This is a genomic window from Actimicrobium sp. CCI2.3 (assembly GCF_035019065.1).
In the GTDB taxonomy this organism is placed as follows: Bacteria; Pseudomonadota; Gammaproteobacteria; order Burkholderiales; family Burkholderiaceae_D; genus Actimicrobium.
Window position 1 is genome coordinate 1 of sequence record NZ_JASJWR010000024.1, and the last position, 57,671, is coordinate 57,671.

A 57,671-nucleotide genomic window follows, 5' to 3' on the forward strand; every position below is an offset into this window, starting at 1 on the left:
CACCATTGCGGTCTCATTAAAATTGAACGTCAGCAGAATTTTAACGCCAAAAATCAGGCGATTAAATCAGCGTTTCCTTAGAGCGATTTTAAAAGAGGAGAGCGAGGTAAAAGAAATTATAAATAAAGAAAGAGAGAATTTAATACTTGAATTTAGTGATAGCGTCGGTGTCCTGGAAAAATTGGAAGAGAATATAAAAGCTCTGAAAGATAAGCCGGCTATCCATGATCTCCTGATTAACCAAAAGTGTGCTTATTTTAATAAAGAAACAATTCTTCATCTTCGAGCGATAAACAACATTGAAAAGGAAATTTTGGATAATAATAAGGATTATAAAACGGCTATTGAACGTTTAACTTTCTCAGATGAAAGTGCTTTTGATATGGATAAAGCAAATATTGCCTTAAAAGCAGAGATTAATCTTTTAAAATTGAGTAATGATGATCTAATGAGAAAATTTAATGAAATTAAAGATGTAGATACTAATAATTTCAAGACAATAATAGACTAAACCACAGAGTCACATTACCTATTTATTCAAAGGTACTCCAATGGACATCAATGAAATGAAAAAAATTTATTCAGACTCCGCACAGCAGTTAAATGCATTAAACCAGGCAATCGCCTACCTGCATCAGAATATCGGCCAGCTCGATGCGGCCGGCGATGGCACCGATGCGTTCGCGGCGCACCGTGGTGGCAAGAGTGCGCTTGCCACCCGGCAGCAACTGGCAAGAGAAAGCCTGCAACGATTGCAGCGGGACCGGACCAATCTCATTGCCAGCAGGAAGACCGTCGGGGAATTGATCCGTCTCCATCCTGAGGCGGATGGTGCACTGAGCAAAGTATCTTGCTAGCCGTATTTACTCGTGCGGGTAACTTTCGATGGGCAACAGATCTTGCCTGCGCGGCATTTCACATCGACCTGCTATTTGGCGGTGTCGAGATCAACCGGCGATATGATTCAAGATGGCGGCAAACAGAGGACTGCAGCGAACAAGGTGTTGAAGCAGATATTCACGGCAACCACTAGTTTTCATCCGCGTGATGTCATAGTAGATGCAATGCGGTAGTGCGGTCTGTATGATGGTTCATCGCTATCAACGACAGACACCAGCCATCATGGAAACCTTGCACGCCTCCCGCTCCCTCATTCATACCCGCCTTGCCGCCTTGCGCGCCGCACTACAACATCAACAGCTCGCCGCCTACGTCGTCCCTTCGTCCGATCCGCATTTGTCCGAATACCTGCCCGAACGCTGGAAAGGCCGCGAATGGCTGTCCGGCTTTACCGGGTCGGTCGGCACGCTCATCGTCACGGCTGATTTTGCCGGGTTGTGGGCCGATAGCCGTTACTGGTCGCAAGCCGAGGCCGAGCTGGCCGGTACCGGCATCGTGCTGATGAAAATTCCGGCCGGTAATAGTTTGCAGCACATCGAGTGGCTGGCCCAGTCGCTGCAGCCGGGGCAGGTGGCCGGTGTCGATGGCGCGGTGCTCGGGTTGGCGGCGGCGCGTTTGCTGGAGCAGGCAATTACTGCGCGCGGGGCGACACTGCGCACCGATCTCGATCTGTTCGAGCAAGTCTGGACCGACCGTCCGACCCTGCCGACCCAGGCCATTTACGAACATCTGCCGCCCCATGCAACGATGGCGCGCGCGGATAAACTGGCGCAATTGCGGCTGGCGATGCAGGCCTCCGGTGCCGACTGGCATCTGCTGTCGACGCTCGACGATATCGCCTACCTGTTCAACCTGCGTGGTGCCGATGTCAATTACAACCCGATCTTTGTCGCACATGCGCTGGTTGGTTTGCAGCAGGCGACAATTTTTGTTGCCGACGGCAAGGTGCCGGTGGAGGTGATCGCGGCGCTGGCTGCCGATGGCGTGCAGCTCGCTCCTTATGCACAGGCCGCGACGGTACTGGGTGCGCTGCCGGATGAGGCGGTCATGCTGCTCGACCCGCGCCGCATCACGCTCGGCCTGCGGCACGCGGTGCCAGATACCGTCCGTGTCGTTGAAGCGATCAACCCGACCACCTTTGCCAAGTCGCGCAAGAGCGCGGCAGAAGCGGCGCATGTGCGCTCGGCCATGGAGCAGGATGGCGCAGCGCTGTGCGAATTTTTTAGCTGGCTGGACCTGGCGCTGGGCAAGGATGTCGTCACCGAACTGACGATCGACGAACAGATCACGGCCGCGCGCGCGCGCCGTCCCGGCTTTGTCTGCCCGAGCTTTGGCACCATCGCCGGCTTCAATGCCAATGGCGCGATGCCGCACTATCACGCGACGCCAGCGTCCCATGCGGTCATTGAAGGCGATGGGTTGCTGCTGATCGATTCCGGTGGCCAGTACCTCGGCGGCACCACGGACATTACCCGCATCGTGCCGGTCGGCCAGCCGTCGGCGGCGCAGCGGCGCGATGTGACGCTGGTGCTCAAGGGCGTGATTGCCCTGAGCAGCACGCAGTTCCCGCGCGGCACCCGCGCACCGATGCTGGACGCAATCGCGCGTGCGCCGATCTGGTCGGCCGGTATCGACTATGGCCACGGCACCGGTCATGGCGTCGGTTACTTCATGAATGTGCACGAAGGCCCGCAAGTCATTGCAGCATCGGCGATGCCGGAGCCGCATACCGCAATGGAGCCGGGCATGATCACGTCGATCGAGCCGGGAATTTACCGGCCCGGCAAGTGGGGTGTGCGGGTCGAAAATCTGGTGCTCAACGTACCAGCAACGAGCACGGAATTCGGCGAGTACCTGCGCTTTGAAACCCTCACGCTGTGCCCGATCGACAGCCGCTGTCTTGACCTGGCGTTGCTGCGTCCTGACGAACTGGCCTGGCTCGACAACTATCACGCGATGGTGCGTGAACGGCTTGCACCGCATGTGAGCGGTGCGGCAAAAGCATGGCTGGAGCAACGTACCGTGGCGCTGTCGCCTGTGCCTCACTGAGGCGATTTGCCCGCCCTCGAACAGGAGCTACATCGATGGTCGACAAACTGCACAAGCAGGACAAGCAGGACAAGCAGGACCAACCCAGCTTCATCGGTGCCGACCAGCTCTGCGTCGGCCTGTATGTTTGTCTTGACCTCGGCTGGCTCAATCATGATTTTCCGCTGAGCAGTTTCAAGATCAAAAATGCCGACCAGATCAAGGCCATCGGCAAGCTGGGGCTGAAAAAAATCCGGATCGATCCGTCGCGTTCGGACGTGCCGCCATTGCCGCAGAAGGAGGTGCCGGTTGCCGCGGTGGCACCACCTGCACCGCCGAGCCCGGAACAACTGCTGGAGGCGGCCGAACGGGCGGCGCGGTACGATCGCATCCGCCAGCAGCGTGCCGAAACCGCTGCCTGTGAAAACCAGTTCGTGCGCGCTGCCGGTTCGCTCAAGGATATCGGCAGCAAGTTGTTTTCGCGGCCGCTGGAGGCGCGTGCCAGCGCCGAGTTGCTGGTCGGGCAGATGCTGTCGTCGATCCTGTCGCACAAGGACATCGCCATCCATCTGATGAACGACAAGACGGTTGGCGAAGACTTGTACTTCCATGCGCTCAATGTGTCGGTGCTGGCGATGTTGCTGGCGCGTGAAGTCGGCGTGCCGGCCGAAGATATCCGGCAGCTTGGTATCGGCTGCATTTTCCATGACATCGGCAAGACCGATATCCCGGACCGGGTGCTGCAAAAGACCGAGCCTTACAGCCGCGCCGAGCGCAACCTGATCGAGCAGCACTGCACCTATGGCGAGCCGATCGGGCAGCGTCTGGGCCTGTCGGCCAAGGCGATGGACATCGTCCGTCAGCATCACGAACACATGGATGGCAGTGGTTATCCGGCGCATCTGAAAGGCGCGCAGATCGCGCCGCTGGCCCGGCTGGTGGCGATCGTCAATGAATATGACAACCTGTGCAACCAGCACAATCCGGCCGATTCGCTCAGCCCGCATGAAGCGCTGTCGCAATTGTTCACGCAGCAGCGCGGGCAGTTCGAGATTACGTCGTTGAACCTGTTCATCCGTTGCATGGGGATTTATCCGCCAGGCACCGTGGTGCGGCTGTCCGATGAAACGCTCGGGATGGTGGTGTCGGTCAATTCAGCCCAGCCATTGCGCCCGTGGGTATTGATCTACGATCCGGCGATACCGAAGGACGAAGCGACCATCGTCGACCTGCAGCACGAGACCACACTCCATGTGGCGGCCAGCCTGAAACCGGCGCAGCTGTCGCGCGAGGTCTACGCCTATCTCAGTCCGCGCAAGCGCATGACGGTCTACTTCGATGCGCAAGCTCACGCTGTTCCCGGTGCCGGCCGCTGAGTTGTCACCAGGTTGCCATCGGGCGTTCATCGCGCCGCAGTCGTCAAACCGGACCGCCTGTGTGCGCTGTCGAACAGACCCCGCTCCAGGTATCACCTACTCTTCAGTATCAGCTTGTCGTTCACAAGACGATGTCCAGTGCGCAGTCCGGGATGCCCTACGATGACGCTCGATTTTTTTCACAGGACATGTCGTTCCTGAAGAAAGTCGCCCGACCCCGGAACACGCGCCGTCAAGCTGCCTCGACCAAACCTGACCCGAGTCAGTCACCACCGATTAATGCATGATCCGACCGTTGTCACCGCAGGCGGTGACGTCCCGCCGCAACATGTTTCCCTGTCTGCACCTTCCGGGTGTGGATTTTAGCCCCCGACAAGTTGCCGGGGGCTTTTTTTTGGGGTGCGGGTTCTGTGCGTGTCAGCCGAGCGCAATTTCACCGGCAGCCGCGGAGCGCGAACCGGCCAGCGGCAGATTGTCCGCGCCACGATAGGCAAACGCCACCGAGAACTTGCGCTGGCCTGACCGGTTGGCACCGGCCGCATGAAACAGACTGCTATGGAATAGCAGCACGTCGCCCTCGTCGAGCGACAGCGTGATGCCTTGCGCCATCAGTGGCTCGTTGCGCGGCAGGTCGGGGCGCAAAAAGTCGAGCGCATCAAGCTGTTCCGGCGCGACCTGCCAGCGGTGCGAGCCAGGCAGGACTTGCAGGCCGCCGTTGCCGGCGTCCTCGTGGCCCAATGCCAGCCAGACCGTGATCAGGTCGGCATGGGCGAAGGACCAGTACCGGATATCACGATGCCAGCCAGTAGCGGTGCCCCAATCGGGATGCTTGGTCATCACGCAGTTGTGGTGCGCCAGGTTGAGTACCACCGGCTGACCGAACAATTGGCCGAGGGTGGCAACCAGCGCTGGTTCGGCAGCCCATTGCTGCAGCAGCGGGTGGCGCTGCCAGGCACCGCGCAGGCGTCGCACCGTGCGTCCACCCGGCGCATCGCGCGAGGCCGGTGCGCCAGCATAGCCGACGTCGGCTTCATATTCGACCAGCGCAACGGCGTCGGTCGTCGCTGCGCCGGATTCCTGTAACTGCGCGCTAACGACTTCGCGCAGCGCGGCGCAACGCGCAGGCGTCACGCGCTGGCGCAGGACCAGATAGCCGTCCTCGCGGAACCGGGCGAGTTGTTCGGAAGTGAGTCGGGTCATGCCGCAGTCCTCATTTGAGCAGGCTGGCCTTGCCGGCCGCCAGCGCGACCACCAGCGTCAGTACGCCGATGAAGCCGAATGCTATTGCTAATCCTAATCCGTGGGCCAGGAAACCGATGATCGGTGGTCCGATCAGCCCGCCGCTGTACCCCATCGTGGCGACGGCCGCCAGCGCCGTCGGCCCTTCCTTGCCGGCAGCGCTGAAGATGAATGGAAATACGGCCGCGACGCCCGCACCGATCAATGCGAAGCCGATGAAAGCGATGCCGGTCTGCGACGTGGTGATGACAACGAGCACGCCAGCGCTGGCGATCAGGGCACCGACCACCAGTACCGGGCGTGCGCTGTGACGGTCCTTGAGACGGTCACCGATCAGCCGCGCCAGCAGCATCATGCCGGCAAAGACCGCATAGCCGAGCGGCGCGATACCGGGCGCGGCACCAAGGTGATCGATCAGATAGATGCCGCTCCAGTCACCGATCGAGCCTTCGATCATGGCACCGCAAAAGGCGATCATGCCGAGCGCTACCAGCGCGCCATGCGGCAGCGCGAATTGCTGGCGCGGTGCGGCCGGATCGATCTGGTCGGTCGGCAGGGCCAGGTAACTCAGCCACAACGGTAGCAAAAAAACTGCCGAGAGCAGACAGAAATGCCACAACGGCGTCACCTGCAAGCCGGCCATGGCGCTGCCCAGCAAGGCACCGCTGAATGTGCCGAGACAAAACCACGCGTGCAGCATCGACATGATCGAGCGTCCCGCGACCCGTTCGACTTCCGCGCCGATGGCATTGATGGCGACATCGAAGCAGCTGGCGGCCGACCCCATGACGAACATGGCCAGCATCAGCCATCCCATCTGCGGTGCCAGTGCCAGGCAGGGCAGCGCGATCAGCAAGGCGATGCCGGACCAGAGCGCGGCATGGCGTGCACCGTGGCGCGCCAGCAGCCAGGCTGCCAGCGGAAACGACAGGACCGCGCCCACGCCGCTGCACAACAGGACCAGCCCGAGTTCGGCGGCGCCGAGCTGCAGCGCATCGCGCAATGGCGGAATACGCGCTGCCCAGGTGGCGAAGACAGCACCGAGCAGGATGAACAGGATGGGCAGAGCGACGCGGGCAGGCAGCAATGAGGGTTGCAACGGGAGTGATGCGGAGGATTCCATGACGTGGCTAGAAACGATGACGACCTGCATTATGCAACAGCGTCGTCATGCCACCTTGCTGGCTTGCTGAATCAGTGCGGTGATGCCTCAGTCGAATCGGATGTCAGTGCGACGACGGCGCGCCGCAAAGCACAGCAAACCGAGACCGCAAACCATCATTGCCCAGGTTTCGTTTTCGGGCACGGCCGGGATGGCCGCGACGGTCGAGACAGTCATGCCGGCGAGGTAGAACTGATCACCTTTGTTCTTCGTATTGTCAAAGGCGAACGTGAATTCGGTGCCGGTGTATTGCTGAGTGCCGAGCTTGGGCGTGCCTGCCAGCTTTAGCGGGGTGCCGTTTAGCAGGAAGTAGGAGTGGTCTTCGAAATTGGTGGTGTTGTGGCCGTCCGAGCGCAGCGAAATACCGCTGAGCGTGACTGCTTTCGAAAAAGTCAGTTTCAGCGTTTCACCGGCGGTGATATTGTCGTCGCTGGTGTCGCCCTTCTTGTGATAGACGCCCAGGCCGGCACCGATCTTGTTTTGTGCGCTGTAGCCGTTCTCGTGATCCTGGACCACTGTCGCGGCGGTGCCGAGTACGCCATTGGTGAAGCTTTTGTTGTAATAACCGGTGGCGGTGGCGGTGATGCCATTGACGGTGTATTTCAGGTCGCCACCGAGCTTGCTGCTGTGATCGATGTTCGAGCTGCACAGGTCACCGCCGGTGCAGGTCCAGTACCCGACACCGAGAGTTTCGGACGGGAGGAAACTGCCTGCACTGCCGTTGGCCTTGAGATTGGAAAAGTCATAGGTGGCGGTCGTCGCCGAAGCGAAGGCCGTGGCGGAGACTAGCGCCAGAAGCACAATAAATTGAGCTGTTTTCATGATGTTCGCTTTCGGTATAGGCGCAAGAGAGTTTGAGCGCGTGATCCGTGAGCGGGCGATCAGGCTGACAAACTGTATCGGTGATCGGGCAAAATTGCCTGATCGACCATGTTGTGGATAATACAACTACAGCAGAAAATCACCACGCAAATATGGATTATTTAACAATGGTTCATACATTGGGCGGAACGGTGCTGTTTATAGTGCCGTACCGCAATCCTTACAGAACTGCGCGTCGGTTTGATGGCCATCACTCCGGCAGGTGGCGCAGCGGCGTGGCAGGGGCCGTGTTGAAAAATGCTGGGCAGTCAGTTCCGAGCTGATGATCCCGGTTGGTACCGCCAGGATGCCCCAGCCCAGCAGCATCATCACCGAGGCCAGCGCACGGCCGGCATCGGTTTTTGGCGTGATATCGCCAAAGCCGACGGTGGTTACCGTCGAGATCGCCCAGTAGACCGACGTCGGGATGCTGGTAAAACCGTTTTCTGCACCTTCGATGACGTACATCGCGGTACCCATCAGTATGACGATCATCAGGACGCAGGTCAGGAAGATCAGGATTTTGCGTCGGCTGGCTCTTAATGCCTGGCCGAGCAGCTGGTATTCCCTGATGTAAGCGACCAGCTTGAGGATGCGAAAAATACGTAGGAGACGCAGGATGCGGATATCGAGAAAAGCATGCGCGCCCGGAAAAAACAGCGCCAGAAAAGACGGCACGACCGACAGCAGATCGATGATGCCAAAAAAGCTGTGCGCATAGCGCACCGGACGCCGCACGCAGGACAGCCGGGCCAGATATTCGAGCAAGAACACCAGCGTGAAAAACCATTCGAGGATATTGAGCACGGTGCCGTAGCGCTCGGTCATGACGGCGACGCTGTCGAGTGCCACCACGCCGATGCTCAGCACGATGGCACCGAGCAGCAGCAGATCGAAACGCTTGCCGGCAACCGTGTCGGATTCAAAGATGATGGTGTAGAGACGCCGCCGCCAGCCTGCTTCGGGAATGCCGAAGTCGAGCGCCTGCGGCATCCGCCCGGCGGTTATTTTTGCTGCTTTGGACATGGGGAAGTGGACTTTCGGGAAACGGGAAAATGCCGGTGGCCAGCCCGGACGATCCGGGTTGGCCACGCAGCGGTATTACGTGGTCAGCGGCTTGTAGCGGATGCGTTTCGGCTTGGCACCTTCTTCGCCGAGGCGCTTGCGCTTGTCGGCTTCGTATTCCTGATAATTGCCATCGAAGAACGCGACTTGCGAATTGCCTTCAAAGGCCAGGATGTGCGTGGCGATACGGTCCAGGAACCAGCGATCATGCGAGATCACCATGACGCTGCCGGCGAATTCGAGCAGTGCGTCTTCGAGCGCACGCAGGGTTTCGACGTCGAGATCGTTGGACGGTTCATCGAGCAGCAGCACGTTGCCGCCCTTGAGCAACGTCTTGGCCAGATGCAACCGGCCACGTTCGCCACCGGACAAGGTGCCGATCATTTTTTGCTGGTCGCCGCCCTTGAAGTTGAAGCGTCCCAGATAGGCCCGCGACGGCATTTCAAAGCGACCGACGGTGAGGATGTCGGCACCGCCGGTGACATCTTCAAACACGGTCTTGTTGTCCGACAGTGAATCGCGTGACTGGTCGACCATTGAGATACGCGCGGTCTGGCCGATCGCCACGTCGCCGCTGTCGGGTTTTTCCAGGCCCATGATCATCTTGAACAGCGTGGATTTACCGGCCCCGTTCGGACCGATGATGCCGACAATCGCACCGGCCGGAATGGTGAAGCTGAGGTCATCAATGAGCAGGCGGTCGCCAAAGGCCTTGGTGACGTGCTTGAATTCGATGACGTCGTTGCCGAGGCGCTCGGCCACCGGTATGAAAATCTCGCTGGTCTCGTTGCGCTTCTGGTATTCGTGCTCGGACAATTCGTTGAAGCGTGCCAGGCGGGCCTTGCTCTTGGCTTGCCGGCCTTTCGGATTTTGCCGGACCCATTCGAGTTCCTGGTTCATCGTTTTCTGGCGCGATGATTCGGTGGCTTCTTCCTGTTTCAGACGGTTGGTTTTCTGTTCCAGCCAGGAGCTGTAATTACCTTTCCACGGAATGCCGTGGCCACGATCGAGTTCGAGAATCCATTCGGCGGCATTGTCGAGGAAGTAGCGATCATGGGTGATGGCGACGACGGTGCCAGGAAAGCGCTGCAGGAATTGTTCGAGCCAGTCGACCGATTCGGCATCCAGATGGTTGGTCGGTTCATCGAGCAGCAGCATGTCGGGTTTCGACAGCAGCAAGCGACACAGCGCGACGCGGCGTTTTTCCCCCCCCGACAGCACGCCGATTTTGGCGTCCCATGGTGGCAGGCGCAAGGCATCGGCAGCCATCTCCAGTTGCTGTTCGGGATTGTCGCCGGCCGAGGTCGAGATGATCGCTTCAAGCCGGCCCTGTTCGGCGGCGAGCGCATCAAAGTCGGCGTCTTCATCGGCATACGCGGCATAGACGGCATCGAGCTTGGCCTTGGCTTCAAAGACTTCGCCGAGGCCGCTTTCGACGGCCTGGCGCACAGTTTGTTCGGGGTCGAGCAACGGCTCTTGCGGCAGGTAGCCGATGTTCAGGCCCGGCATGGGCACCGCATCACCGATGATGTCCTTGTCGATGCCGGCCATGATTTTGAGTAGCGTCGATTTGCCTGAACCATTCAGGCCGAGCACACCGATCTTGGCACCCGGAAAAAAGGACAGCGAAATATCTTTCAGGATCTGGCGCTTCGGCGGGACGATTTTGCCCACCTTGTTCATCGTGTAGACGTAATTGGCCATAGTTGGTCTCAGTTGGAATGGATAGGAAGGAATCAGGATACCCGATGGGGCGAGGGCGGGCTAGCGCAGGTAGGCGAGCCGCTCTTTCTTCGCTCTTTCTCTGCTCTTTCTGATTTCTTTGTAACGCACTATGTCCCACGATCGCCGTGCCACCCGGCGCTACAAATTCCGCTGTCCGATCGGTGCCGGGTTGGTGATAATCAGCGCATGGAAAATCCGACACAAATTCTCGTCGTCGACGACGACCGCGACATCCGCACGCTGCTGGCCGATTACCTCGATGGCAATGGCTTTCGCACTTTTACTGCCAGCAACGGTGCCGAGATGCGCAAGATGCTCGATACCGCCCGCATCGACCTGGTTGTCCTCGATCTGACCTTGCCGGGCGAAGATGGTCTGACGCTGTGCCGCAATCTGCGGGCGCAATCGAGCCTGCCAGTGATCATGCTGACGGCGCGTGGCGAACCGCTGGACCGCATCCTCGGTCTGGAAATGGGTGCCGATGATTACCTCGCCAAGCCGTTCGAGCCGCGTGAACTGTTCGCACGCATTCGCAGCGTGCTGCGCCGGACCAATGCGCTGCCACCCAACATGGCCTTGAGCGAAGCGCACAGCATGCTGTTCGATACCTGGCGACTCGACCTGATGGCGCGTCATCTGGTGATGGAAGATGGCACCGTGGTGGCGCTGTCGGGTGCCGAGTTCAGGTTGCTCAAGGTATTTCTGGAGCATCCGAACCGGGTACTTAATCGCGACCAGTTGCTTGAACTGACCCGTGGTCGCGATGCTGATCCGTTTGACCGCTCGGTCGATATCCAGATCAGCCGCTTGCGGCAAAAACTCGGTGATGATGCCCGCACGCCGCGCATCATCAAGACCGTACGCAACGAGGGCTATGTCTTGTCGGCGACGGTGTCGATCGAGAGCCGGCATTGAAAAATTTCCTGGGCTCGATTGCCAACCGGGTCTTCGTGATCCTGCTGGCCGGGATTCTGGTGGCGACTGGCGTGACGGCATTACTGGCCCAGCGTGAGCGCGATGGGGCAATGAACCAGATGCGTCTCAATCACAGTGCCGAGCGGGTGGTCCAGCTGGTGGTGGCGCTCGATCAGGCGGCACCGGAGGTGCGTCCGGTGATCCTCCAGACCGCGGCCAATTTCGGGGTTGCTGCCGGCATGGTTGACGACCTTGAAGCGCTAGGCGGCAGCGAAGGCGCGCTGGTCGATTTGCTCAAGTCGCGCCTCGGTGCGCAGCGTCAGATCATGTTGAAGCAGCAGACCGGTTGCCAGCCACGACTGGCGCGCCTGCCGCGTTTCGAGCGCGCCAATCCGGGTGACTGTCAGGTCGTGCTGATCGGTCTGAGCGATGGCCATTTGCTGCGCGTGCAACTGCATCCGGGTGGCGCGACGGGGGCCGGCAAGGAAAAGCCACCAATCGGTTTGCCGAGCGCCTATCTGGCGCTGTTCCTGGCGCTCATCGGCTTGCTGGCCTGGCTGGTGGCACGCATGACGGCGCGTCCGATCCGCCAGCTTGCGCAGGCCGCCGGCGCGCTCGGCAGCGACCTCGACCGGGCCCCCTTGCCGGAAACTGGTCCGACCGAAATCCGTCAGGCTGCCAGTGCTTTCAACGCGATGCAGGCGCGGATTCGGCGTCAGGTCCAGCACCGCACGCATATGCTGGCGGCGATCACGCACGACTTGCAAACACCACTGACGCGCTTGCGCTTGCGCCTCGAAAAAGTCGGTGACGACGAACTGCGCACCAAGCTCATCGATGACCTCGGCGTGATGCAGTCGATGGTGCGCGAAGGGCTGGAGCTGGCGCGCAGCATGGATTCGCAGGAGCTGCTGCAACGTCTCGACCTCGACTCGCTGATCGATAGCGTGTGTGCCGACGCCACCGATGCGGGCCAGGATGTCGAGTTGTCCGGTCCGTCCGGTGTGCGGCTGATGGCGCAGCCGAATGCGTTGCGGCGCTGCCTGACCAACCTGCTCGACAACGCCATCAAGTACGGACGGCTGGCGCGGGTCACGGTCGTGCGCGAGTCGGAGCGGGTCGTGATCCGTATTCGGGACGCCGGACCGGGCTTGCCGCCGGATCAGCTCGAAGCCGTGTTTGATCCGTTCTTTCGGCTAGAGACGTCGCGTTCGCGCGACACCGGCGGCACCGGGCTGGGATTGACGATCGCCCGCAATATCGCCGAAGCCCACGGCGGCACGCTGCATCTCCACAATCTGGCAGAAGGCGGGCTGGAGGCGGTGCTGGCCTTGCCTGCGCGGCAGGTCACTGGCACACGCACACGCAGCGCCTGAGTCGGTCTCCTCGGATGAGGCGCGCGCGGGCTGCTGGCGTGGCTAGTTATCGAAAAAGAATTCGACGTGGTCGTTGATGACTTCGGAATGTAATTGGCCACGCCGGACCAGTTCGTCATAAAAGCAGACCTGGTTGCGCCCGTTCGACTTGCCGTAATACAGCGCCTGATCGGCATGGCCGAGGATCACCACCGGCGTGGAGCTATTGATGCTGACAAAGCCGATGCTCACGGTGATGGTGCCGAGCTGCGGGAAATAATGTTCTTCGATGTTGGCGCGCAGCCGCTCGAACGCGCTGCTGGCATCATTGAGCGATACCGAGCGCAGCAGGATGACGAATTCCTCACCACCGAAACGGAACACCAGGTCCTGGGTGCGAAATGACGAGCGCAACAGGTTAGCTACCAGGATCAGGACTTCATCGCCGTACAGATGGCCGAACTGGTCATTGACCCGTTTGAAATGATCGATGTCGACCACCGCCAGCCACTGGCCCTCGACGTCGTTCGGATGGCGCCGGTCGACGTTCGGCAGCGCATGACTGTCCGGGACGGTTTGGCTGCTCGCCATGCGCGAAAATTTTTCGTCGAAGGTGCGGCGGTTGAGCAGACCCGTCAACGAATCGCGCTCGCTGTAATCGAGCAAATTCTGATAATTGCGGTAGACGCTCAGGATGCCTTCCATCACGTGCAGTGCAGCGGGAGCGACCGTGGTGGTGCCGGTAATTTGCAGGCAGGCGGTGGCGATATCGTTTTGCCAGATCGGTACCCACAGGATGGTTTCGCCATCGGAGCCGATTTCTTCGACCCGGCCACCCTGGTGCGCAATACACTCGAGCAATACCGGATAGTGCGTCAACGGCGTGTCATTGCGATGGTCGGCGGTGCTCTCGTCAATGGTCGTCACTGTGCCGTTCGTGATCCAGGCGCGTGCTCGCACCAATGCCTCGTCACCGGTCCGAAAAATATCCATCATCCGCACCTGGCTGGCCCCGACCATCTCCTGCAATGCTGAAATGATCGCCACATCGAGCAGGTTATGGTCGCGCTGCCCGGTCAATTCAACCATGTGCCGCAACAGCGATTCCATCATCGTTGGCTGTGCGGGCGTCACGTCGGGACAATCGACGCGGATGCGAACACGGCGTCATGGCAAGGCAATGGAGTCATGGTGTGCAGCAAAGTGTGGTGTGGGCCAAATGGCAGCGGTCATTCTAGCTGAATCCTTGTGCCAGAAATCTCTCAAATCCCTGTGACTTTCGGTGGCGTGACCGATCGCCGTACCGACGCATCGGGCAGACGGGATGGTTAAGATGCACCTTGCTCGTCGCAGCCAAAAAATGGGCATAATCATGGATGTTTCATCAAGGCAATATTTAGGGCGGAAAGCATGAGAGTTCACGGAAAAAAAGTACGCCATCCAGGGTGTCATGTGCTGCTGGCCGCCACGCTGCTGGGCAGCACGGCGATCGCAGCGGCCGGTTCGCTGCTGCCTGATCAGGCCAGGTTGCTGGCGCTGGGCGGTGCCAGTCAGATCGAGGGGGCCGGTGGCGGTGGCCTGACGCCCTGGGCGCTCATTACCGGTTACGGTTCGCGCGATAGTTATGGCGGCAATATTCATTACACCGGCGTGCGCACGCAGGATTACACGATCGATTCGACCGGCGTGGCGTTCGGTTTTGCTGACCGCGTTGAAATCTCGCTGGCCAGCCAGAAGCTGCAAGGCAGCCGGGCACCGCTGGCGCAATTGGCGATCACGCAGGAGATTGTCGGTCTCAAGGTCAGGCTTGCTGGCGATGCACTGGTGGATCAGGACCGGCTGATGCCGCAGATTGCGCTGGGTATTCAGTACAAGCGCAACCGGGGCGTGCGCGGCCTCGATGCGCTCGGCGTCACCAGCGTGACGCAACTCGGCGCGCGCAGCGATCACGGTATCGACTACACGCTGTCGGCAACCAAGCTGATGCTCGATCAGAGCCTGCTGCTCAACGCGACCGCGCGTGCGACCAAGGCCAATCAGTTCGGCTTGCTCGGTTTCGGCGGCGACCTGCATGACCGCTACCAGCCGATGCTCGAAACCTCCGTGGCCTACCTGATCAACCGACAGCTGGTAACCGGTGTCGAATACCGGATGAAGCCGCGTAACCTGTCGGTGGATCACGAAAAAGGCGCGGCCGATGTGTTTGTCGGCTATTTTCTGAACCGGAATTTTTCCGTACTGCTAGGCTGGGTGACGCTCGGTGATGTCACTATCTTCAATCCGCGCCGCCAGAACGGCGCTTATCTGTCTTTGCAAGGAGGTTTCTGATGAAACGGTTTGCCATGTTGTGCCTGCTGCTGGCACTCGGATCACCGGCGCTGGCTGCCGATGAGGTCTACCAGGGACTGGGCCAGCAACCGGGAATCGACCAGGTAGTCGAGACGTTCGTGACGCTGCTGCAAGCCGATCATCGGGTTGGCCACAGCTTTGTTGAAGCGGATCTGCCGCATCTCAAGGAAAAGCTGGCCGAGCAATTCTGCGTGCTCGCCGGTGGTCCTTGCCGCTACACCGGCAAGGAAATGGCCACCATCCATGACGGACTTAATATCACGGTGGCGCAGTTTTACGCACTGGTTGAAGACTTGCAGATCGCGATGGAACGACATGGCATCGCCTCCCGCGTCCAGAACAAATTGCTGGCCGGGCTGGCACCCATGCAACGCGACGTGGTGACGCGATGAGCGCCGGCACAGTAACCATTACGCTGGCCGATTACGCTGATCCGGCTGATGCGCGCGACGTGCTGGAGGTGCTCGATGCATATGCACGCGATCCGTTCGGCGGTGCCGAAGCGCTCGCTGATCATGTCCGGCGTGACCTGATTGCTGCGCTGGCCGCACGGGCCGGTGCTTTCAGTGTCCTGGCCAGAGTCGACGGTGTCGCCGTCGGTCTGGCCAATTGTTTCGAGGGATTTTCGACCTTCAGCTGTGCGCCGCTGATCAACATCCACGACATGATGGTGCTGGCACCATATCGAGGGCAACGACTGGCGCAGCAACTGATGCAGCGGGTCGAGCAGGTCGCGCTGGAGCGCGGCTGCTGCAAGATCACCCTCGAAGTACTGCAGGGTAATCAGCATGCGCAGTTGGTCTATCGCAAGATGGGCTATGCCGGCTACCAGCTCGATGCCGAATATGGTGATGCGCTGATGTGGCAGAAAAAACTCTAGGAGTCTGTCGGACTTAGGGAATCGAAGCGAAAAAATAGCTGGGCGAGGACAGATTTTGCCGATTTCGCAGTGCCAATAGCGAGCTATTGGCCAAGAAAGCGGTGAAATATGGACCGTCCAGGTATTTTTGCAGCCGATTCTCCCTAAGTCCGACAGGCTCCTAGGAGCCTGCCGCACGCAGCATGTCGACATGCCAGATATCGTCTTCTAGATAGGCTGCCGAACAGGTCACGAAGCCAAAGCGCGCATAAAACGGTTCCAGCCGTTGTTGAGCGGCCAGCCGGATCGCCTGACCCGGATAGACCTGCAGCGTGCGCGCCAGTCCCTGTGCAAACAACTCCCGGCCCAGCCCGGTGCCACGGACCGAGGCAGCGCTGACGACTCGCCCGATCGCGGCTTCCGGGTACTTGACACCCGGCGGCACGCAGCGCAAATAGGCCACCAGCGCCGGCTTGCCATCGCGCACCTGCCAGCCCAGCAAATGCCATGACGCCTGGTCGATACCGTCGATATCCTGGAACAGGCACGCCTGCTCGACAATAAAAACGTCCTGGCGCAACGCCAGCAGCGCGTACAGGTGGTGAACGCCGAGCTGGTCGAAAGTCGACCATTGCCATTCGGTGGCGAGATGTTCCGGGAGTGTCATGGTTAGTGTGCCTGTTGCTGCGTGAGGAGGGGCCGATGGTCGCATGTTTATTGATCAATGCGGCGGCGTTCTCGTCACGCCTTGCCCTTTAACCGTAACGCATTCGTGATCACCGACACCGAACTGAGCGCCATCGCTGCACTGGCCACCATCGGACTGAGCAGTAGCCCGAACCACGGATACAGCACGCCGGCAGCTAGCGGAATACCGAGCAGGTTGTAGCCGAACGCGAACACCAGGTTCTGGCGAATATTGCGCATCGTTGCGCGACTGAGCAGACGCGCTTCGGCGATGCCGGACAGGTCGCCTTTGACCAGCACGATGCGCGCACTTTGCATCGCCACTTCGGTGCCGGTACCCATCGCAATGCCGACGTCGGCTTGTGCCAGCGCCGGCGCGTCATTGATGCCGTCGCCAGCCATCGCGACAATCGCGCCGTCGGCCTGCAGTCGCTGGACGTGGCGGTATTTATCTTCGGGCATGACTTCGGCATGGACTTCGGTAATCCCGAGATGGGCGGCGACGGCGTTGGCCGTGGCCGGATTGTCGCCTGTCAGCAGCACGATGCGCAGACCGGCGGCCTGCAGTGCAGCGATCGCCGGTGCGGCAGTCGGCTTGACCGGATCGGTCACGCTGACCAGTCCGGCAAACTGGCCGTCGACCGCCAGCAGCATCACCGTATGCGCCTTCTCCTGCAGCTCCTTGATGCGGGCTTGCAGTGGCGCGGTATCGGCGTGTTCCTGTGCCATCAGTGCCGCATTGCCGATGGCGACGCGCTGCCCATCGACTTGCCCGCGAATACCCAGGCCGGTCAGCGATTCAAAGTCGGTGGCGCTGCCGACGCTGACCTTGCGCTGCGCCGCTTCATCGACGATGGCCTGCGCCAGCGGATGCTCGCTGTGCGCTTCGAGCGCGGCGGCCAGCGCCAGGACCTGTTCGTCGCGGTAGCCTTCGGCGGCGGCAACGACTTGCGCACGCGGCCGGCCTTCGGTCAGCGTGCCGGTCTTGTCGATGACCAGCGTGGTGACTTTTTCCATCAGTTCCAGCGCCTCGGCATCCTTGATCAGCACGCCTTGCTGCGCACCACGCCCGATCCCGACCATGATCGAGATCGGCGTCGCCAGCCCGAGCGCACACGGGCACGCAATGATCAGCACCGAAACGGCCGCGACCAGCGCATGGGCCAGCGACGGCGCAGGGCCGAGCCAGCTCCACAGCGCAAACGTAAGTAGTGACGCCAGCATCACGCCGGGCACGAACCAGCCAGCCACGGTATCGGCCAGTTTCTGGATCGGGGCGCGTGAGCGACTGGCCGTATTGACCAGCGTGATGATGTGCGCCAGCAGCGTATCGGCACCGACTTTTTTAGCGCTGAAAACGAACGAACCGGTTTGATTGACGGTGCCGGCAACGACGCGGCTGCCGACGGTTTTTTCGACCGGCACCGGCTCGCCGCTGATCATCGACTCATCGACATTCGAGTGGCCTTCAAGGACCTCGCCATCGACCGGAATACGCGCACCCGGCTTGACACGCAAGCGATCGCCCGGCACCACCAGATCGAGCGCGACATCTTCTTCGCTGCCATCTTCCCGCAACCGCAAAGCGGTGTCGGGCGTTAGCGCCAGCAGCGCCTTGATCGCGCTGTTGGTGCGCGCACGGGCGCGCAATTCCAGCACCTGACCGACCAGCACCAGTGTCGTGATGCCGGCCGCTGCTTCAAAATACAGCGGGGCCATGCCATCCATCAAAAACGCCGCCGGCAGCATGGCCGGGAACAGCAACGCCATCACGCTAAAGGCAAAGGCGGCACCGGTACCGAGTCCGATCAGGCTGAACATGTTGAGGTTCCAGGTCCGGAACGACGCCACGGCACGCACGAAAAACGGCCAGCCAGCCCACAGCACGACCGGCGTTGCCAGCGCTGCCTGCAACCAGTTGAACAGCATCATGCCGAGGCGCTCATGCAGCGGCGTGCCGAACATCATGTCGCCCATCGTCAGCAACATCAGCGGCACCGTCAGCGCTGCGCTGATCCAGAGCCGGCGTGTCATGTCGTCGAGTTCGGTGGTGTCGTCTTCGGCGCTGGCTTCCAGCGGTTCGAGTGCCATGCCGCACAGCGGGCAGGTGCCGGGACCGACCTGACGGATTTCCAGATGCATCGGGCAGGTGAAAACCGTACCGGCGGGCATCGCCACGGCGGCTTGCGGAGTCAGGTATTTTTGCGGATCAGCCTTGAATTTGGTGACGCAACCCTGGCTGCAAAAATGGTAATCGGTGCCGTCATGGGTGACGGTTTTTTCCGGGTTGGCGACGACCTTCATCCCGCATACCGGATCGGTGTACGGCTTGTCGTCCGCAGCGGGAGCGGGGCTGGCGTGGCTGCTGCAACAGCTGGTAGGAGATTGGTTCATGATGCCTTTCCGAAGAAAAAAATGGGTGGGTCAGTTGCCCGGCGGCGAGTCGGCACTGAGCAGCGCGGCGGCGATCACGGCCAGGATGAGTACCGTGCCTTCAATCCGTAAATTCAGGACAAAGCGTCGTCGCGCGGTGTCCTCATCCGGCCCGTCCAGCAAGGCTGGCATCAGATGCCAGCGGTTGACTGCGCCGAGCGTAACCGCGATGCCAACCAGGATGAGCTTGGCTGACAGTGTCAGGCCCCAGCTGGTCGTGACAAGCTGGCCGACTTCGCTCATCGCACGCCAGGCATTGAAGACGCCGGTTAGCAGGAGGCCGGCGAACGCCAGCAGTGCGCCGCGCGACAGGATGCGGGCATAGCGACGGCAACTGTCAATGTCGGCAGGTGTGGCGGCCGGTCGTGCCAGCACGATCCAGCCCGCCACCAGCACCATGCCGACCCATGCGCTGATGAGCAGCAGATGCAGGCTTTCGCTGGCGACGGACCAGCTCAGATCGCCGTCCATGACCGCATGGCTGACCAGGGCGCGACTGACGGCAAACACCAGCAGCGCACAGGCCATGGCGGCACCTTGCCGGTGGAAACTTTGCAAAACGAGGATGAGCACCAGTGCCGCCAAACCGGCCAGCCAGCAGAGTCCGAAATGCGACTCCGACAGGACCGCGACGATTGCCGGTGCCGCAGAGAGCAAGGGCAGTTCGGTCATCACGGCGACCTGCAACCACAGCACCAGCAAGCTCGCCAGCAGCGTCAGACCAGCGGCAATGCGGGCCGTGCCGTGCGCCTGGCGTGCGGCAGCAATCGCCCATCCCGACGGTTGTCCGGCCAGCCACGATCCGGCCAGCGTGGCACCGACCAGCACGGACAGCGCGAGATTGAGAAGCGCCACCAGGACGATCATTATTTCACCCGGAATGCATAGTCACCTTTGACGCGGTGGCCGTCGCGGGTCAGCGTCGACCAATGTACTTGCCAGGTGCCGGCAGCCAGCACGGGCAGGCCCAGTACCAGCGTGTCCGGCTGGCCCGGTTCGACCTTGGCCGCCGGCGTCGTCAACGCAGTGCCGCGGCCATCGGTCAGCGTGATCTTGCTGAAGCCCGCTTCGAGCGCTTCATTGAACTGCAGGCGAATCTGCGCCGGCGTGGTGTCGAGCACCGCATCGGCGGGGGGGCTGGCTTCTTTCAGGACGGCGTGGGCAAACGCCACCGGGGCCAGTGCGGCAGCGAGGGCGGCAATAATAAAACGAAAGACTGTTCGCTTGAACATGGATAACTCCAAGTGGTTAATGGTGATGCATGCCGGGCATGTCGGGCATGCCGCCGCGTTTGACGTCGAGGGTGCTGGCGTCGGCTGGCGGGGCCTTGGCGGCACTGGCGACCGGCATCGGGCCGGTCCATTCGCGCGCCAGCGTTCCCGGTGGATGCGGATACCAGCCGGGGTCCTTGTAATCGTTGCGCGCCTGACCGGTGCGCACCTTGACAGTCGTAAACATCCCGCCCATTTCGATGCCGCCGAACGGTCCGTCGCCGCCCATCATCGGCAAGGTGTTCTCCGGCAAAGGCATTTGCATGCCTCCCATGGTGCCACCCTTGTCGCCCATCACCATGTAATCCGGCACCAGTGCATTGATCTTTTGCGCGATGCCGCTGTGGTCGACGCCGATCATGGTCGGCACATTGTGGCCCATTGCGTTCATCGTGTGATGCGATTTGTGGCAATGCAGGGCCCAGTCACCCGGATGCTCGGCAATAAATTCGATGGCGCGCATCTGTCCGACGGCAATGTCGGTGGTGACTTCCGGCCAGCGTGCGGTTTTCGGTACCCAGCCACCATCGGTGCCGGTGACTTCAAACGAGTGACCGTGCAGGTGGATCGGATGGTTGGTCATCGTCAGGTTGCCGGCGCGGATGCGAACCCGGTCGCCCTGACGCACGACCAGCGGATCAATGCCGGGAAAGACGCGACTGTTGAAGGTCCACAGATTGAAGTCGAGCATCGTGTTGACTTTGGGGACGCGCGCGCCGGGCGCGATATCGTACGCGTTCAGCAGGAACACGAAGTCGCGGTCAACCTGATGCTGCGACGGGTCTTTCGGATGCGTGATCCAGCTGCCCATCATGCCCATCGCCATCTGCACCATTTCATCGGCATGCGGGTGGTACATGAAGGTACCGGCACGGCGCGCAACGAATTCGTAGACGAAAGTTTTACCCGGCGCGATGCCGGGCTGGGTCAGGCCGGTCACGCCATCCATGCCATTGGGCAGTTCCTGTCCATGCCAGTGAATGCTGGTGTGTTCGGGCAGCTTGTTGGTGACGAAAATGCGCACCCGGTCGCCCTCGACCACTTCGATGGTCGGACCCGGACTCTGGCCGTTGTAACCCCACAGATTGGCTGTCATGCCGGGCGCGATTTCGCGCACCACCGGTTCGGCCACCAGATGGAATTCCTTGACGTTGTCCTTCATGCGCCATGGCAGGGTCCAGCCATTGAGTGTGACGACCGGGTTGTACGGCCGGCCATTCGGTGGCATCAGTGGTGGCATGGTGGCGGCGCTGGCTTGCAGTGGTGCTTCCGGCAAACTGGCGGCACCGGCCCTGGTGACGAGGGCGGCACCGAGCATCGTGGCGACACTGCCCGAGAGGAAGTTGCGACGTGAATTCATTATTTTTCTCCTTCAGTTGCTGACGGGGTACCTGACTGCGTAGCTAACTGCGTAGCCGACTGCAGTCGTCCGCCCAGTGCGGTTTGCAGATCGCTGTCAGCGATCCAGAAATTTTTCAGTGCACCGATGTAATCGTGCGCGGCGCTGGCCTGCTCGCGGGAATCGGCCAGCAGTTCAAAGACGCTGACGAGCATGCCGTTGTAGCGCAGCATGGTTTGGTCGGAAATCCGTTTGCGCAGTGGCATGACCTCGTCGCGGTAATGGCGGGCCTGCTGGTACGCCAGGCGGTAATTGCCGTAGCTTTCACGCGCCTCGCTGCGGGCGATGATGGCGGTATCGGCAAGATGGTGGACCCCTTGCATGTAGGTCGATTCGGCCCGCGCGACGCGTGCGGTGCCCCAGTCGAACAGCGGGATTTCGAGGCTCAGCTCGTAGCCGGTTTCAGGTGGATTGCCACTGGACGCATTGCGCACGCCACCGATTTCAAGCGCATTGACGAAGCGCGTGCTGCGGGTCAGATTGAGCGAGGCGGCGGTGGCTTGCAGCGCCAGTTTTCCCGCCGCAATATCGAGTCGTTCGCGCAGGGCGATCTGGTCGACTTGCTGGATGTCGATGGAGTTGACCGGCAAGTCCGGCAAGCGATCCGGCAGCGTGAAGGCCTCGGCATTGGCGAGCCCGAGCAGACGAACCAGCTTTTCGCGGGTGACCAGAACATCCTTGTCGGCCATGCTCACACGGGTAAGGGCATCGGCATGGAAGCTCTGTTCGCGCGCCATGTCGAGCGCGCTCCAGTTACCGGCTTTGGCCATGCGCGTACCGAGTTCGGCACCGGCTTGGGCGGCGTCACTGACTTGCCGGGCGTAGGTCCGTTGCTGGACGGCGCCGAGTGCATCGTAATAAGCACGGCGCGTGTCGGCCGCAACGTTCAAGGCGGCATCGGCAACTTGCAAGCGGGTCTGTTCAAAGCGACGGCTTTCGATGCGGGTCGCCAGCGGCGCGGTCAGCAAGTTGACCAGGTTGATGGTCAGGCTGCGATCGATCAGTACGTCGCTGCCTTCGTGGGTGCGCTTGAAGCCAAAGCGTGGATTTTGCAGGCGACCAGCCTGTACCAGATCGGCTTCGGCCAGACCAAGGCGCTGATAGGTCGCTTGCAGGCCGCGGTTGTTGAGCAGGGCAACCTGCACGGCGCTGTCAACGGAAAGTGGTGCGCTCAGCAAGGGCGCGATGGCGTCGGCCAGCGCGGCCACGTCGGCTTCGTTACGGACGATGCGCGTGTCCTTGCCGAGTCGGTCGCGGGTGGCCGTGGCAACGGTGTCAAAACCGCCGTCCGGCGAAAAACTGGCGCAACCGCCCAGCATTAGCGTCGCCATGGCAAAAGCAATGGGGTGTTTCATGAAGAACCTCAGGTGTCAGAAAGAGACGGCCTGTCCGCTGTACGGGCAGGGATCAATCGGAATCAGGCAAGGAAGCGTTGCGGCGGGCGTTCGGGATGGGCGGGAATGACTGACGCGAGATGCGGCGTCGACGCCGCGGTGTGGCTGGAAGGAAAATCGAGTAATGGCAGCGCGGTCGGGGTCGATGTCATCATCGCGATGCCGAGACAAAAAGCGGCGCAGGCGCTGCACTTGGCTGCCGAGTGATGGCCGGAGCGGACTGGCTGATCCGGCTGGTCCGGCTGGGCGTCGGACTGCGCTGCCAGCATGGCCGCATGATCGTGCGGCCCGGTGCTCACGCTGTTTGCCAGGGGGGCACACGAGAGCATGGTGGCCGCAGCGAAACCCTGGACGGGAATAGCCAGCAGCATCAGCCAGATCAACACGGTGTGGAAAATCGCTCTCATGCGGCGTAGTGTACCGCAGGTTTTTGCTTGCGGGTTATTCCGTCCGGTGCTGCCATAACAATGCTGTGACCGCTTCGGTTGCCAGCGGCCAGCTGAACAGATATCCCTGCATGTGGTCGCAACCGAGTTGTTGCAGCACGCCGAGCTGGGCCTGGGTTTCGACACCTTCGGCAACGACCTTCAGTTTCAGGTGGTGGCCCAAGGTGATTACGGTGGCCGCGATGACCGCGTCGTCACCCTGACCGATGCCGCTGACGAACGAGCGATCGATCTTGATCGTATCGAGCGGAAAACGTTTCAGGTAAGCCAGGTTCGAATAGCCCGTGCCGAAGTCATCGAGCGACAGGCGCGCGCCGAGTTGCTTGAGGGCCTCCATCGTGGCGATCAATGCTTCCGTGTTCGCTATCACGATGCCCTCGGTCACCTCCAGTTCAAGATACTTCCCGTCCATGCCGGTTTCCTGCAGCACGTCGCGCACCAGCGCCGCGACATCGTTGTGCTTGAACTGCCGCGCCGACAAGTTGACGGCCATCACGATGGGGGCGATGCCGGCAAGCTGCCACGCCTTGTTCTGGGCGCAGGCGACGCGCAGCACCCAGGCACCAATCGGGATGATGAGCCCGGTTTCTTCGGCAATCGGTATGAACTGTGCCGGCGAGATCAACCCCATCTCGGGATGCTGCCAGCGCAGCAAGGCTTCGACTCCGATGATGCGACCACTGGCCATGTCGACCTGCGGCTGGTAATGCAGGGACAGTTCCTGGCGTTCCAGCGCCTTGCGCAAACCGTTTTCAAGGCGCGCATGGGCACTGATCAGTGCGGTCATGTGCGGGGTAAAAAACTGATGGCTGTTACGACCAAGTTCCTTGGCGCGATACATCGCGGTATCGGCGCTGGAGATCAGCACGTCGGCGGTATTGCCATCGACCGGATAGAGCGTGATACCGATGCTGGGCGTGACGAAAATTTCAGCACCACCGAGCAGGAATGGTGTGGACAGGGCGTGCGTGATCTTGGCCGCCAGCATGGCGGCATCCTGTTGGGACGCGACATCGGGCAAGAACACGCCAAACTCGTCGCCGCCGAGGCGGCCAACCGTGTCATTGGCGCGCAGGCTGTCGACAATGCGTCGGCTGGCTTGCTGCAGCAAGGTGTCGCCAGCGGCATGGCCAAGCGTATCGTTGACGCTCTTGAAATGATCGAGATCGATGAACATCACGCCGACGATCCAGTTGCTGCGTTCGGCTTGCAGCAAGACCCGTTTCAGGCGGTCATAAAACAGGACCCGGTTAGGCAATCCGGTCAGGCTGTCGTAGTGCGCCAGATAGGCCAGGTGTTTTTGTGCATGCTTGCCTTTGGTGATGTTTTCGTGGGCGACCACGACGCGTATCGGCCCGTCTTGCGGAAAGCGCGTCAGCCTGGCAACGAACCAGCTGGGCTGGCCTGGTGTACCGCAGCGATATTCATGCTGGAATTCTTCCAGCGTGCCGGCCAGTACTGCGCGCATGCCTTGCGCCAGCAGGCCCGCATCCTCAACGCCGTTCATCGCAGCGGCATCGCAGACGCTCAGATAGTTATAGCCGGTCCAGTCGATCGGGGTCGGGCCGGCATTCTTTTCGGCATAGCTGCGCCACGCCGTATTGACTGCCAGTAGCTGGCCCGTTTCGTCGACGACACAGATATGTTCGGACAAGGCATCGAGCGTGGCTTTGCCGAAGCGTTCCGATTCGCGTAGCGCCTGTTCCATTTTCTTGCGTTGGCTGATGTCCTCGATGAGCGCCAGTACGTGGGCAGGCTGAGCGCGCACGCCGCGCGCCAGCGAGAGCGTGACACTGGTCCAGAGTAACGAGGCGTCATGACGCCAGAAGCGCAGGTCGAAAGAAGGCGTGCTTGTCACCTCGCCGGCGAGCAAGGTGGCGATGGCGCGGTGCATCTGGAGGCTGTCTTCGCCGGCGACCAAGCTGGTGAGTTGCCGGCCCAGCAAAGGTGTCTCGGCAGTCCTTTGCAACATCGCGCCAAAATACGGATTGATCAGCGTGATGGTGCCATCCAGCGTGGTGTGGACGATGCCCACCGGTGCCAGATCAAAGGTGTTGCGATAACGCAGGTCACTCTCGGTTTGCAGGTCTTCGGAATGCTGGCGCAGGCGCAGGAAGGCTTCGAGTCGCGCCAGCAAGTCGTCTTTCTTGAGTGGCAGACGCAGCACATCGTCAAAGCCGGCGCGCAGCCAGCCGGTGGCGCGCTGGTTACCGGCCAGCGTCATCAGGAGTGGAAAATACAGTGGCTGCAGCTGTCGCTTGAGCGCGAGCAAGGCACGGCCGTGCTGGCGTGCGGCGTGCTCATCGGTGATGCACATTGCCGCACCGATGTCGGTGACGGTCAGGTCGTCGGCCTGCAGGATCTGCACCTGATACCCGGTCTGTTGCAGAAATTCGGCCAGCAAGCGGCGATCGACCGGATCAGCGATGAGCAGGCAGATCGATACCAAGTCAGGTGAGCGGTTCATCGCCTAGTCCGCCAGCTTGAAAGCGGGCACACCGGTCAGGATGCCTTGCAGATGCTGCAGCTTTTCGCTGATTTCGATACCGGAGGCACTGACTTTCATCTGGCGTAGTTCAGGCTGGAAATTGCCGACACGTTTTTTCAGGCAACCGACAATCTTGATGACCTGGCCCGCATATTCGGCATAGCGCAACAGCACGATGTTGTCGGCCAGATGGCTGACGCCGAGGTCGGTGGCTTTCAGGCTGGTGCTGGTGATGTGTTCGACTTCATTGATCAGCAGCGTTGACACGCCGTTGCGCGATAGGTAGCTGACCATGTTGTGGATGTGCGCTTGCGGCTTGCCGAATTCTTCCATCGCAAATTGGTAGCCGCGCAAGCTGTCGATCATCACCATCGTGCAGCCATCGATTTCGACGGCGTCGCGGATGGCGGCCAGGAATTCATCGGGATAGAGTTCGATCGGATTGATGCGCACGATTTTCAGTGCGCCGGAGGCGACCACGTCATCGATCGGTGCGCCGATGCCGCGGCTGCGCGCCATGATGAAGCTGGCCGGTTCTTCAAAGGTGAACAGGACGGCGCGGTGGCTGCGGGCATGGTGCGCCAGGAACTGCGTGCCGAGCGTGCTCTTGCCGGTGCCGGTCGGGCCGGTCAGCAGCGTGGTGGTGCCGGACTCGAGACCGCCACCGAGCAACTGGTCCAGTTCGGCAATCCCCGATGACATCATCTGGTCGCCCGGATTGAGCGTGCCGGTATGTTCGATCCGATGCGGAAAGACATGCATGCCGTTGCCGGTGATGCGCATTGGATGGCGGCCCGACATGAATCCCGAGCCGCGCAGCTTTTCGACTTCAAGACTGCGCAGGCCGATGCCCAGCCCGGCCGAAATATCCTTGCTCAGGCGGATCACGCCATCAACGGCCAGCGCAACCGAAGTGTCGCGCACCATCTCGGTCGGATCAAAGGCCAGTAGCGAGGTCGTGCCAATGCCATTGAGGAAGTTCACCAGCGCCAGGATATTTTTACGAAACTGGAGTTCGTCGGTCGCCAGATAGCGCAGTTGCGTCACCGAATCGATGACCAGGCGATCAGGCCGGGCACTGCGCACGGCCTGATAAATCGATTTCCAGATCGGCGTACTTTCGACTTCACTAGGCGGAAAAATATGATACTCGCCCGCATCGTCGCCAAGCTCGCTGCCGCTGGGGGACAGATCAACGATCTCGATGTGGTCGAGCTGCCAGTCAAAACTGGCGACATTGCGAGTGATTTCGGGACCGGGTTCGCACAGCGTGATATACAGGCATTTTTCATGGCGCTGCAAACCGGCGCGCAACCATTGCAGCGAGAAGATGGTCTTGCCGGCACCGGCCGACCCGCCAATCAGGTAACAGCGCCCGGCGATCAATCCGCCATCGAGAATTTCGTCGCAGCCCGGTACGCCGGTGGACATGCGGGAAGGGCGTTGTTGCTCGCTCATTGCTGGCTCATGGGACGGGACTTTCTCAGTCAATTGTTACCTTACTTTAGGACGACTGAGTGTAGTCACTAATGGTTGCAGGCGCCAGAATTGAATGTCTTTTAAGAAATATAATTTCCGGCACACGCTGGCGGCAGCAAGCCAGGCAGCCACCTCATGACGATGCGGCTACATCGACGGGGTGCGCACCCGGTCGTTCCTTGCCAAGGGCGTGATCTATCCTGCCAGTAAAAACTATTGATGCATCGGTAATAATTACTGACTGTATGGTACGAATCCCGCCAGAATACCGGTTGCCTGCAACCGGATCACCGCTACCACTGCAGCAGGTGTAACCAGTCGCTTTAACTCGGAGTACTTGCATGACTTCCACTAACGCACTGCCTTTCCCTTACAGCGTCAAACGCCATGGCACAACGCTTGCCAATTGTGATGTCGAGCCGGTGAGTACGCCGGGATGTATCCAGAGTCATGGCATGTTGCTGGTAGCGCATCCGGTCGCACTGATCGTGACGCAGGTCAGCGACAACTGCGCACAATGGATCGCCTGTGGCGTTGATGAGGTACTGGGTAAGCCGCTGGCGACTATCCTTGGAGAGGCGGCGACGCAGCGCATCAGCGCGCTCATTGCGGGTCAGACGCTGGAGGGGAACCCGACATATATATCGACCCTGCGCGTGGCGGGCATGCCGGACGACGCAGAGGCGCTCGACATCAGCGTGCATCTGGCAGGCGGTCTGCTCATTGTGGAGCTGGAACCGACTGGCCGTGAACACCTTGGGTCGGTCTCGGAACGTGACTATTATTCACGCGTCAAGACCACTATGGCGCGCTTGCGTGCCAGTCCGACACTGGCGACGTTCTGCCAGGCCATCGCCGAAGAATTGCGGACCACCACCGGACTCGATCGCGCGATGGTGTACCGGTTTCACGCCGATGATTCCGGTGAGGTCGTGGCCGACGCGCATGCGCCGGACTTGCATTCGTGGTTTGGGCTGCGTTTTCCGGCCAGCGATTTTCCAAAGCCTGCCCGTGAGATTTTCAAGCGCATCGGTGTTCGTCCGCTGCCGGATGCGCGCGGCGCATTGTGCGAACTGGTGCCGCTGCTTGATCCGGCTTCCGGCGCACCACTCGACATGACCTATTGCGCATTGCGCGGCGCGTCGGTGATGTACACCGAATATCTGAACAACATGGGTGTGGCCGCCACGCTGACGATGCCGCTTATGCGCGATGGTGCGCTGTGGGGACTGATCATCTGCCATCACTACACGGCCACGGTGATGCCGTATCACCAGCGCGCCGCCGCCGAGTTCATCGGCCAGGTGGCGTCGCTCGAAATCGACAGCGTCGAAGCGCGCGAAAACGTGCAGTACCAGCACCGGATTGACGAGGTTCACCACAGCGTCATGGCGCATGCGGCTGTTCGCAGCGACATGGTGGCGCTGATCGAGGCGTCCGATACCCCGGAGCGATCCGATCTGCTCGATGGCATCGAGGCCGATGGTGTCGCGCTGCTCCATCGCGATCAATGGTTGATGCTCGGGCAGACACCGTCCGTGCCGCAGCTGCGCTTGCTGGCAGTCTGGGTGCGCCAGCAACTTCTCCGTGATGGCCGTGACCGATATCTGGTCGCCTCCGATGCGTTAGGCAGTTTGTTTGCCCCGGCGGCATCCTATGCCGACAAGGCCAGCGGGTTATTGGCCATTGCGATGTCGCGCTCGTCGCAGGGCGAGCTGTTGCTGTGGTTCCGGTCGGAGCAGAAGCAGGTCTTCAACTGGAGTGGCAACCCGTACGACAAGCCAATGGGGACGGGACCACATGGTGCGCACCTGACGCCACGGCGCAGTTTCGATCTCTGGCAGGAAGAGGTCCGGGGGAGTGCCCAGCCCTGGAAGCAGGTTGAGATCGATGCGGCGCTGAAATTACGGCAGTGGATCGCCGATATGGTCATCACTCGCGCCGAGCGGCTCGACCAGATCAATGTTGATCTGACCCGCAGCAATGACGAACTCGATGCCTTTGCCTATGTGGCCGGGCATGACCTGAAAGAACCGTTGCGCGGCATTTACAAGAATGCCTATCACATCAAGGAAGAACTCAGTGCCGGGAACGGTCTGGGCGAGGCGCATGGCGAGCGTCTCGACCTGATGATGCGCTTGACCTTGCGCATGGACAATCTGCTCGACGCCTTGCTCAATGTGGCGCGCATCGGCCGGGTCGGGCTGGACTACGAAGAAGTCGACCTCGCTGCCGTGGTGACCGAGGCGCTGGAAATGCTGGGTTCGCGCCTGACCGACGGTGCTCTGGAGGTCCGCGTGCCGCGTGCCATGCCGCAGATGACATGCGACCGGGCGCGGGTACGCGAAGTGTTTGCCAACCTGATTTCAAATGCGCTCAAGTACAACGACAAGCCGCATCCCTGGATCGAGATCGGTTATCTGGACGCCGACGGCGTCGTGCCGCAGGTTTTTTACGTGCGGGATAACGGCATTGGCATCGAAAGCCGGCATCGCGAACGGGTGTTCCAGATATTCAAGCGACTGCATCCGCGCGACGCGTTTGGCGGTGGTGCCGGTGCCGGTCTGGCCATCGTGCGCAAGCTGGTGGAACAGCACCATGGCCGCATCTGGTTCGATGCACAACCGGGTGTGGGCTCGACCTTTTATTTCACGCTGGAAGAAGATGCGGTCGCGGCATCGGGCGTTGGCCATGAATGAGCAGTCGGTTCTGGTGGTGGATGATTCAGAGGATGATTTTCAGACCGTGTGCATGGCGGCGACCAGCGCTTGCGTGGCGATGCCGATCATCAATGCGGTCGATGCCGATGTCGCGCTGGGGATGCTCGATGGTGCCACCGATGGCGCGTTTGCCTTCATGCTGCTGGACTTTAATTTGCCCGGTGTCGATGGGTTGACGTTCTTGCGTCAGGTGCGCCTGCATCCGGTGCATGGACGCTTGCCGGTGGTGGTGCTGACGGCGAGCGTCAATCCGCGTGACCGGGAAGCGTTCCTGGCTGCTGGCGCGGACGCCTTCCATGTCAAGACAGTGCGACTGGAAGACTGCCTGACGACACTGGTGGCAATTTTCAAGCGCTGGCCGGGTGCGGCGCGCGTGTCATGACGCTTCCCTGGCGCATCTTGCTGGTCGACGATAATCCGCACGATCGCGCTGAAGCCAAGGCCGCTTTACTCAAGGGTTCAAGACGGCGCTACGAATTCATCGAAGTAGCGCTGGCGCACGAGGCATTGCATCACTGCACGCAACAGCCAGCGCTGGACTGCATCCTGCTCGACTACGATTTGCCGGATGCGGATGCGTTTGAGTTGCTGGAGCGCCTGCCGCGCGACAGCCATGGCATCACGCTGGTGCCGGTGGTGATTCTGACGGGATCGTCACGGCAGTCACTGAATCAGGAATTGCTGCGTGCCGGTGCCGAGGATTATGTCGGCAAGACATGGCTAGGTCCGGAAAGCCTGACACGCGGCGTCGAGAATGCGGTCGAACGCCATCGCATGAAGCGCGAATTATGGCGCGAACGGGCTCGCCAGCAGCTCATTGCCGATATTGCGCAAGCCGCCGATGGCGGGCTGGGCAATGCGATGGCCTCGATGTTTGAACGGGTCCGTGTACTGGTGCAGGCCGATATTTTTTTGAGCCATGCGCTCGATCTCAGCGTTGACCACCCCATGTTGCATCTGACTGCCGATGCGGGTCTCGACGCCCAGGCCCGCTTGCCATTCCTGGTACTCGATCCGTTGACGAGTGTGTGCGGCAGTGTGGTGATGCAAGGCAAGCCGGCTTTCCGCCAGCAGATTCAGGACAGCGATGAGGCGGCGACCGCGTTACTGAAACAGGTCGGTGTGCAAGCTTATGCGTCCTATCCGCTGCAAGTCAATGCACGGATCGTCGGTACCGTCAGCTTTGGCACGCGCACGCGTAGCCAGTTCGGGCCAGAAGAGCGTGATTTCATGGCGACGGTGGTGGATCAGGTCGGTGCGGCGTGGCAACGACTGGAGCTACTCAACAGTAAGGATAATGAACTACGCAGTTTGACCGACAACTCGCCGGACATCCTGACCCGCTTTGACCGTCAGTTGCGGCATGTCTTCATCAATGCCGCGGTCACGCGCGTGACCGGGCATTTGCAGGCGCATTTCCTCGGCAAGAGTCATCGTGAACTGGGGATGCCGGAGGAGTTATGCCTGCGCCTGGAACGCGCGATGCAGCACGTCTTCGCAACCGGCGAAGCGCAGCAGGTGTCGTTCGATTATCCGGCGCTGGCCGGCCTGCGCACCTTTGATTGCCAGTTGGTGGCAGAGCAGCGCACCGATGGGCCGGTCATGCATATCCTCGGCGTGACGCATGACGTGACGGTGCGTCGGCAGCTCGATGAACGACGCGAGCAATTGCTTGAAGCCGAACGGGCGGCACGTATCGAGAGCGAGCGGATGGCGCTGATCAAGGACGAATTCCTGGCAACGCTGAGTCACGAGTTACGCACGCCACTCTCCGCCATCATGGGGTGGGCCAGCCTGCTCCAGCGCGCGCCTCCCACGATGGACTTGTACCGCAAGGGCATTGACGTCATCGCGCGCAACGCCACTGATCAGGCCGCGCTGATCGGTGACTTGCTCGATATGAACCGCATCCTGTCCGGCAAGTTGCGCATGGACAGCGAGCTGGTCAATCTCGAGTCGGTCGCCGCTGCCGCAATCGATACGCTGTTACCGGCGGCGCTGGCCAAGGGCATCGCGCTGGATCTGGTATTGCTTCCGGGCGAGCCGGTCCAGGTGCGGGGTGACAGCGCACGCTTGCAGCAAGTGCTGTGGAACCTGCTCGCCAATGCGGTGAAATTTACTGCCAGCGGTGGCCGTGTCACGCTAGCAATCGGCCATCACGCCGGAAGCGTCGTGGCGACGGTGACGGACAACGGCAATGGCATCGCGGCCGAGTTCCTGCCTTTTCTGTTCGATCGCTTCAGTCAGGGCGATGGCAGCGCAGCGCGGGTGCACGGCGGTCTCGGGCTTGGCTTGTCCATCGTCAAAAATCTGCTGGAGCTGCACGGGGGGGCAATCAGCGCCAGCAGCGACGGCGCGGGCCAGGGCGCATGCTTCACGGTGCTGTTGCCACGTGCGTCCGCCGGGTCGGTGGCGCTCAAGCAGCACGTGACTGCACCGGCACTGTTGCCTGAGGCCGCACCGACAGGAGTGTCCGGCATACCGGCAACACTCGAAAACGATCACGCCTTGCGCGGCATGTCGGTACTGCTGGTCGACGATAATCCCGATGTACTCGAGTTGGGTCGCCGCCTGCTGGTCGACTATGGTGCCGTCGTCATTACTGCGCACAGCGCCGACGAAGCACTCTTGCAGATCCGTCGTAAGGTACCGGATGTCTTGCTCAGTGATATCGGCATGCCGGGCACCGACGGCTATCAATTGATTGAACTGGTGCGAACGGGCATGGGATTGGACGCAGCACAATTGCCGGCCGTGGCAGTGACGGCGTATGCCCGTGCACAAGACCATGCCCGCGTGCTGCAGGCAGGTTATCAGGCCTGTATCGACAAGCCGATCCGGCCCCAGTTGCTGATCCGCACCTTGCTTGAGCTGTCTGCGATCAAAGACCATCACAGGCATCCAGATGACATCTGATGCGATCGAACAGCGGCACTGTGGTGGCCGCCGCGCAGAGACAGGAAATGTGCGTGCAGCCTGATTCGTACTATTTGTACTTTCAGGCATAACAATTGATCTATTGGTAATTTTTACTGACTATGCGGTAGGAACTCCGTGAGACTCAGGGTTGCCCGTGTCGTCGTTAGCATGGCGACAGGCGTAACCAGTTTCCTATGCCGGAGTACGCGCATGACCTTGCCCATCGGATTGCCTTTCCCCTATAGCGTCAAGCGCCACGGCGTCTCGATTACCAATTGTGATAACGAGCCGGTCAATACGCCGGGCTGCATCCAGAGCCACGGCATGCTGCTGGTGCTGCACCCGGCAGAGTTCATCGTGACCCAGGTCAGCGAGAACTGCGCTCAGTGGACCGCGTGCGGGGTTGACGACGTGCTGGGGCAGCCGCTGGCACAGATCGTCGGTCCGACTGCGGCGCGACGCATCGTCGAGCTCGTCGCGGGCGGCGGGCTGGAAAATAATCCGACGTATGCGCTGGCCGCACGCTTGGCCGGCATGCTGGCCGATGCCGAGCCGCTCGATATCAGCGTGCACGTGGCAGGTGGTGCACTGATTGTCGAACTGGAGCCGACCGGTCGCGAGCTTTTCGGGGCGGTTTCCGAGCGTAATTACTACGCGCGTGTCAAAACCACGATGGCACGGTTGCGCGCCAGCCCGTCGCTGGCGACGTTCTGTCAAGCCATCGCCGACGAGGGGCGCACCACCACCGGGCTTGATCGCGTGATGGTGTATCGCTTCCAGGCCGACGAATCTGGCGAGGTGGTGGCTGATGCCCACGGACCCGGCCTGCATTCGTGGTTTGGCCTGCGCTTTCCGGCCAGTGATATTCCGAAGCCGGCGCGCGAGATCTTCAAGCGCCTCGGTGTGCGACCGTTGCCGGATGCCCGCGGCAGCTTGTGCGAATTAGTGCCGCTGCTTGATCCGGCTTCCGGCGCACCGCTCGACATGACCTATTGCGCGTTGCGCGCCGCGTCGGTGATGTACACCGAATATCTGGCCAACATGGGCGTGGCCGCAACGCTGACGATGCCCATCCTGCGTGATGGTGCATTGTGGGGGCTGATCATCTGCCATCACTACACACCGACGAGGATGTCGTATCAACAGCGCGCCGCCGCCGAGTTCATCGGCCAGATGGCGTCGCTTGAAATCGATGGTGCCGAAGTGCGCGAGCACGCGCAGTACCAACGCCGCATCGATGCGGTACACCATGCCGTCATTGCGTATGCAGCAATGCGCAGTGACGTGGCGGCACTGATGTCGGCACCCGGTGTGTCTGGCCAGCCCGGTCTGCTCGGTGGCATTGAGGCCGGCGGTGTTGCATTGGTCCATCGCGATCAATGGATCACGCTCGGGCGGACCCCGACCTTACCGCACTTGCAGTTGCTGGCCGCTTGGGTACGTGAGCAACTTGGCTGCGATGGTAGCGGTCGGCATCTATTCGTCACCAATATGCTGGGCAGCCTGTTTGCCCCGGCAATGCAGTGTGCCGAGATGGCTAGCGGCGTGCTGGTTGTGACGATGCCGCGCTCGACGCAAGGCGACCTGCTGCTCTGGTTTCGGCCGGAGCAAAAACAGGTATTTAACTGGAGTGGCAATCCGTACGAGAACTCGGCGCTAACAGGGCCGCTCGGCACGCGCCTGACCCCACGGCGCAGCTTTGAACTCTGGCAGGAAGAAGTACGTGGACGCGCACTGCCGTGGAAGCAGGTCGAGATCGATGCGGCGCTGACGTTGCGGCAATGGATCGCCGACATGGTCACCTGCCGTGACGACCAGTCCGACAAGACCAGCGTCGATGCGTTTCGCAGCAGCGACGAACTCGATGTTCTTGCCTGCGTGGCCAGACCTGAGCTGAAAGAGCCTTTACAGGACATTGATCCGCCTACCCTTCACCTCAAAGAATAACGCGATGCCGGACGCGAACGCGTGTTTCCACTATCTTGGGTCGTAACAGACATCGAAATGGCATCGGATGGCATCGAACAGTGCTACTGCCGTGGTCGCCGCGCACGCGTAATCGGCGGGTGGGCAGCGCTGTTCGGCGAGGTCCAGAAATGCTAGCCAGCGCGACCGGGTCTGGTCGCCGTACACCGTGTAAAACTGCAGCGGAAAATCTCCAGCACCCTGCTGGCGCAGCCGGGCCGCGATAAATTGTCCCCCCAGCGTCGCGCCCTCCAGCGTGTACAGCATGCCGAATAGCGCTCCGACACGATCGATGACCGGGATGGCCACAGTCGCTGGTACGGCAAGGCGGCCCAGCGTGGCCAGGTCGGCCTCAAGTGCCGGCAGCTTGCGCCGCGGCGCGTAATCGAACAACCCGGGATGGCGCGACAGGTAAGCCAGTAGCGCCACTTCGACGCTGGCAATCACACCATGCATGGCGACCAGTGCGTCACCATAGTCGCGCCGGTCGATATCCGGTGCCAGCAGACGCGCCATCAGCGGATGGTGGTCGAGGGCATGGTGTGGCTCTTTGGTGGCGAGCCTCAGTTGCTGGTGCAATGTTGACGGTGTCGGACTGGGCATCGTGATTGGGTGATCAAGGTAATTTCTTGCATCGTACAGCACGGTGACTTGCATTTTGTACGTCACCTCTTTTTGGCTCCGGTTGTCGAGGCAAACCTCCCGGTCCTGCAACGCGCTAAAAAAACCATTACTAATAATTAACTTATGGTTTATGGTTGCAGTCGTTGGCAATGCACCGAAAAGACATTGCCTGCTCCGCCGGGCAGGCCAGGGACCGCCGATCCTGTTCGACAACGGGTCGGGGACGTTACAGATACAGGAACGCATGACGACAAAATCCACTGAATTCGCCGCTGAATTAGCCTCAGGCTTAGCCACCGACACCTCCGCTGCAGCGATCACGCAGTCGACTGTTTTGCCTTCGCAGGCAGCCGTAATGCCGTCCGTGCGGCAATGGCTGTTTTTGTTCGTGTTCGTTATTTTGCTACCCGGGATGATCGGTGCGGCATTCATGTTTCGGCATTTGCTCATGGAGAACAATGCGCAGTGGCGACAATCAACGCTGGAGATGACGCGGTCGCTGATGCGGGATGTCGATGACGAGTTTGGCCAACTCAATCTGCTTGCCGTGTCACTGGCGCAGAGCCATGCCCTTGCCGATAATGATCTGATCGCATTCGATCAGGAAGCACGTGCCTTGCTGGCAGCGGCGCATCTTTCGAACCATGTGGTGGTCAGTGATGTGCATGGGCAGCAACTGCTCGATACGCAGACCGCGCTGGGTACACCCCTGCCGCGTTATGGCAATGCGGTGCAGTTACGGCAAGTGATCGCGTCCGGCCGTGCTGTGATTTCAGAGGTTTTTGATGGTACGGCGATTAATCCGCACGCGGTGGCGGTGGCGGTGCCGGTGGTGAGCAAAGGGAAAGCGATTTATGTCCTGAGCGTGTTCATGCAACCCGGACAGCTCGACACCTTGATGCAGCGTCACCACTTTCCGGTCGATTGGATCGTCAGTATCTTTGATCCCAGTGGCACGATTGCCGCCCGCACCCGGCAGCCAGCCCGGTTTGTCGGGCAGAAAGCCTCGCAAGCCATTCAGGATTTTTTCCTGGTGCAAAGCGAGGGACTCTACCAGGACTTCACGCAGGAAAATATCCCGGTGCAGGTATTTTTCAGTACGTCAGCGATGAGTCACTGGAAGGGTGCGATCAGCATACCCGACAGAAGTTTGTCGGCCGTATGGCTGCAATGGATGGCGTTGCTCGCGCTACTGATTGTCGTCCTGCTCGCGCCGGGCATCACCTTGGCGTGTTATCTGGGCTGGCGCATTGCCCACTCGGTCACGGCGCTGGTGGCGCTGGGAACAGATTTGGCCGCTGGAAAAACGCCCGCTGTCCCTCGTGTTTATTCTCATGAGGCTGGCCAGATCGTGAAGGCGATCGCGCTGTCGGCGGTTGAATTACGCGATCGCACCCTGGCGCTGAAGACCCTCAACCGTGACCTCGAAGCACGGATGCAGGAGCGCACGCGGGAAGCGATAGATCTTTACGATCGGGCACCTTGCGGTTATCACGCGCTCGATGCGGCCGGTATCGTGATCCAGGTCAACCAGACGGAGCTGGATTTACTGGGGTACGAGCGCGAAGCGTACCTGGGACAGGCGATCCATCAATTCATGACTGAAGATAGCAAGGCGATTTGGAGTTACCGGACGCCGCAATTGCTGCGAGAAGGGCAGATGCATGATCTTGATGTCGATTTTCTGCACAAGGACGGCACGGTGGTGCCTTGCCTGATCAGTGCGAATGTCGAACTTGATGCGCAGGGTCAGTTCGCTTTTCTGCGCAGTACGCTGGTCGATAACCGTATCGGCAAGGAACGCCAGCAGCGGATCAACTCGCTCAATGCTTTCCTCAATGAAGTACTGGAGTCCCTGCCGTTTGGCGTAGCGGTGTTGAACGAGCAGCAACAGGTCGTGCTGCGCAACAGCTTGTTCGGGACTCTCCAGGGCTACCCTGCGGAACTGGCCCGCAAAACACCACTGACGCTCGCCGAGATGCTCCGATTTAGTTATGAGCATGGACATTATCCGCAGCGGTTGTATGACGACGTACTGGCTGACTATCTCGCCCTGATCGTGACGCGCCAACAGGTGCAGATAGAGCGCCGTCAGCCCGACGGAATTTACCTAAAAATAGTTGGACGACCGATTGCTACGGCCTGGACTTTGCTGACTTATACCGATATCACGGCGTTCCGGCGGGCCGAGCAAGCTTTATCGCAAGCACGCATTGAAGCCGAAACGGCGAACCTGGCCAAAAGTGCTTTCCTCGCCAACATGACCCACGAACTGCGGACGCCGCTCAATGCCGTCATCGGTCTGGCGCGGCTGATGGCCGACTCGCCGCTCAACGCCTGGCAACGCGACTATGTCGACAAGATCCAGTTGTCGGCGCAATCAGTGCAGGCGCTGATCAATGACATTCTGGATTTGTCGAAGATGGAAGCCAACCAGTTGCGCATCGAAAGTATCCCGTTTTCGCTCAACCTGATCATGCGCACTGCCGCCTCGGTATTGGGTGTCGGCGTCGGCCACAAGGATGTTGCGGTGGTACTTGACCTGTCCCCCGAGGTGCCCGATGCCTTGGTCGGTGATCCGATGCGTTTGCAGCAAATCCTGCTGAATCTGATCAGTAATGCCCTCAAATTTACCGAGCGGGGCGAGATTGTCGTCTCGGTGCGCTGCCAGTCGATCCAGCCACGCAGCAACGGTAGCCCGGTCACGCTGCAAGTGACCGTACGCGACACCGGCATCGGTATTGCTGCCGGTGAGCTGGAGACCATTTTCAATGCGTTCGTGCAGGCTGACAAGTCGACCAGTCGTTTGTATGGCGGCACTGGCCTCGGCCTGGCCATCAGCCACCGGCTGGTGATGATGATGGGCGGCCAGATCAGCGTCGAGAGCGTGCCGGAACAGGGCAGTGTGTTTCGATTTTCGTTACCGTTGACGGCCGGCGTGCCGGTCGTGCCTGCGCTACCGATCTGTGTTCCAACCGCCTTGCGCGTAGTGATCGTGGAAGGACATGGGTTGACGCGGTCGCTGTTGCGCGATGCTTGCCTGGCATCGGGCTGGCAGGTCCGGGTCATTGATCCACATGAAGCGACGCTGCCGATGCTCGTGCATGCCAGTGCGGCGCAGGGGGGGATCGACTTGCTGCTGCTGGACGGGCAATACCCCGGCCTGGATGCAATGGCGTTGCTCCGACAAGTGCACACGCGGTCCGACAGGATGCGTCCGCGAACGCTCCTGATGGTGCCCCTGCTCGACCTTGAACGATTTTCTGCAGACAGCAGTGACGGCACTATCGACGAGATTGTGGCCAAACCCCTGACCCGCTGGAGTCTGGCGGAAGCGGTGGCGCGGCTTTTTCCCCCTGTCCCCGCGCCGGTTGCCGCGGCACCCCTTCGTCGCGTCTTGCCCCTGTCTGGCCTGCGTTTGCTGGTCGCCGAAGACAATGCCATCAATCAGGAGGTCATCGCACAGGTCCTGGTGGGTGCCGGTGCCGACGTCGTGATGGTCGGTGACGGGATTGGTGTGCTGGCTGCACTGACGATCTCGGCTACCCGCTTTGACATCGTACTGATGGATATCCAGATGCCGTTGATCGACGGTTACACGGCGGCCCGGCTGATCGGTGACAATCCTGCGCTGGCAACGTTGCCGGTGATTGCCCTGACCGCGCTGGCGCAAGGACCGATGTCGGCCAGCACAAAAAGTACCGGCATGACGGGATTTCTGGCCAAACCGCTCGACGTAAATGCCTTGCTCACCCTGCTCGCTGATGCCGGCATCACGTGGCCGGCCAGCATCGAGCCGGTTGCTGCTGCGGCACCGGCGACCATCCGGCTGGCCGGATTGGACTTTGTCGCGGCATTGAAAATATTCGGCGGCGATCAACTACGACTCGGGTCGATCTTGTGCACATTCGTGGAGCGACAAGGCGATGACGCGGTCGCAGGGCAACGCCTGTTCGAGAACAACGAGACCGATGCGGCGATCGATCTGGTCCACCAGTTGCGTGGCGTGGCGGCGTCGTTGCATGCCGGAGAGCTGTTCTATCTGGCCGGTTTGACGGAGACAGCGTTGCTGGACGGTCCAGTCGAGGCATTGCCGGAATTGTTCCGCCAGCTGCAGGACGCCATGACGATGATTCGCCATTGCGCGCGCCAGATGGCGGATTATCTGGCGCGGGCCTGACGATGTCTGCTTGTGCCTGCCTATTCCACCGTGACGGATTTGGCCAGGTTGCGTGGCTTGTCGACATCGGTGCCGCGTACCAGCGCCGTGTGATACGCCAGCAATTGCAGCGGGACCACATGCAGTATTGGTGACAGCAAGCCGTAATGCTCGGGCAAGCGGATCACGTGTATGCCTTCGCTTGACGAGATGTGCGAATCGGCGTCGGCAAAGACGTACAGCTGGCCGCCGCGGGCGCGTACTTCCTGCATGTTCGATTTCAGTTTTTCGATCAGCGCGTCGTTCGGTGCGACCGTGACAACCGGCATTTGCTCCGTCACCAGCGCCAGCGGACCATGCTTGAGTTCGCCTGCCGGATAGGCTTCGGCATGGATGTACGAGATTTCCTTGAGCTTGAGCGCGCCTTCGAGAGCGATCGGATAGTGCAGGCCACGACCAAGGAAGAGCGCATTTTCCTTGCGCGCAAACGCCTCGGCCCAGGCGATGATCTGTGGCTCTAGCGCCAGCACACTCTGGATCGCGGTGGGCAGATGGCGCAGATTTTTCAGGTGCGTGTGCTCTTGCTCGTCGCTCAGGCGGCCGCGCATTTTGGCCAGTGTCAGCGTGAGCAGGAACAGCGCAGTGAGCTGCGTCGTGAAGGCCTTGGTCGAGGCCACGCCGATTTCGGCACCGGCGCGGGTCAGATACGACAGTTCGGTTTCGCGCACCATCGCCGAGGTGCCGACATTGCAGATCGCCAGCGAATGGCGGTGACCGAGTTCTTTCGCATACTTGAGTGCAGCCAGCGTGTCGGCGGTCTCGCCGGATTGCGAAATCACGACGATCAGTGCATTCGGATTGACGGCAGGAGTGCGATAGCGGTACTCGCTGGCGATCTCGACTTGCGTTGGCAGGCCAGTCAGCGCTTCGAGCCAGTAGCGTGCGGTCATGCCTGAATACAGGCTGGTGCCGCAGGCGAGGATCTGGATTGCATCGATCTCGTTGAAGACATCGCCGGCGTTGGCACCGAATAATTCCGGGACAAAGCCTTGCACGCCTTCGAGCGTGTCGGTGATCGCGCGCGGTTGCTCGAAAATTTCCTTTTGCATGTAGTGCCGGTAAGGACCCAGGTCAATATCGCCGGCGTAGGCGCTGACGGTGTGGACTACACGTTCAACTGGCAGGTCGTTCTTGTCCGTGATGCGTACGCTGCTGCGCTGCAGGTCGACGACATCGCCTTCTTCGAGATACAGGATCTGGTCGGTCGAGCCGGACAGCGCCATCGCATCGGATGCGAGGAAGTTTTCGTCGGTTCCGATGCCGACAATGAGCGGACAACCGAAGCGGGCACCGACCACGCGATGCGGTTCATCCCTGCAAAAAGCGGCAATGGCATAGGCCCCCGTGAGGCGTTTGACGGCGCGTTGCACCGTGCGGAACAGGTCGCCGTCATACAGGTGATTGACCAGATGGGCGATGACTTCGGTATCGGTTTGTGATTCGAATACGTAACCAAGCACTTTGAGTTCGGTGCGGATTTCTTCGTAATTTTCAATGATGCCGTTATGGACCAGCGCGATGCGATGCTCGCCATCGGGCCCGGATGAAAAATGCGGATGGGCGTTAAACGTCACCGGCGCGCCATGCGTGGCCCAGCGGGTATGCGAAATGCCGGTGCTGCCTTCGAGTCCGGATTGGGCAATCTGGGTTTCGAGTTCGGCGACCCGCGCGGTGCTGCGGGCGCGCTTGAGGCCGTCATTGAAGACGGCAACGCCGCAGGAATCGTAGCCGCGGTATTCGAGGCGTTTGAGGCCTTGCAGCAGGACGGGAATGATGTTGCGTGTGGAGACTGCGCCGACGATACCGCACATGGGAGACTTCCTTATTTTTTTTGTTTGGCTGGCCGTTGCCAGCCAGCGATGGTGAGTTGTTTGCTACGCGACAGGGTCAGTTTGTCGGGCGGTGCGTTGCCTGTCAGCGTGGTGCCGGCACCGATGGTCGCCCCCGCGCCGACGGTCACCGGTGCGATTAATTGGGTGTCGCTACCGATGAAGGCATCGTCCTCGATGATGGTGCGGAATTTGTTGACGCCGTCGTAGTTGCAGGTGATGGTGCCGGCACCAACATTGACGCGCTGACCGATGGTCGCGTCCCCGATGTAGCTCAGGTGGTTGGCCTTGCTGGCGCTGCCAATCTGGCTGTTCTTGATTTCGACGAAATTGCCGACATGGACCGCGTCGGCCAGTTCGGTTCCCGGACGTAACCTGGCGTACGGACCGATCATCGCAGCGGCACCGACCACGGCCTCATCGATATGACAGAACGGCTTGATCTGTGCACCGTCGCCGATACGCGCATTGCTGATCACGCAGTGCGCGCCGATGCGCACGTTGTCGGCCAGCGTGACCGTGCCTTCGAAGACGCAGCCCACGTCGATGCTGACATCGCGTCCGCAGGTCAGTGTGCCGCGCACGTCGATGCGCGACGGATCGGCCAGCGTGACGCCTTGCTCGAGCAAGCGCTGTGCAACATTACGCTGATGGACCCGCTCCAGTTCGGCCAGCTGCACCTTGCTGTTGACGCCGAGGGTTTCCCAGAGCGCACCCGGCTGTGCCGACTGCACGGGCATGCCCTCGGCGACGGCACTGGCGACGATGTCGGTCAGGTAGTACTCGCCCTGCGCGTTATTGTTTGACAGGGCCGCCAGCCAGCGCTTGAGAGCCGCCGTTGGCGCGACCAGAATGCCGGTATTGACTTCGGTGATGGCCAGTTCGGCGGCACTGGCATCCTTCTGCTCGACGATGCGCACGATGCGGCCCTGTTCGCGCACGATACGTCCGTAGCCGCTCGGGTCGGCCATGGTGATGGTCAGGATGCCAAGCGATTCGGACCCGGCGCAGGCCAGCAGTTTTTGTAGCGAGTCGGTGGTGGTCAGGGGCACGTCGCCATACAACACCAGCGTCGGAGTACACTCGTCGAGGAAAGGCAGTGCCTGCATGACCGCGTGGCCGGTTCCTAGTTGCGGCTCCTGCCGGGCGAAGACGATGTCGTCGGCGTTAAACGCTGCCGGTACGGCCTCGCCGCCATGACCATAAATAATGCACAGCCGGCTTGGCGAGAGAGATCGGGCCGTGCCAACCACATGGGCCAGCAAGGATTGTCCTGCCAGCGGATGCAGTACTTTTGGCAATGCCGACTGCATGCGTTTGCCCATGCCGGCGGCAAGGATGACAACGTTCATAGGTGCCCGATTGAAAAATTTTAAAAATCTTAACATAAGCATTACACGGAGCATGGCCAAAAAGGCTGCGCTGCTTGCTTTTGTAGTCGTGCTGGCCGGATGCAGTGCATTGCGGCTGTCGTATAGCAATGGCGAAACCTTGTCGTACTGGTGGCTTGATAACTATGTCAACTTTGATCGGTCCCAGCGAAAACAGGTCCGCACCCAACTCGACAACCTGTTCTTCTGGCACCAGAAAACCCAGTTGCCCGACTATGCGCAACTGATGAGCGCCGGCCAGCGTCGCTTGCAGGATTCAGTGACAGCCGAAACAGTACGGGCTGATTACGACGGACTGAAAAAGCGTACCGTCCTCCTCCTCGACCAGGCGTTGCCGGCGCTCGCCGATCTGGCACTGTCGTTGAGTCCCGATCAGATCGACCGGATCGAAAGCAAGCTGGCTGACAGTGCCGAACGATATCGTAAAGATTACCTCGTCGGCGACGTTGAGGAGCGTCAACAGTTTCGCTACAAAAAAATCATGAAGCAAGCGGAGTACTGGTTTGGCGATTTCAGTGATGCGCAGCAGGTCCGTATCCGGCGTTTGTCAGATGCCCGGCCTCTGGACAACGAGCGGGTGATGGCCGACCGCCTGCAGCGTCATCAGGAGCTGATCACGCTGCTCAGGAAAATTCGCCTCGATCAGCCGTCGCGCGTGGCGGTAGCCCAATCGATCAAGGCCTATACCCGCGTGCACTATGAACGCATTGGCAATGGCGACAATGCGGTGTTCTTTGCCGAATCGACCGATGCCGCAATCCGGCTCACCGCCAACATCATTGCCCTGGCGACGCCGCAACAAAAAGCCCATGCGCTAGCGCAATTGCAGGACTTGCAGAAACTCTTCCTGGACCTCGCCGTGTAGCGTTTTCCGGGATTAGCGTGATGCCGGCACGAGCGTGATCATGCCCGGCAGCGTGGTCGGCACCGAGCAGGGGTCGTCATCGAACGCAATGTCGCCATCGACGACCGGAGCGCCGGTCACGGCCAGTCCGGCAAAATCAAACAGGTTGCGATCCATCAGGTGCGAAGGGGCGACAGTCGACAGGGCGGCAAAGATGTTATCGGTACGTCCAGGATTTTTTTTGTCCCACTCACGCAGCATGTTTTTGAGTTGCTTGCGCTGCAGGTTTTCCTGGCTACCGCACAGGTCGCACGGAATGATCGGGAAATTCTTGACCTCGGCGTAGCGCTCGGTATCGGCCTCTTTCACGTACGCCAGCGGCCGGATCACGATGTGCTTGCCATCATCGGATTGCAGCTTTGGCGGCATGCTCTTGAGTTTTCCACCAAAAAACATATTCAGGAAAAACGTTTCGAGGATATCGTCGCGATGGTGTCCCAGCGCGATTTTGGTCGCACCGAGTTCGTCGGCGACGCGGTACAGAATGCCGCGCCGCAGCCGCGAGCACAGCGAGCAGGTGGTCTTGCCTTCGGCAATGACGCGCTTGACGATGCTGTAGGTATCCTGATTCTCGATGTGAAAAGCCACACCGAGATCGGTCAGGTAGGCCGGCAGGATGTGCTCCGGAAAGTTCGGCTGTTTCTGGTCGAGGTTGACGGCAATCAGCTCGAAGTTGATCGGCGCGCGTTCGCGCAGCGTCATCAGGATGTCGAGCAAGGCGTAGCTGTCCTTGCCGCCCGACAAACAGACCATGACCTTGTCGCCTTCTTCAATCATGTTGAAGTCGCCGATGGCCTGACCGACCTGGCGGCACAGGCGCTTGTGCAGCTTGTTGTTTTCGTAGGTGACTTTTTCGCGCTGCCGGGCCGATAGGTCTGCGGACGGTTCGCTTGATTCAGTGGCTGCATCGGACATGGTGGACTCCAGCATTCAGACTGCCTTGACCCGGAATACTTCGACGCCGACAGATTCGCAGTCCGGATAGACATCGGGTTTTTCGGTTGAGACACGCACTGCACGCACTTTGGGATGCAGCAGCATCGCGGCGGCGATATCGTCGCACAGTGTTTCCTGCAGGTGGATATGGCCGGCATCGGTCCGTTTGGAGATCGTACTACGAATGAAATCATAGTCGACGACTTCATCGAGCAAATCGCCCTTCGGGGTCGACAATTCGAGCGGGATGAACAGGTCAACGTTGATCAGCACACGCTGTTCGGCCGTCTTTTCAAAATCATGGACGCCAATGTTGATGAGGACTTCGTAATTGCGCAGGAACAGGCGGCGGCAATTGGCGAGGGCAGGTTGGGACAGGAATGAAGGCATGGTCACGATCGGTAGTGGAGCGGGTTTGGATTATTGGGCAACGAACATCACGTCGCGTTGCAGTGGAATCAGGTGCTGGCCGCCATCGACCAGCAAGGTGGTGCCGGTCATGGCGTGTGCTTCTGCGACATAGCAGACGGCGTCGGTAATATCTTGCGGCGTGCTGGAACGTCCCAGCGGTGTAATTTTGTGTGCCTTTTCAAAACTGGCCTGGCTCTGGTCGCCCGAAATCAGCGTGATGCCGGGTGCCACGCCGACCACACGCAGCTTCGGTGCCAGCGCTTGCGCCAGCATGACGGTGGCGGTTTGTAGCGCCGCTTTTGACAGCGTGTAAGACAGGAAATCCGGGTTCATGTTGAACAGTTTCTGGTCCAGCAGATTGATGACCACGGATTGCTCGCCGTCGGCAGTCGCCGCGTGGAGTGCTTGCGCGAGCAGGATGGGCGCGGCGAGGTTGGCGTGCATGTGCTCATCGAGCACCGCCAGCGAAAAATCTGCCGGGCTGTCCTGCTCGAACAGCGAGGCATTGTTGACCACGCATGCCAGTCGTCGTTGCGGGCCGCAGCATGCAATGGCGTCCGGCAATAATTTTTTGACGGCATTTTCATCCGTGAGGTCGCATTGCAATGCCCACGCGCGCCTCCCGAGTTGTTCAATCTCATGGACTGTTGTGGCGGCCTCGCCAGCAGAGCGACCGTAGTGCACAATGATGTCCCAGCCACGCCCGGCCATTGCCAGTGCGATGGCGCGACCGATGCGCTTGGCCGCGCCCGTGACAAGTGCAACTTTCTGTCGGTCCGTGGTCATAGTGTTGTGCCTTTCGTTGAGATATCGATAAAAAAGCCATGCAATTGCAACTGCCCGAACCCTCTGCTGACGCGCTGCGAGCCTCGCGCGCGCTGCATACCGTAATCGCCAACGACATCCGCCGTAATTCCGGATGGATCTCATTTTCGCGTTACATGGAGCTGGCTCTGTACGAGCCGGAGCTCGGTTATTACAGCGGTGGTGCCGCCAAGCTCGGGAAAGACGGAGATTTTACAACCGCGCCCGAAATCACGTCGTTATTCGGTGCGACACTGGCGCACGCGGTCGCCGAATTGCTGCCTAGGATCGCCCCTCACTTGCTGGAGTTCGGCGCGGGCACTGGCAAACTGGCGTTCGATTTGCTGACCGAACTGGCCGTGATGGGCATACCGGTTCATCGGTATGCGATCGTCGAATTATCAGGCGAATTGCGGGCGCGCCAGCAGCAGTTGCTCAAGGGATTTTCGCAGGTGGTCTGGCTGGATCACTTTCCTGCGGCATTTACTGGCGTGGTGATCGGCAATGAAGTGCTCGATGCGATGCCGGCGCATCTGGTGGTAAAAACCGAACACGGCTGGCGCGAGCGTGGGATCGGCTTGTCAGCCCGCAATTTTGTTTTTCGCGAGCACCCCTGTGATGCCGCCTTGATCGAGCAAATTCCGCAGGCTGATGCGCTGCCAATCGGCTATCTGACCGAAGTCCATCCGGTTGCCGCCGGTTTCATGCATTCGCTGGCAGCGATGTTGTGTGCGGGTTTCGATGAGACGGGTCAGGGCAGTGCCGCTATCCTGATCGACTACGGTTTTCCGGCGCATGAGTATTACCTTGATCAGCGCGATCACGGAACGCTGATGTGCCATTACCGCCATCATGCCCATGACGATCCGTTTTTTTTGCCCGGTTTGCAGGATATCACCGCGCATGTCGACTTTACGGCGATGGCGCGGGCGGCCCTGGATGGGGGGCTCGATCTGCTTGGCTATTTGAGCCAGGCATCGTTTCTGCTGGAAGCTGGCCTTGGTGATTTGCTGTTGCGTACGTCGCCCGAGGATGGTCGGGCTTATCTGCCGCAGGCCAACGCAGTACAAAAACTGACTTCGCCTGCCGAGATGGGTGAGCTGTTCAAGGTGCTCATTGTTGGCACGCAATTGCGGTTGCCGGAGCGCTTCGAGCGTAACGACCGCAGTCATCGGCTATGAAAGGGCGACTATGATTCGCTGGTTTCTGGCCATTTTCATTGGCCTCATTGTGTTGTCGGCGGCCCTGCCGTGGCTCGAAAAAATCGGCCTTGGCCGGTTGCCGGGTGACGTGCGTTTCCGGCTGTTTGGCAAGGATATTTTTTTGCCGTTTGCTTCGACCGTGTTGCTGTCGATGGTGCTGTTCGCCGTCATGCGCCTGATCCGCTAAGATGGTTGCTTCGGTCTTCTGGCCGGTTCAACAAACACAAAGGCAGGCGATGATACGTTGGGTAGCTGTGATTTTCGTGGGCCTGATTGTTTTTCCGTTGCTGTTGCCATGGCTGAACCGGCTCGGCATAGGCCGGGCTCCTGGCGATGTGCGTTTCACGGTGCTTGGCGTTCCGCTGTGCCTGCCATTCGGTTCGACGTTACTGGTGTCAGCGCTGGCATTCCTTTGCGCAGAGTTATTTACCTATCTCCCCTGATTCCCATGAGCGCGACTTTCGAAGTCCTGCGTGCGCGTCACGGCGATCGCCATAAATGGCTGGTGCTGCTGACAGTCATGATAGGGACGATGGCATCCATTCTGTCGTCGACCATCGTCAACGTTGCCATTCCGGATTTGAGTCAGCACTTCCATCTGGGACAGGAGCGCGCGCAGTGGGTTTCGTCGGGCTTCATGCTGGCAATGACATTGTCGATGCTGACCACGCCCTGGCTGTTGTTGCGCTTCGGCTTGCGGCGGACCTATACGGTGGCCATTCTGGTGTTGCTGACAGGAGGTGTACTCGGCGGTTTCAGTGTCAATTATTCGATGCTGCTGTCAATGCGCGTACTCGAGGGCCTGGCTTCCGGCATCCTGCAACCGATTCCTGCGATTGTTATTCTGCGAGCATTCGATTTGAAAGAGCAAGGCAGGGCACTGGGTATCTTTGGTTTCGGGGTGGTGCTGGCACCCGCGATCGGTCCTAGCGTGGGTGGCGTACTGGTCGAACACTTTGGCTGGCAGTCGATTTTTTTCGTGGTTGTTCCATTCTGTCTGGTGGTGCTGGTACTCATCCGGCGCTACCTGTCGACGAATTCACCGTTGATGGGGGACGCCCGCAGATTTGACTGGAAAGGTCTGCTGCTGGCGGGGACTTGTACCGTGACGGTTCTCAATGGGCTTGTCCACCTGCAGGATGACAGCGTGCTGGCAGTGGCGATGCTGGCGCTTTCCCTGGTGTCTTTCATCGGCTTCATTGCCTGGCAGGCACGTACCGATGCGCCGCTGATGAACCTCAAGCTATTTGGTTATCGCCAGTTTTCGATGGGTGGACTGGTGGCGTTTATCTACGGCATGGGCTTGTTTGGCTCGACCTATCTGCTCCCGGTGTATTTGCAAATGGCGCTCGCCTATTCGCCTTCGCGTGCAGGCTTGGTGCTATTGCCAGCCGGAGTGGTTTTGGCCATCACGATTCCACTGGCCGGAAAAATGGCAGATCGGTATCCGCCAAACGTGCTCGTGTCCATTGGTTTGGCATTGCTATCGCTGTCTTTGGGATTGATGGCGCTGGGTCAACCGGGTGGCAGTTATCTGCTCCTGATGGCCTGGGCTGTCATTGGTCGCGTTGGCCTTGGTTTTGTCCTGCCGGCATTGAGCCTGGGTGCGATGCGCGGAGTTGATCACAGTCTTATCGCGCAGGGTGCCAGTGCGCTTAACTTCTTGCGCCAACTGGGAGGGGCGATCGGCGTGAGTCTGGTCGGTATTGTCCTGGAGTGGCGTCTGGCGATTCATCGCAGTGATCCCGGTATTGCTCCCACTGACATGGCAAACCGACTGCGCGCTTTTGATGAAACCTTTTTCTTCGTCGCCGTCTTGTGTGCCATCGCAGTGTTTGCTGCCTGGCGCATGCGCGCGGTACCCGTGACGACGTTGTAAATGGTGAGTCTGCTGACCATTCAGAGTGAAAAGTCGGGATGCGAATTTACTTTGTTTATACCGTTAGTTAGTATCAATGTACCGCAAGTAAATCATGCCGCGTCCGCGGTGTTAGCGAGGAGTCACGATGTCTTCGTCCAGTCAAGGTGGTGCCATTCCTGTAGCAGTTTTTTCGCAACTTAAATTGCAGCGACAGCTGTTTGATTCTCTGATCAAGAAAATTTCTTCCAATGCCTCGCTGCTCCTCGCTTTGCAGCAAACCGGTAGTGCTGCCAGCAAATCCTCGTCATCCGTGGAGCCCCAGAGCAATATTCTGTTTTTATCCAACGAACTAAGTCGCAACAAGATCCTTGAGCTGATCGAGGATAGCCGAGCACTGGGTGCGGCGGCACTGGCGCTTGAAGCAGATTTCCAGTCGACCGCTCACGCGCATATCGTTGAAACGCGTTCCCGCGTGGTTCATCTGGTTGAAGTTGCCGGGCGCCATTCAGCTTTTTGTTCGCCTGAGCTGATTTGGCAAATTAAGAGGACGATCGATAATGCCAATACAGAAATTGAGCGTATGCAGGCGATGACCGAACAGATCAGCAAGGCAGCAGCCAGTCTGCTTGACCCTGTTCAGCAAGTGCTCGCCGTCATAGCTGACGTTTGATTACTTGCTTTGACTCGTTCACTGAAACGCACTACGCTTGGGACGTTCGATGACTTCTGAAGTGTTGTTATCGTAGGTCAGAACGCGCGGCGGCAGGCTGTCATGTCCGATTGCAAGCACCGTCTACAGGGCTGTTGTGGTGTGCGGTGATGTATCGGAGCGATTGCAATCATGCTTGTAGGAGAAAGTCACCGTACTATACTTGGTCATTATTTTTTCTTTAAAGTCACCAGAAAAATGAAGGAACTTCGTAGCCTGACTGCCCTGATCATCGAGCCACAACCGGGCATGCGCGGGAACCTGCACAATATGCTGACGCTCTGCGAATTGAAAAAGATCGACCATGCCGTTAGCTCCGGAACGGCGATTCGCCAGCTTCAGACCCGTTCTTTTGACCTTATCTTGTGCGAGTACGATTTGGGTGCTGGCCAGGATGGGCAGCAGTTTCTCGAAGACGTACGCAATAACAAGCTGATATCCATGGCCACGATATTTTTTATGGTCACTGCTGAGCGTGCCTATGAAAAAGTCGTCGGTGCGGCAGAGCTGGCACCTTCCGATTACATACTGAAGCCATTCACGGCCGACACGTTACTTGATCGCATTAAAAAAGCGGTTGAGAAACGCGCGGTATTTGCTCCTTTGTATCGGTTGATGGAGCGTGGCGACCTTGATCAGGCAGTTGCTGCATGTATCAAAGGAGAGGCTGGAAACGGACGCTATCTCGTTGATTTCAAACGCTTGCGGGCGGAGTTGCATATTTCATTAGGTGAACCCCATCTGGCAGAGCCGCTCTATGCCGAGTTGTACGCGTTGCGCGCGGTTGCGTGGGCTCGCTTGGGCCTTGCAAAAACGTTATTTATGCAAAACAGGTTTGCTGAGTCAGAAGAGATGTTGGTTACATTGGTGGCCGAGAACAATAAATTCATGGACGCTTATGATTGGCTCGCCAAGGCGCATGAAGCCAATGGCAAATTCCCTCAAGCGCAGGTGGTACTCCAAAATGCCGTCGCCATCTCTCCTAACGCATTGCAACGGTTGCGCAAGTTAGGTGAGGTGGCATTGGAAACTGGTGATGTGGGGACTGCTGAAAAAGCATTTCAGCAAGTCGTCGCGAAGGCACGCTACTCGGAATTTCGCGACCCGGAGGATCATGTTCGCCTTGTAAGGTCGCTTGTTGACAAAGGTGATACCAGTCAGGCTGCGACCATCATCCGTGATCTGGATCGCTCGTTGTCGGGGTCTGGCAAGGGCAAGGCTTGTCATGCCATTTCGTCTGCCATGTTGTTCAAGCACGCTGGCGATCTTGAACGTACCAGCCTTGAATTGAACAAAGCCGTTGAGGCCTGTCGTGACAATATTGGCTTGTCGACAGCAATGAAAATGACACTGGCTAAAAATTGCCTTGACCAAAAGATGGACAGCGGTGCTACCGAAATTATGCTCGACGTGATGAATAACGCGTCCAGTGGCGCTGCCATGGACAAAGCCATGAACTTGTTCGAGCAATCCGGACGCGCCGACCTGGCAGAAAGTACGGCCAAGGAAAGTCGGCGCATGGTGGTTGACCTTGTCGCGTCAGGGGCAGAAAAAGCGCGTCAAGGCGATTACCGAGGGGCAGTTTCATCGATGATGGAGGCCGTCAAAAAATTACCCGACAACCCGCAGGTGGTCTTTAACGCCGCCGTGGCGTTACTGAAACACCTTGATCATCTTGGTTGGGATGAGCGGTTGGGTGACCAGGCGAGAGCCCTGATTGACTCTGCCCGCCGACTTGACTCAGCTAACCCGCGCTTGTCGTCGCTGATGTCGCTGTACCAGAGCATTCTAAAAAAATACGGAATTTCTTCAGCGTATAACGGGGCATTGTTAAAAAACGAGTCATAGCGGGGTCAGTCCCAGCCGTCGCGTGCGTCGTCGTTGCGGATTTGGGAATCACGAGAAAACATCTCCCGCAGTTCATCACGCGCTTGCTTTGCCATTGACACCATCTGCTTCTGGTCCTTATAAAAAGGATAGACCGCTAGTAATGTCTTGACGTTGTGCTTGCGAAATTTCATCGCTGCCTGACGTGCCTCGAAAGCACCGAATCCTAGTTGTCCCAGTACTTGGCGTCCGAGTTGCAGGGCTGCCTCAAAAGTCTCTCGTTCAAGGACGGTGACACCCCGGTCCATCAATTCGTAGTAATGGGTTACGTTGCGCGCTCGTGCAAAGATGGGTAAGGCGGGAAAGGCTATTCGAACAGCGTCGACCAGCGCGAGACTATCTGCGACATTGTCGATGGCAACTACTAGTGCACGGGCTTTGGCAGCCCCCGCGACTGTGAGCAGATCAACGCGAGTGGCGTCTCCGTAGAAAACTTTAAGGCCGAACTTACGTAGCAAGTCGATTTGGTCCGGATCGTGATCCAGTACAGTGACCCCTATTCGATTGGCATAAAGCAGGCGACCGATAATTTGTCCGAAGCGCCCAAAGCCAGCGATGATGACCGGATTGTCCTGTGGCTCGGTTAATTCATCCGGTCGTTTCTTTTCCGCACTGTACCTAGGCGCAAGTAGTTGGTCATGGAAAATCAACAGCAAAGGCGTGGCGAGCATCGACAGTGCAACTACGACTACCAGCAATGACGAAATTTCGGACGAGAAAACATTAGCAGTCGCAGCCGCTCCAAATATAACAAATGCGAATTCACCACCTTGCGATAATAAAAATGCAAAAAGGGCTTGTTGCCCGCGCGGTATTCCGAAGGATTTGGCCAGCATGTACAACAGTAGCGTTTTAATGACAAGAAACGCCGCAACTAAACCAAGCACCAGCCAGGGTTGGGCACGAAAGATGCCAAAGTCGACCGACATGCCGACGGCAATAAAAAATAGTCCAAGAAGTAGGCCTTTGAAAGGCTCAAGGTCAGTTTCTATCGCATGGCGATATTCGGAATCTGCCAGCAGTACGCCGGCCAAAAATGTACCCAGAGCCATGGACATGCCAACCCACTGCATCAGCAAGCCGATGGCAATGACGAGCAATAGCGCAAAAGCAGTAAATATTTCACGCATACCGGTATTTGCGATGACCCGTAAAATAGGTCGAATCAGATAGCGCCCGCCGATTACAAGCGCAATGACGACTCCTGCCACTTTTGCTGCACCTATCCAGCCGTGCCCTGTCACTGTGGTGGAGCTTGCACCGAGAAGGGGGACGATAGCGATCATCGGAATAGCCGCCATATCCTGAAATAACAGGATTGCAAAACTGGCAGAGCCTGCCGGGGTGGCCATCAAGTTCCGCTCTCCCACAGTCGCCAGTGCAATCGCCGTGGACGACAATGAGAGGCCCAGTGCTGCAATCAGCGCGGTATGCCAATCGATGCCGAGAGTGATGCCGAACAAAAACAGAGCGAGTGTAATTAGGCCAACCTGCGCGGAACCCCAGCCAAAAATCGGTCGCCGCAACGACCACAGTCGTTTGGGATCGAGTTCCAGACCGATAAGAAATAACAAGAGGACCACACCAAACTCCGAGAAGTGGAGAATGTCTTCAACGCCGTTGATCAAACCAAATCCCCAAGGTCCGATAACGATTCCCGCCAGCAGATAACCGAGTACCGCCCCCAAGCCAAGCTTTTTGGCGACTGGCACAGCGATGACTGCCGCGACCAAGTAAATTAACGCGTTGAACAGGAGGCTATGTTCCATTGTTGGTAAGCCAGTGAGGATAGGTTTGAAGTTGCTTGATATAAGTCTCGATGTGTCGACTGACCGCCGTTTCATCTGCTTGATTTGCGCCGTGGAAAACGTGTGGCGTTTGCCACGTCATCCCGCATAACCGGGCGGTTTGTTCTTGCGCTGGAAGAAAGGAAGAAAAAGGATGTTGGTGCACACCCTCGATTTGATAAGTTTCGTGTGTTCCGCCTGTACTTGTAACTAGCCAATAGCTTTTACCCGTCAACGCATTGCCACCTTCACCATATGCCCAGCCGTGTTCAAGTACCACATCAAACCACTCTTTAAGCAGCGATGGCACGCTGTACCACTGAAGCGGATGCTGTATTACCACTAGATCGGCCGCTTCAAGGAGCGATTGCTCACGCGGAATGTCGATATCAAAGTCAGGATAGGCGTCGTAGAGATCATGCACCGTTACATTGGGCAGCATGGCAGCTGCAAGGGCTAGGCGTCGATTGATCCGCGACCGCTGCAGAGACGCATGGGCCAGAACCACTAGTATGTTGGGCGCTGGTGTCATTGTCTGTAATCAGTCATGTAAATTTCAAAGGGAAGTCCAAAAGATCGGTACCTTAACAAATAATAGACGCTGTTGATTACCGGTGCCTTCGAGTTTGTTGATCATTCATCAGGTCCTTTGCATTGTTTTGCCAGCCAGCCTGAAGATGTCTTGATTAGATTGATGTTGCCCGCGTTCTACTGAATTTCAAATTGAAATGGATGCTATGACTACTATGCCAGAAGGAAAAAAAGAAATACCGGCACCGCAAAGCCTGGAAAAAGAAGATGCCACCGTGTCGATGCCTAGTGCAGAAAAGCCACCTTTGCCATGGGAGCTTGCACAGCGAGAAACACCATGGACGCAGTCATGGAATGTATTCTCAGCGCGCATCCGGGCGATCAGTGACAAAGTGGGCAAAAAGCTCGCTCATAGAACGTTAAAGATTGGGGTATCAGCGAGGATATTTCATCCGGAACCAGGAGCTAAAGGACTGCGTGGCAAAACTTTGCAATACCTTGAAGAGTCGATTGCCCAGTGGGTTATGTCTCGCGACGTGATGGTCTTTATGATCCCGACGGTGAATACGAACGGCTTGCTGCATCCAAGTAATATCCGGCTTCGTGACTACGCCAAACACCTTGATGGTTTGGTTTTGCAAGGAGGAGCTGACGTTTCACCACAAAGCTACTCCGAGTTAGCGACCCGGCCAGAATGGAACGGCGACAGGGCAAGAGACATGTACGAACTCGAATTGCTGCACGAGTTCATTGAGGCTGACAAACCGGTTCTCGGAATTTGTCGAGGCTGCCAATTAATTAACGTCGCATTCGGGGGGACGTTGTACCAGGACATCGCGGCAGACGTGCCGAATGCCATCGCGCATGTGAATGAACTTTATGACAGTCATCGTCATTCAATTCAATTTCCCGTCGGGTCGTCGTTAGGAAAGATGTTTTTTAAGGAAGAGTCGCCGATGGTCAATTCAATACATCATCAAGCTGTTCGTGACGTTGGACGCAACTTGAATGTTGAGGCAGTGTCAGGAGAGGACCAAATAGTCGAGGCCATCCGTTATCGTAAAGCAGCTTTCGTGATGGGGTTGCAATGGCACCCAGAATTTCACAGAGCCGGTGGGGTAGAGTTGCTTGACTGCACTCCGGTACTCGACAGTTTCTTGAAGGCAGCCCGAGAAACACGTTTCTAAGATTGGATGTGGTAGTGCGAGCGCCGAAGACGAAGAATGTCTTGTTGGATAGCGTCCCTTTACGTGATCAAGAGCGAATTCTTGAGCGGAGCACTTAAAAAATAGCGAATTCGTGCAGCTTTATAGTATTATGCGCGGCGCACGAAAATTCGTAGCTAATCAATTCGCTGCACTAACACGGATTGATAGGTGGGAAACTTAAGTGCGCGAAGATTGACAAGGGGCTTTCTCTCAAATATAGTTTGGGGTTCCCTAAGGAGGGGTGGCCGAGTGGTTAATGGCAGCAGACTGTAAATCTGCCCTCTTACGAGTACGCTGGTTCGAATCCAGCCCCCTCCACCAGATTTAGGTGAAGAAATAAGCGCAGGTTAATAAGTAGTAGTTGCGGAAGCGGTGACCCTCGCGGGTGTAGCTCAATGGTAGAGCTGAAGCCTTCCAAGCTTATGACGAGGGTTCGATTCCCTTCACCCGCTCCAGTTTTACGCAGTTGATTATTCAGCTGCAAGTAGCCCTTTTAGCTCAGTGGTAGAGCACTCCCTTGGTAAGGGAGAGGCCACGTGTTCAATCCACGTAAAGGGCACCAGTTTCGTTAGTGGTGAGTCGTATAACTAAGTCGATCGGGCTCGTGCCTGAACATTCTCTCAAATCGTTAGGAGTCCAAGATGGCAAAGAGTAAATTTGAGCGGACCAAACCGCACGTAAATGTAGGCACGATTGGCCATGTGGACCACGGCAAAACTACATTGACAGCAGCAATTGCAACGGTACTGTCAAAGAAATTTGGCGGCGAAGCAAAAGCTTACGATCAGATCGATGCAGCACCAGAAGAAAAAGCGCGCGGCATTACAATTAATACTGCACACGTCGAGTACGAAACAGCAGCGCGTCACTACGCGCACGTTGACTGCCCAGGCCACGCTGACTATGTGAAGAACATGATTACCGGTGCGGCGCAGATGGACGGTGCGATTCTGGTGTGTTCAGCTGCAGACGGTCCAATGCCGCAAACTCGCGAGCACATCTTGCTGGCGCGTCAAGTTGGTGTACCGTACATCATCGTTTTCTTGAACAAGTGCGACATGGTTGACGATGCCGAGTTGCTCGAGTTGGTGGAAATGGAAGTTCGTGAACTGCTAGTCAAATATGAGTTCCCAGGTGACGATTTGCCAATCATTCAAGGTTCCGCGAAATTGGCGCTGGAAGGCGATACAGGTACGTTGGGTGAGGAAGCCATCATGAAATTGGCTGAAGCACTTGATACCTACATCCCTACACCTGAGCGTGCAGTTGACGGTGCCTTTTTGCTGCCAGTCGAAGACGTGTTCTCGATCTCGGGTCGCGGTACCGTTGTGACCGGTCGTATCGAGCGTGGTATCGTCAAGGTCGGCGAGGAGCTGGAAATCATCGGCATCCGCGACACACAAAAAACTACTTGCACCGGCGTTGAGATGTTCCGCAAACTGCTGGATCAAGGCCAGGCTGGTGACAACGTCGGCGTGCTGTTGCGCGGCACCAAGCGTGAAGATGTTGAGCGGGGTCAGGTATTGGCCAAGCCAAACACCATCAAGCCGCACAAGCATTTCACTGGTGAAATTTACGTTTTGTCGAAAGACGAAGGCGGACGTCACACACCTTTCTTTAACAACTATCGTCCTCAGTTTTACTTCCGTACAACAGACGTAACAGGGTCGATCGAGTTGCCGAAAGACAAAGAGATGGTTATGCCTGGTGACAACGTGTCGATCACTGTTATGCTGATTAACCCGATCGCGATGGAAGAAGGATTGCGCTTCGCTATTCGTGAAGGCGGTCGTACTGTTGGTGCTGGCGTCGTTGCAAAGATTATCGAGTAATAAATTATTTCTAATGAAGATAATTCCCGCTTTGAGAGTAAACTTTAACGGGAAATTTATTTTCAAGAGCAGTGTTTAAACGTAGGGGTGTAGCTCAATTGGCAGAGCGTCGGTCTCCAAAACCGAAGGTTGGGGGTTCGAGGCCCTCCGCCCCTGCCACCGAATTAGGTGCAGGGTATCGAAAGTAAATAGAGTATGTCTAATCAACCTGTGCAAACAGTGAGCACGTCAAGCGACAAGTTAAAGGTCGCTTTGGCCGTTTGTGCTGTCATTGCTGGCGTGGTAGTTTTCTATGTGCTTGCGGACAAGCCTTCATTAGTCAGAGCTAGTGGGTTAGTGCTGGGCCTGATAGTGGCTGTGGGATTTGCGTGGACATCAACTCAAGGCAGGGAATTTCTAAATTTTGCCAGTGAAGCAGTTCGTGAAACCAAAAAAGTAGTGTGGCCAACCAGAAAAGAAGCAATGCAGATTACTGCAGTTGTGTTCTGCTTCGTTCTGGTA

Annotated in this window: 47 protein-coding genes and 4 tRNA genes (1 of these 51 running past the window's edge); 27 read left to right on the forward strand and 24 right to left on the reverse strand. The window is 58.8% G+C overall.

Annotated features, from left to right (window positions below; genetic code table 11):
- Positions 1-511, forward strand: a 511-nt coding sequence (locus QN370_RS13820) for a hypothetical protein (protein ID WP_323581738.1), incomplete at its 5' end; no start/stop codon positions are given.
- Positions 512-608: 97 nt separating this feature from the next.
- Here QN370_RS13820 and QN370_RS13825 read toward each other — a convergent pair.
- The gene (locus QN370_RS13825; RefSeq protein ID WP_322125989.1) at positions 609-818 is read right to left on the reverse strand and encodes a hypothetical protein; all 210 of its coding nucleotides are present in this window, start codon (positions 816-818) and stop codon (positions 609-611) included.
- Between the two features lie 304 nt (positions 819-1,122).
- On the opposite strand from QN370_RS13825, the gene QN370_RS13830 reads away from it, so the two are divergent.
- Together QN370_RS13830 and QN370_RS13835 are read left to right on the forward strand one after the other, a co-directional pair.
- Positions 1,123-2,949, forward strand: a complete 1,827-nt coding sequence (locus QN370_RS13830; RefSeq protein WP_322127182.1) for an aminopeptidase P family protein — start codon at positions 1,123-1,125, stop codon at positions 2,947-2,949.
- A gap of 35 nt (positions 2,950-2,984) precedes the next feature.
- Complete coding sequence (locus QN370_RS13835) at positions 2,985-4,304, forward strand: HD-GYP domain-containing protein (protein ID WP_322125990.1); 1,320 nt, start codon at positions 2,985-2,987, stop codon at positions 4,302-4,304.
- 417 nt (positions 4,305-4,721) lie between these two features.
- On the opposite strand, the gene QN370_RS13840 is transcribed toward QN370_RS13835, so the two are convergent.
- From QN370_RS13840 to ettA, 5 genes are all read right to left on the reverse strand, one after another.
- Positions 4,722-5,504: a phytanoyl-CoA dioxygenase family protein gene (locus QN370_RS13840; protein WP_322125991.1), complete on the reverse strand. Its 783-nt coding sequence runs from the start codon at positions 5,502-5,504 to the stop codon at positions 4,722-4,724.
- A gap of 10 nt (positions 5,505-5,514) precedes the next feature.
- A complete protein-coding gene (locus QN370_RS13845) occupies positions 5,515-6,666 on the reverse strand; it encodes an MFS transporter (protein WP_322125992.1) in 1,152 nt (383 codons plus the stop codon).
- 87 nt (positions 6,667-6,753) lie between these two features.
- On the reverse strand, positions 6,754-7,527 hold the full coding sequence (locus QN370_RS13850; RefSeq protein ID WP_322125993.1) for a hypothetical protein: 774 nt from the start codon (positions 7,525-7,527) through the stop codon (positions 6,754-6,756).
- Positions 7,528-7,725: 198 nt separating this feature from the next.
- On the reverse strand, positions 7,726-8,592 hold the full coding sequence (locus tag QN370_RS13855; RefSeq protein ID WP_322125994.1) for an ion transporter: 867 nt from the start codon (positions 8,590-8,592) through the stop codon (positions 7,726-7,728).
- Between the two features lie 75 nt (positions 8,593-8,667).
- Positions 8,668-10,335 (reverse strand): energy-dependent translational throttle protein EttA, encoded by a 1,668-nt coding sequence (gene ettA / locus QN370_RS13860; RefSeq protein WP_322125995.1) that lies wholly within the window; start codon positions 10,333-10,335, stop codon positions 8,668-8,670.
- A gap of 207 nt (positions 10,336-10,542) precedes the next feature.
- On the opposite strand from ettA, the gene QN370_RS13865 reads away from it, so the two are divergent.
- A complete protein-coding gene (locus QN370_RS13865; protein WP_322125996.1) occupies positions 10,543-11,271 on the forward strand; it encodes a response regulator in 729 nt (242 codons plus the stop codon).
- The gene (locus tag QN370_RS13870; protein ID WP_322125997.1) at positions 11,268-12,647 is read left to right on the forward strand and encodes an ATP-binding protein; all 1,380 of its coding nucleotides are present in this window, start codon (positions 11,268-11,270) and stop codon (positions 12,645-12,647) included. The genes QN370_RS13865 and QN370_RS13870 overlap by 4 nt, the downstream gene beginning before the upstream one ends.
- A gap of 42 nt (positions 12,648-12,689) precedes the next feature.
- On the opposite strand, the gene QN370_RS13875 is transcribed toward QN370_RS13870, so the two are convergent.
- Entirely contained in the window at positions 12,690-13,736 is a 1,047-nt protein-coding gene (locus QN370_RS13875; RefSeq protein ID WP_322127183.1) for a GGDEF domain-containing protein, read from the reverse strand.
- A 300-nt stretch (positions 13,737-14,036) separates the two neighbouring features.
- Here QN370_RS13875 and QN370_RS13880 point away from each other — a divergent pair, with 300 nt between their 5' ends.
- From QN370_RS13880 to QN370_RS13890, 3 genes are read left to right on the forward strand one after another with little or no spacing between them, the layout of a single operon-like run.
- On the forward strand, positions 14,037-14,954 hold the full coding sequence (locus QN370_RS13880; protein WP_322125998.1) for a DUF3034 family protein: 918 nt from the start codon (positions 14,037-14,039) through the stop codon (positions 14,952-14,954).
- The gene (locus QN370_RS13885) at positions 14,954-15,367 is read left to right on the forward strand and encodes a group 1 truncated hemoglobin (protein WP_322125999.1); all 414 of its coding nucleotides are present in this window, start codon (positions 14,954-14,956) and stop codon (positions 15,365-15,367) included. The genes QN370_RS13880 and QN370_RS13885 overlap by 1 nt, the downstream gene beginning before the upstream one ends.
- Positions 15,364-15,855 (forward strand): GNAT family N-acetyltransferase, encoded by a 492-nt coding sequence (locus QN370_RS13890; protein ID WP_322126000.1) that lies wholly within the window; start codon positions 15,364-15,366, stop codon positions 15,853-15,855. Before QN370_RS13885 ends, QN370_RS13890 begins: the two co-directional genes overlap by 4 nt.
- Before the next feature lie 160 nt (positions 15,856-16,015).
- Here QN370_RS13890 and QN370_RS13895 read toward each other — a convergent pair whose 3' ends face one another.
- From QN370_RS13895 to QN370_RS13935, 9 genes are all read right to left on the reverse strand, one after another.
- The gene (locus QN370_RS13895) at positions 16,016-16,501 is read right to left on the reverse strand and encodes a GNAT family N-acetyltransferase (protein WP_322126001.1); all 486 of its coding nucleotides are present in this window, start codon (positions 16,499-16,501) and stop codon (positions 16,016-16,018) included.
- A 74-nt stretch (positions 16,502-16,575) separates the two neighbouring features.
- Positions 16,576-18,915 (reverse strand): heavy metal translocating P-type ATPase, encoded by a 2,340-nt coding sequence (locus tag QN370_RS13900; RefSeq protein WP_322126002.1) that lies wholly within the window; start codon positions 18,913-18,915, stop codon positions 16,576-16,578.
- Between the two features lie 30 nt (positions 18,916-18,945).
- On the reverse strand, positions 18,946-19,821 hold the full coding sequence (locus QN370_RS13905) for a copper resistance D family protein (RefSeq protein WP_322126003.1): 876 nt from the start codon (positions 19,819-19,821) through the stop codon (positions 18,946-18,948).
- Entirely contained in the window at positions 19,821-20,186 is a 366-nt protein-coding gene (locus QN370_RS13910) for a copper resistance protein CopC (protein ID WP_322126004.1), read from the reverse strand. Before QN370_RS13910 ends, QN370_RS13905 begins: the two co-directional genes overlap by 1 nt.
- Before the next feature lie 16 nt (positions 20,187-20,202).
- On the reverse strand, positions 20,203-21,585 hold the full coding sequence (locus QN370_RS13915; protein WP_322126005.1) for a copper oxidase: 1,383 nt from the start codon (positions 21,583-21,585) through the stop codon (positions 20,203-20,205).
- Positions 21,585-22,979, reverse strand: coding sequence for a TolC family protein (locus QN370_RS13920; protein ID WP_322126006.1), 1,395 nt, complete (start codon positions 22,977-22,979; stop codon positions 21,585-21,587). The genes QN370_RS13915 and QN370_RS13920 overlap by 1 nt, the downstream gene beginning before the upstream one ends.
- Positions 22,980-23,041: 62 nt before the next feature.
- Positions 23,042-23,425 (reverse strand): hypothetical protein, encoded by a 384-nt coding sequence (locus QN370_RS13925; RefSeq protein ID WP_322126007.1) that lies wholly within the window; start codon positions 23,423-23,425, stop codon positions 23,042-23,044.
- Between the two features lie 34 nt (positions 23,426-23,459).
- A complete protein-coding gene (locus tag QN370_RS13930; RefSeq protein WP_322126008.1) occupies positions 23,460-25,931 on the reverse strand; it encodes an EAL domain-containing protein in 2,472 nt (823 codons plus the stop codon).
- A 3-nt stretch (positions 25,932-25,934) separates the two neighbouring features.
- A complete protein-coding gene (locus QN370_RS13935) occupies positions 25,935-27,410 on the reverse strand; it encodes an ATPase domain-containing protein (RefSeq protein ID WP_322126009.1) in 1,476 nt (491 codons plus the stop codon).
- 362 nt (positions 27,411-27,772) lie between these two features.
- Here QN370_RS13935 and QN370_RS13940 point away from each other — a divergent pair, with 362 nt between their 5' ends.
- The 4 genes from QN370_RS13940 (at position 27,773) to QN370_RS13955 (ending at position 35,017) form a co-directional block, all read left to right on the forward strand.
- Entirely contained in the window at positions 27,773-30,130 is a 2,358-nt protein-coding gene (locus tag QN370_RS13940; protein ID WP_322126010.1) for an ATP-binding protein, read from the forward strand.
- The gene (locus QN370_RS13945; protein ID WP_322126011.1) at positions 30,123-30,533 is read left to right on the forward strand and encodes a response regulator; all 411 of its coding nucleotides are present in this window, start codon (positions 30,123-30,125) and stop codon (positions 30,531-30,533) included. Before QN370_RS13940 ends, QN370_RS13945 begins: the two co-directional genes overlap by 8 nt.
- On the forward strand, positions 30,530-33,067 hold the full coding sequence (locus QN370_RS13950; RefSeq protein ID WP_322126012.1) for a response regulator: 2,538 nt from the start codon (positions 30,530-30,532) through the stop codon (positions 33,065-33,067). Before QN370_RS13945 ends, QN370_RS13950 begins: the two co-directional genes overlap by 4 nt.
- A gap of 213 nt (positions 33,068-33,280) precedes the next feature.
- Entirely contained in the window at positions 33,281-35,017 is a 1,737-nt protein-coding gene (locus tag QN370_RS13955) for a GAF domain-containing protein (RefSeq protein WP_322126013.1), read from the forward strand.
- Between the two features lie 30 nt (positions 35,018-35,047).
- Here the strand turns inward: QN370_RS13955 and QN370_RS13960 are convergent, their stop codons facing one another.
- Positions 35,048-35,704 carry a biliverdin-producing heme oxygenase gene (locus QN370_RS13960; RefSeq protein ID WP_322126014.1) on the reverse strand — a complete coding sequence of 219 codons (657 nt, stop codon included), beginning with the start codon at positions 35,702-35,704 and terminating at the stop codon, positions 35,048-35,050.
- Positions 35,705-35,903: 199 nt separating this feature from the next.
- Between QN370_RS13960 and QN370_RS13965 the strand changes: the two genes are divergently transcribed.
- Positions 35,904-39,839, forward strand: coding sequence for a hybrid sensor histidine kinase/response regulator (locus QN370_RS13965; protein WP_322126015.1), 3,936 nt, complete (start codon positions 35,904-35,906; stop codon positions 39,837-39,839).
- Positions 39,840-39,859: 20 nt separating this feature from the next.
- Here QN370_RS13965 and glmS read toward each other — a convergent pair whose 3' ends face one another.
- Together glmS and glmU are read right to left on the reverse strand one after the other, a co-directional pair.
- On the reverse strand, positions 39,860-41,689 hold the full coding sequence (gene glmS, locus QN370_RS13970; protein WP_322126016.1) for a glutamine--fructose-6-phosphate transaminase (isomerizing): 1,830 nt from the start codon (positions 41,687-41,689) through the stop codon (positions 39,860-39,862).
- Positions 41,690-41,700: 11 nt separating this feature from the next.
- Positions 41,701-43,059, reverse strand: coding sequence for a bifunctional UDP-N-acetylglucosamine diphosphorylase/glucosamine-1-phosphate N-acetyltransferase GlmU (gene glmU / locus QN370_RS13975; RefSeq protein WP_322126017.1), 1,359 nt, complete (start codon positions 43,057-43,059; stop codon positions 41,701-41,703).
- Between the two features lie 52 nt (positions 43,060-43,111).
- Between glmU and QN370_RS13980 the strand changes: the two genes are divergently transcribed.
- Positions 43,112-43,963 carry a DUF6279 family lipoprotein gene (locus tag QN370_RS13980; RefSeq protein ID WP_322126018.1) on the forward strand — a complete coding sequence of 284 codons (852 nt, stop codon included), beginning with the start codon at positions 43,112-43,114 and terminating at the stop codon, positions 43,961-43,963.
- A gap of 12 nt (positions 43,964-43,975) precedes the next feature.
- On the opposite strand, the gene ttcA is transcribed toward QN370_RS13980, so the two are convergent.
- The 3 genes from ttcA to QN370_RS13995 are packed head-to-tail and all read right to left on the reverse strand — an operon-like array spanning position 43,976 to position 46,135.
- Entirely contained in the window at positions 43,976-44,917 is a 942-nt protein-coding gene (gene ttcA / locus QN370_RS13985) for a tRNA 2-thiocytidine(32) synthetase TtcA (protein ID WP_322126019.1), read from the reverse strand.
- Between the two features lie 15 nt (positions 44,918-44,932).
- Positions 44,933-45,328 carry a dihydroneopterin aldolase gene (locus QN370_RS13990; protein ID WP_322126020.1) on the reverse strand — a complete coding sequence of 132 codons (396 nt, stop codon included), beginning with the start codon at positions 45,326-45,328 and terminating at the stop codon, positions 44,933-44,935.
- Between the two features lie 30 nt (positions 45,329-45,358).
- The gene (locus QN370_RS13995) at positions 45,359-46,135 is read right to left on the reverse strand and encodes an SDR family oxidoreductase (protein WP_322126021.1); all 777 of its coding nucleotides are present in this window, start codon (positions 46,133-46,135) and stop codon (positions 45,359-45,361) included.
- A 38-nt stretch (positions 46,136-46,173) separates the two neighbouring features.
- On the opposite strand from QN370_RS13995, the gene QN370_RS14000 reads away from it, so the two are divergent.
- The 6 genes from QN370_RS14000 to QN370_RS14025 all read left to right on the forward strand — a co-directional run bounded on the left by QN370_RS14000 (position 46,174) and on the right by QN370_RS14025 (position 51,773).
- On the forward strand, positions 46,174-47,334 hold the full coding sequence (locus QN370_RS14000; RefSeq protein WP_323581739.1) for a class I SAM-dependent methyltransferase: 1,161 nt from the start codon (positions 46,174-46,176) through the stop codon (positions 47,332-47,334).
- A 10-nt stretch (positions 47,335-47,344) separates the two neighbouring features.
- Positions 47,345-47,542, forward strand: a complete 198-nt coding sequence (locus QN370_RS14005; RefSeq protein WP_322126022.1) for a DUF2905 domain-containing protein — start codon at positions 47,345-47,347, stop codon at positions 47,540-47,542.
- A gap of 49 nt (positions 47,543-47,591) precedes the next feature.
- The gene (locus QN370_RS14010; protein WP_322126023.1) at positions 47,592-47,798 is read left to right on the forward strand and encodes a DUF2905 domain-containing protein; all 207 of its coding nucleotides are present in this window, start codon (positions 47,592-47,594) and stop codon (positions 47,796-47,798) included.
- A gap of 5 nt (positions 47,799-47,803) precedes the next feature.
- On the forward strand, positions 47,804-49,234 hold the full coding sequence (locus QN370_RS14015) for a DHA2 family efflux MFS transporter permease subunit (protein WP_322126024.1): 1,431 nt from the start codon (positions 47,804-47,806) through the stop codon (positions 49,232-49,234).
- A gap of 127 nt (positions 49,235-49,361) precedes the next feature.
- Positions 49,362-49,886: a hypothetical protein gene (locus tag QN370_RS14020; protein WP_322126025.1), complete on the forward strand. Its 525-nt coding sequence runs from the start codon at positions 49,362-49,364 to the stop codon at positions 49,884-49,886.
- Between the two features lie 171 nt (positions 49,887-50,057).
- Entirely contained in the window at positions 50,058-51,773 is a 1,716-nt protein-coding gene (locus QN370_RS14025) for a response regulator (RefSeq protein ID WP_322126026.1), read from the forward strand.
- Between the two features lie 5 nt (positions 51,774-51,778).
- Here QN370_RS14025 and kefC read toward each other — a convergent pair whose 3' ends face one another.
- A complete protein-coding gene (kefC, locus tag QN370_RS14030; RefSeq protein ID WP_322126027.1) occupies positions 51,779-53,581 on the reverse strand; it encodes a glutathione-regulated potassium-efflux system protein KefC in 1,803 nt (600 codons plus the stop codon).
- Complete coding sequence (locus tag QN370_RS14035; RefSeq protein ID WP_322126028.1) at positions 53,571-54,131, reverse strand: NAD(P)H-dependent oxidoreductase; 561 nt, start codon at positions 54,129-54,131, stop codon at positions 53,571-53,573. Before QN370_RS14035 ends, kefC begins: the two co-directional genes overlap by 11 nt.
- Before the next feature lie 205 nt (positions 54,132-54,336).
- Between QN370_RS14035 and QN370_RS14040 the strand changes: the two genes are divergently transcribed.
- The 7 genes from QN370_RS14040 to secE form a co-directional block, all read left to right on the forward strand.
- A complete protein-coding gene (locus tag QN370_RS14040) occupies positions 54,337-55,317 on the forward strand; it encodes a gamma-glutamyl-gamma-aminobutyrate hydrolase family protein (RefSeq protein ID WP_322126029.1) in 981 nt (326 codons plus the stop codon).
- Positions 55,318-55,573: 256 nt separating this feature from the next.
- Positions 55,574-55,659 (forward strand) — tRNA-Tyr (locus QN370_RS14045).
- Between the two features lie 60 nt (positions 55,660-55,719).
- A tRNA-Gly gene (locus tag QN370_RS14050) sits at positions 55,720-55,793 on the forward strand.
- Between the two features lie 32 nt (positions 55,794-55,825).
- Positions 55,826-55,900, forward strand: a tRNA-Thr gene (locus QN370_RS14055).
- Positions 55,901-55,979: 79 nt separating this feature from the next.
- The gene (gene tuf / locus QN370_RS14060) at positions 55,980-57,170 is read left to right on the forward strand and encodes an elongation factor Tu (protein WP_322126030.1); all 1,191 of its coding nucleotides are present in this window, start codon (positions 55,980-55,982) and stop codon (positions 57,168-57,170) included.
- An 83-nt stretch (positions 57,171-57,253) separates the two neighbouring features.
- A tRNA-Trp gene (locus QN370_RS14065) sits at positions 57,254-57,329 on the forward strand.
- A gap of 36 nt (positions 57,330-57,365) precedes the next feature.
- Positions 57,366-57,671: the 5' portion of a preprotein translocase subunit SecE gene (gene secE, locus QN370_RS14070; RefSeq protein ID WP_322126031.1), read on the forward strand. 78 nt of this gene lie beyond the right edge of the window; 306 of the gene's 384 nt are visible here — the first part of the coding sequence; the start codon lies at positions 57,366-57,368; its stop codon lies beyond the right edge, outside the window.

What these genes read in the sequence shown, in the direction of transcription:
- QN370_RS13980 (WP_322126018.1), top strand. Translation starts at nt 43,112, where the DNA reads ATGGCCAAAAAGGCTGCGCTGCTTGCTTTTGTAGTCGTGCTGGCCGGA.
- QN370_RS13990 (WP_322126020.1), bottom strand. Translation starts at nt 45,328, where the DNA reads ATGCCTTCATTCCTGTCCCAACCTGCCCTCGCCAATTGCCGCCGCCTG.
- glmU (WP_322126017.1), bottom strand. Translation starts at nt 43,059, where the DNA reads ATGAACGTTGTCATCCTTGCCGCCGGCATGGGCAAACGCATGCAGTCG.
- QN370_RS13875 (WP_322127183.1), bottom strand. Translation starts at nt 13,736, where the DNA reads ATGGAATCGCTGTTGCGGCACATGGTTGAATTGACCGGGCAGCGCGAC.
- QN370_RS13825 (WP_322125989.1), bottom strand. Translation starts at nt 818, where the DNA reads ATGGAGACGGATCAATTCCCCGACGGTCTTCCTGCTGGCAATGAGATT.
- QN370_RS13850 (WP_322125993.1), bottom strand. Translation starts at nt 7,527, where the DNA reads ATGAAAACAGCTCAATTTATTGTGCTTCTGGCGCTAGTCTCCGCCACG.
- tuf (WP_322126030.1), top strand. Translation starts at nt 55,980, where the DNA reads ATGGCAAAGAGTAAATTTGAGCGGACCAAACCGCACGTAAATGTAGGC.
- QN370_RS13845 (WP_322125992.1), bottom strand. Translation starts at nt 6,666, where the DNA reads ATGGAATCCTCCGCATCACTCCCGTTGCAACCCTCATTGCTGCCTGCC.
- QN370_RS13945 (WP_322126011.1), top strand. Translation starts at nt 30,123, where the DNA reads ATGAATGAGCAGTCGGTTCTGGTGGTGGATGATTCAGAGGATGATTTT.
- QN370_RS13865 (WP_322125996.1), top strand. Translation starts at nt 10,543, where the DNA reads ATGGAAAATCCGACACAAATTCTCGTCGTCGACGACGACCGCGACATC.
- QN370_RS13895 (WP_322126001.1), bottom strand. Translation starts at nt 16,501, where the DNA reads ATGACACTCCCGGAACATCTCGCCACCGAATGGCAATGGTCGACTTTC.
- glmS (WP_322126016.1), bottom strand. Translation starts at nt 41,689, where the DNA reads ATGTGCGGTATCGTCGGCGCAGTCTCCACACGCAACATCATTCCCGTC.
- QN370_RS13925 (WP_322126007.1), bottom strand. Translation starts at nt 23,425, where the DNA reads ATGAGAGCGATTTTCCACACCGTGTTGATCTGGCTGATGCTGCTGGCT.
- QN370_RS13835 (WP_322125990.1), top strand. Translation starts at nt 2,985, where the DNA reads ATGGTCGACAAACTGCACAAGCAGGACAAGCAGGACAAGCAGGACCAA.
- QN370_RS14035 (WP_322126028.1), bottom strand. Translation starts at nt 54,131, where the DNA reads ATGACACCAGCGCCCAACATACTAGTGGTTCTGGCCCATGCGTCTCTG.
- ettA (WP_322125995.1), bottom strand. Translation starts at nt 10,335, where the DNA reads ATGGCCAATTACGTCTACACGATGAACAAGGTGGGCAAAATCGTCCCG.
- QN370_RS13885 (WP_322125999.1), top strand. Translation starts at nt 14,954, where the DNA reads ATGAAACGGTTTGCCATGTTGTGCCTGCTGCTGGCACTCGGATCACCG.
- QN370_RS13910 (WP_322126004.1), bottom strand. Translation starts at nt 20,186, where the DNA reads ATGTTCAAGCGAACAGTCTTTCGTTTTATTATTGCCGCCCTCGCTGCC.
- QN370_RS14025 (WP_322126026.1), top strand. Translation starts at nt 50,058, where the DNA reads ATGCTTGTAGGAGAAAGTCACCGTACTATACTTGGTCATTATTTTTTC.
- QN370_RS13880 (WP_322125998.1), top strand. Translation starts at nt 14,037, where the DNA reads ATGAGAGTTCACGGAAAAAAAGTACGCCATCCAGGGTGTCATGTGCTG.
- QN370_RS13995 (WP_322126021.1), bottom strand. Translation starts at nt 46,135, where the DNA reads ATGACCACGGACCGACAGAAAGTTGCACTTGTCACGGGCGCGGCCAAG.
- QN370_RS13940 (WP_322126010.1), top strand. Translation starts at nt 27,773, where the DNA reads ATGACTTCCACTAACGCACTGCCTTTCCCTTACAGCGTCAAACGCCAT.
- QN370_RS14005 (WP_322126022.1), top strand. Translation starts at nt 47,345, where the DNA reads ATGATTCGCTGGTTTCTGGCCATTTTCATTGGCCTCATTGTGTTGTCG.
- QN370_RS13955 (WP_322126013.1), top strand. Translation starts at nt 33,281, where the DNA reads ATGACCTTGCCCATCGGATTGCCTTTCCCCTATAGCGTCAAGCGCCAC.
- QN370_RS13930 (WP_322126008.1), bottom strand. Translation starts at nt 25,931, where the DNA reads ATGAACCGCTCACCTGACTTGGTATCGATCTGCCTGCTCATCGCTGAT.
- QN370_RS13915 (WP_322126005.1), bottom strand. Translation starts at nt 21,585, where the DNA reads ATGAATTCACGTCGCAACTTCCTCTCGGGCAGTGTCGCCACGATGCTC.
- ttcA (WP_322126019.1), bottom strand. Translation starts at nt 44,917, where the DNA reads ATGTCCGATGCAGCCACTGAATCAAGCGAACCGTCCGCAGACCTATCG.
- kefC (WP_322126027.1), bottom strand. Translation starts at nt 53,581, where the DNA reads ATGGAACATAGCCTCCTGTTCAACGCGTTAATTTACTTGGTCGCGGCA.
- QN370_RS13900 (WP_322126002.1), bottom strand. Translation starts at nt 18,915, where the DNA reads ATGAACCAATCTCCTACCAGCTGTTGCAGCAGCCACGCCAGCCCCGCT.
- QN370_RS14040 (WP_322126029.1), top strand. Translation starts at nt 54,337, where the DNA reads ATGACTACTATGCCAGAAGGAAAAAAAGAAATACCGGCACCGCAAAGC.
- QN370_RS14015 (WP_322126024.1), top strand. Translation starts at nt 47,804, where the DNA reads ATGAGCGCGACTTTCGAAGTCCTGCGTGCGCGTCACGGCGATCGCCAT.
- QN370_RS13840 (WP_322125991.1), bottom strand. Translation starts at nt 5,504, where the DNA reads ATGACCCGACTCACTTCCGAACAACTCGCCCGGTTCCGCGAGGACGGC.
- QN370_RS13965 (WP_322126015.1), top strand. Translation starts at nt 35,904, where the DNA reads ATGACGACAAAATCCACTGAATTCGCCGCTGAATTAGCCTCAGGCTTA.
- QN370_RS14020 (WP_322126025.1), top strand. Translation starts at nt 49,362, where the DNA reads ATGTCTTCGTCCAGTCAAGGTGGTGCCATTCCTGTAGCAGTTTTTTCG.
- QN370_RS13950 (WP_322126012.1), top strand. Translation starts at nt 30,530, where the DNA reads ATGACGCTTCCCTGGCGCATCTTGCTGGTCGACGATAATCCGCACGAT.
- QN370_RS14000 (WP_323581739.1), top strand. Translation starts at nt 46,174, where the DNA reads ATGCAATTGCAACTGCCCGAACCCTCTGCTGACGCGCTGCGAGCCTCG.
- QN370_RS13890 (WP_322126000.1), top strand. Translation starts at nt 15,364, where the DNA reads ATGAGCGCCGGCACAGTAACCATTACGCTGGCCGATTACGCTGATCCG.
- QN370_RS14010 (WP_322126023.1), top strand. Translation starts at nt 47,592, where the DNA reads ATGATACGTTGGGTAGCTGTGATTTTCGTGGGCCTGATTGTTTTTCCG.
- QN370_RS13935 (WP_322126009.1), bottom strand. Translation starts at nt 27,410, where the DNA reads ATGAGCGAGCAACAACGCCCTTCCCGCATGTCCACCGGCGTACCGGGC.
- QN370_RS13855 (WP_322125994.1), bottom strand. Translation starts at nt 8,592, where the DNA reads ATGTCCAAAGCAGCAAAAATAACCGCCGGGCGGATGCCGCAGGCGCTC.
- QN370_RS13830 (WP_322127182.1), top strand. Translation starts at nt 1,123, where the DNA reads ATGGAAACCTTGCACGCCTCCCGCTCCCTCATTCATACCCGCCTTGCC.
- QN370_RS13905 (WP_322126003.1), bottom strand. Translation starts at nt 19,821, where the DNA reads ATGATCGTCCTGGTGGCGCTTCTCAATCTCGCGCTGTCCGTGCTGGTC.
- QN370_RS13920 (WP_322126006.1), bottom strand. Translation starts at nt 22,979, where the DNA reads ATGAAACACCCCATTGCTTTTGCCATGGCGACGCTAATGCTGGGCGGT.